We start from the raw sequence: 55,275 nt of genomic DNA on the forward strand, positions 1-55,275 counted from the left end.
TTGACCACTTCCTTGGCGTCGCCGTAGGCTTCCTGGGTCTTGCCCTCGGCCTGGTTCGCCAGGCCCTTGGCCTGCTGTTCGGTGCTGCCGACCAGCTTGCCGGCGCCTTCCTGAATCTTGCCGCCAACGTCTTTCAGTTTACCTTCGACTTGGTCCTTGTTCATGGTGCTCTCCTTTGAGTTAGACATGCCGGGGTGGCCATGCGATGAGTCCAGAATACGCCGATCGCGGCTGCTCATCTGTTAGCGCACGCACACAGGCATCCGTGCTCATCCGCGCGACATTTTCGTGGCTTGAATGCTAATCTTTTTGCAACGCGGCTTGCCGTTCAAGAAGAGAAATCACCATGAATAACAACAATACGCATCCTCCTGAAGTAGCGCCGGAAGCGCCGCAAGCCCAGCGCCGCCTGGCGCGTCGCGTTACCCTCGTCAACGGCATCGCCGTTCTCTTCGTGCTGGGGCTGGCTGCCGTCGTGCTCGCCGCCGATGCGCTACTGCTCGTGTTCGCCTGCATCCTGTTCGCGATCCTGCTTTATAAATTGAGTGAGATCATGCATCGCCGCTTCGGGATCAAACGCAAGCTGGCGCTCGGCATCGTCGTGCTGGTGCTCGGCGCCATCATCGGGCTGGGCGGCTGGGCCATGGCGCCGCAGATTTCCGAGCAGTCGACCCAGCTGGCCAAGGAGATCCCGGCCGCGATCGAGCGCTTGCAGGGCGAGGTCGAACAACATCCCCTGATCAAGCGCCTGGTGGCCGACTTGCCGTCGACCGAAGAAATCACCAGGCAGATGGGCGCGATGGTACCGAATGCCGGCCTGTTCTTTACAGGCCTGCTCGGCGCGCTCGGCAATGTTGTCATCATCATCTTCGTCGGCATTTATTTTGCCGCCACACCGGGCGTCTATACCGGCGGCTTCATCCGACTGATCCCCCAATCCAAGCGTGGGCGGGCGCGCGAGGTGATCGACGAGATGAGCGATACGCTGTCGAGCTGGCTGCTTGGCAAGGCATTGTCGATGCTGATCGTCGGCACGACGACCGCGATCGGTTTGAGCCTCCTGGGGGTGCCGCTCGCGCTGATCCTGGGCATTATCGCCGGCCTGCTCGACTTCATCCCCTATCTTGGCCCGATCATGGCCGGCATTCCGGCGGTGCTGCTGGCGCTGTCGATCAGTCCCGACATGGCGCTATACGCCCTGCTGCTGTTTGCGGCGATCAATATGCTCGAGGGGTATGTGCTGCAGCCGATGATCGAAGCCAAGGCGATCGACCTGCCGCCCGCGCTGGTGATCGTGATGCAACTGGTCTTCGGCACCTTGTTCGGCTTTGCCGGCGTGGCGCTGGCGACGCCACTGGCGGCCGTGCTGTCGGTGCTGGTCAAGATGCTCTATATAGAAGATGTACTGGGAGACAGACCGGCGAAAGGGGTCGGGTCAAACTGATACGTGCTGGGCCGGGAACCTTGCGCATGGTGCAAGGTTCTTGTGAAAGACAGCGCAAAAAACAAAACCGCGCGATTGCGCGGTTTTGTCATTGGGCAGGAAGCAGATCAGCGGTTGCCTTTGGCGATTTCTTTCACGTCGCCAACCTTCTTCTGGACCTTGCCCTCGGCCTGGTTCGACAGGCCTTCACTCTGCTGCTGGCGGCTGCCGACGGCTTCGCCGACTTTTTGCTGGACCTTACCGCCGATTTCCTTTGCCTTGCCTTTGACTTGATCCTTGTTCATTGCAATCTCCTTGCCTGTTACGTGGATGAGCCTTGATCGTACGAGTACCTGCCAGACGGTTCTGTTCGACGCTTAACAAACAGGCTTACGCCAGACACTGGCAAGCCATGGTTGCTGTTCCCGTGGCAAGCCGGGCGGACGATAGTAATGATGCAGGGCGCTGAACCCGGCCGCGAGCAGGAAGCGCTCCCAGGTAGCGTAGTCGTAGTAGCTGCCGTAGCGCGCGCCATTCCAGCCTTCCTGGTTCTCGCCGCGCGGGTTGGAACTGAACAGCACGCCTCCCGGCTTGAGTGTGGCGAACAATTGCGCCAGCACTTGCGGCAAGGCCGCACTCGGCACATGGAACAGCACGGCGTTGGCGAAGATGCCGTCGAACATCGCCGGCGGCAAGTCGAGATGCAAAAAATCCTGTCTCCAGACTTCGCAGCCGCTGTAGTCGTGCGCCATGGCGACGAAGCGTTCGCTGCCGTCGACGCCGATGGCGCGGTGGCCGAGCGCGCTGAACGTCTTCAGGTCGCGCCCGGGGCCGCAGCCCAGGTCGAGGATGGTGTATGGCGCGGGCGCCTCGATCGCCTCCAGCAGGGCCGCGATGTTCTGGCTCACATCGTGGTCGACCGTGCCGGCAAAGAAGGATTCGGCGTGATGCTCGTAGTGCGCGAGCGTGCGGCGCGCGATATCGTCGTGCACTTCGTCGTGCATTTCGTCGTGCATTTCTTCGTGCATTTCTTCGTGATTATCATGATGATTCATGACGACAGTATGCCATCCAACGGCGGCGCACGGCATGCAGGGCAAAGGCGTGGTCGGGGCCGCCCGGCCGCCTGAGAAAAAAAATTAAAAAAATTCAGGAACCACCCTAAAGTTCCCAGAAGAGCCGCCGTAAATGAATCAGACAACCGGTAATCCGGCCTGAAATTCATTGTTTTGGTGGCAAGATGAACGCAAACGAAGCCCTCTCGATGTACGAAAACCTGGCTGGCCTGACCCGTCAGATGTCGCAAGCCGCCAAGGCCGGTGACTGGAACGAGTTTGCCAACCTGAACATGGAAGCCAAGGTCGAAGCGCGCAGCGCCGCCGCCGGCGTGCCAGCCCTGGAAGGCGCCCAGCGCCTGCGTAAGATCGACCTGCTCAAGCAATTGATGGCCAACGACCGCGCTATCCGCGACGTGACCGAACCTTGCCAGCTGGACCGCGCCCTGCACGCGCATTGATTTCCGGCGAATCCTGGACCAAGGCACCTGCGGGTGCCTTTTTTGTTGCCCGAGCGGGTCGGAAAGGTGTGGATGAAAAAAAAGCGCCCATCGGGCGCTTTGGAGGCTGCCGAGCCAGGGGCTCGGCTGCGAATTGGGTGGAGGACGATCCCCAGCTATCTGCTGGCGTCGCCTCTTGCCGGTTGCTCCCGGCGCCCACTGCCGCTGTTGGCAGATGGACTGCTTCCGGTCACAGGCGTTTCATCAACGATCGTCTGCTTGCCGCGCCACGCTATCGATGGTGGCTGCGCCAGACCCTGCGCCGTCTGTGATCTCGTCGATCACAAGTCAAGTATAACGCAAAATCAAACTTGTGTAGACATTTCCTGTTCAGCTTCCTCCAGCGTCGGCTCGACCGGTTCCTGGGCCGCGTTCTTGGCCGCGTTCTTGTCCGCTTTTTTGCGCGCGAAACGCTGGCGCAGGCGGGCCATCAGGGGCACGCCGTGCATCGGCTGGATCTGCCCTGCGCGCTTGCGGCGGCGTAGCAGCACGACCGCGCCGCCGGCCAGCGCCAGCACCGCGACCAGGCCGCCGGCGATCCAGCCCCACGGCGTTGCCGGCTCCGGCTCCAGGGCCGGACGGCGCCGGGCCGGATGCGGCTTGTTCGGGTCCGCCGGACGCAGCTTGCCGACCGCGGCCGGACTGGCGCCCAGCGCCACCTGCAGTACTTTTACCTTGTCTTCCAGCTGGCCGATCTGTTCGCGCAGCTGCGCATTCTTGTAGTCGAGCGCGGCGCACACCGTCGAACGGTCGACGCCCATGCCTGGCGTGCAGGCGGCCGGCGCTGCCGGGGCGGCCGGGGCTGCCAGTGGCAAGGGCAACGCAGGCAGCGCTGGTTTCGGCTCCACAGCGGGTGTCGGCCGCGCTTGCGGTATCGGCTCCGGCTTCGGATCAGGCTTCGGCTCCGGCTTCGGTTCGGGCTTTGGTTCCGGCTTCGGCGCCGGCGCGACCTTCGCCACGACCGGCTTGGCAGGCGGAGCCGGACGCGGTCGCGGCGGCTTGGCCACGACTGGGGCGACAGGCGCCGGCACGGGCGTCCCGGCCACGACCGGCGCCGGGATCCTGGCCGGCGCCGGCGGAGGCGGCGGATTCGGGTCCGGCGCCATCAGCAAGGTCACCAGGCGAACATTGCGCTGGCCGCCATCGGCCAGTTCCAGGTACAAGTGCAGCCGGCTTGATTCAACCGGGGCCAGCGACGTGACGTGCAGGAACTGGCGGCCGCCCTGCTGCGTCACAGTCATGTTCAGGGTCGACAGCACGTGCGGCATGCCGATATTGGCGCCGCGATAGACGTTCGGGTGCGCCAGGCGCACGTGCACCGGGGTGGCCGGGGTGTCGAGCGCGGTCAGTTCGATGTCGGCCGCGAGTCGCTGGCCGATATACGAACGGATCTGCGGTTCGCCCAGTTCGGCTGCGCCGGCCGCGCCAGACAGCAGCGCACAAGCAATGATCAGGGGGAGGCGGCTAGCCATAAGGAATAACAAGAGAGGAGCCAAGCGTAATTAACGGACATTGCGATAAACTCTTTAATCCCAGCCCCTTGCATAACAGGAATGTCTATGGAAAACAGGATTGAGAAGGACAGCTTTGGCCCGATCGAGGTGCCAGCCGATCGTCTATGGGGTGCGCAGACGCAGCGCTCGCTCCACCACTTCCACATCTCGAGCGAGCGCATGGCGCCCGAGCTGGTGGCGGCATTGGCCCAGGTCAAGCGCGCCGCGGCGGCGGTCAACCGCTCGCTCGGCAAGCTGGGGAGCGACAAGGCCGACGCCATCATCCGGGCTGCGGACGAAGTGCTCGAAGGCCGCCACCCGGGCGAATTCCCGCTCGCCGTGTGGCAGACCGGCTCGGGCACCCAGAGCAATATGAACATGAACGAAGTGCTGGCCAACCGCGGCTCCGAGCTGCTTGGCGGCGAGCGCGGCGAAGGCCGCATGCTGCACCCGAACGACCACGTCAATATGGGCCAGTCGTCGAACGATATCTTCCCGACCGCCATGCACGTGGCCGCCGCCTGGGCATTGGCCAAGGACGTATTACCGGCGCTGGCCCAGCTGCGCGGCACCCTGCTGCGCAAGTCGCGCGACTTCGAGCCGATCGTCAAGATCGGCCGCACCCACCTGCAGGATGCGACCCCGCTGACCCTGGGCCAGGAATTCTCCGGCTACGTGGCCCAGCTCGAATATTCCGAACAGCAGCTCAAGTCCGCCCTGCCCGGCCTGTTGCTGCTGGCGGCCGGCGGCACCGCCGTGGGCACCGGCCTGAACGCCCACCCCGAATTCGCCCCGCGCATCGCCGCCGAACTGGGTTCGCGCACCGGCCTGTCGTTCAAGACCGCGCCCAATAAATTCATGGCGCTGGCCGGCCACGACGCCATGGTCGCCGCCCACGGCGCCTTCAAGACCCTGGCCACGGCCCTCATGAAGATCGCCAACGACGTGCGCTGGATGGCGTCCGGCCCGCGCTCCGGCCTGGGCGAGATCACCATCCCCGAGAACGAGCCAGGCAGCTCGATCATGCCGGGCAAGGTCAATCCGACCCAGTGCGAGGCGCTGACCATGCTGTGCTGCCAGGTGTTCGGCAACGACGTCGCCATCACGGTCGGCGGCTCGCAGGGCAATTTCGAGCTCAATGTGTTCAAGCCCATGATCGCGCACAACTTCCTGCAAAGCGCGCGCCTCTTAGCCGACGGCATGCGCTCGTTCGACGAGCATTGCGCCCAGGGTATCGAGCCGAACCGCGTCCGCATCGGCGAGCTGATGGAAAAATCGCTGATGCTGGTGACTGCGCTGGCGCCGCACATCGGGTATGATCGCGCCGCGCAGATCGCCAAGAAGGCATCGACGGACGGCCTGACCTTGCGCCAGGCCGCCCTGCAGAGCGGCTTCGTCGACGAACAACAGTTCGACCAGTGGATCGTGCCGATCGACATGACCCGTCCGGATCCGGTGTGACTTGACGTGGGGTCGGCGGCGGAGCTGCCAACCCTACACGCTTCTGCGTCAACATTAGACGGCCTCATCAATCGTACGCCGCCTTCACCATCCCGAGGATAGAATGCAAAAAATAGTTTTCGATTTGACATCAGAATTCGTCGAGGTCAACCAGCTGCTGAAGCTGGTCGGCCTGGTCGACAGCGGCGGCGCCGGCAAGAACATGGTCGCCAGCGGCGCGGTGTCGGTCGATGGTAAACAGGAGCTGCGCAAGACGGCCAAGATCCGCAGCGGCCAGACCGTCGCGGTCGGCGATCTGCGCATCACCGTGCAGTAATCTGTCTGGCGCCCATCACATGGGCGTTGTAGTGCGACGAAACAGGGCCCCGAAGCGGTGGCCGTATGTTTGCGCACTAACAAACAGAGCGGGGCTTCCTTGTTTATATTTTAAGACGTCACACATACGGCTTAGAGGTGAAGGCGATGGAAACCCCGGAACACCATGCTCAAACGCAGGAGCAATTGATCGGCGACCTGCGGCTCGTGATCGAAAACGCGGAAGAGCTGCTCAAGAACACCGATCATTACTCCAGCGCCCTGTACCAGAACGCGCGTGCCAAGCTGTCGCTCGCCCTCGAAGCGGCGAACGAAGAACTGTCCCGCTTCGAAGACGCACAACTTGAGCGCATGATGGCCGCCACCCGCGCCGCCAACGACCGCTACCGCGACATGTCCGGCGAAGCACGCGTCCTGCGCGCCTTTCACTGAGCGTCGACCAATGCAAAAACCTGGCTTCGAGGCCGGGTTTCATGAGGTAAAACGCAGTTCCATACGATCTTCGGTCCGGCGTTAACCACTAACGTTCGCGCCGGCCTCCAGTTGGAGGCGTCGAATCCGTCAGGCTTTCGTATTGATCGTATTGCCCAGGTGCGCAGGCAGGTTTTGCGGCTGCGGCAGGGACTGGATCAGCTGGGCGGCCGAAGCAGCTTCGATGTTCATCGCTTTCTTGAGCATCGTCATGCCCACTTCCTGACGGATACCGGTTTCGGCCATGCTGGTTGAAAGCTTGGCAATATTCGTAACGTCCATTTACCTCTCCAGAAAAAGACTTGTCACTCTTTAACGACCCCATCGACCAAAACTTGAGGGCGCGTCTTTAACCAGCCGCATAACCAGTCCACCACCCCGCCCAGCGCATTCAAGTCCAGCCAGGCAAGCTCCCCGCGGGCGTCAAGCGGCCGCGCCACGTCCGACACCACCGCCACGATGCTCGCGTCATCGCGAAACAGCGGCGGCTTGCCCAGCGCCGGGCGGTGCACCTCGAGCTTGGGCAAGGCTTCCCATTTATAGCCTTCGACCAGGGTCAGGTCGGCCGGCGACAACCGCGCCAGCAATTCGTGCAGCGCCGGCTCGGGTGCGGCGCGCAGCTCGCGCATGATGGCGAAGCGGTATGGCGAAGCGATCATGACCTCGGCCGCCCCGGCCTGGCGCAGGCGCGCGCTGTCCTTGCGCGGCGGCTCGAGCTCGATGTCGTGGTGGCTATGCTTGACGATATTGACCCGCAAGCCGTCCCGCGCCAGGCGCGCGACCAGTTGCTCCAGCAAGGTGGTCTTGCCGCTGCCCGACCAGCCCACCACGCCCAGCACCGGGCCCGGGCCCTGATCAGTACGCGACACGGTAGCGGGTTCCCCGGTAGTTCATCACGGCCGCCTTGGGCGTCAGGCGTTCGAGCACCAGGCCCGGCGCCACTTCTTCGCCTTCGCGGCGCAGCATCTTGTCGACCAGCAGCAGGCTCTCGCCCGGCGTCGGCGAATAGATGTAGCCGCCGAAGGTCACCGGCGGAATCTCGCGCCGCAGCGCTTCGGGCAGTTGCTGCAGGCTGCGCAGGCTTTCGTCGCCGGCGGGCGCGGCGGGGGCAGGCGCGGGCGCCGGTTCCGGATTTGCCCGGACAGGCTCGGCCGCTGGCGCGGCCGGCGCTGCGGGACGCGGCTGGCTCGCCTTGACCGGGGCTGGCGCCGGCTTCGCCATCACCGGCGCGACTTCGCGCTGGACCGGCGCCGGCGCGGCAGTTGGCGGGGCCGCCACCACGGGTGCAGGGTTCGGCGCAGGTGTCGCCACTGGCGCAGGCGCTGTCGCCGCCGCCAGTTGCACCGGCTGCTCGCCTCCCTGGCGCAGCCACAACAGCGCAGCCGCCGCCACCAGCAGCGCGCCCAGGCCAAGCCCGATCATGAGCGTGCGCCGGTTCGCGCCCTGCGCGCGCTCCGGCGCCGCATACACGGGGGGCGGCGCATGGATCGTCGGGGCGTTGCCGAGCTGGCGTTCGGCCTGGGCCTTCTTGAGTGCTTCGAGGATGTACGACATATCAGTTTCCCGTCCCATTGGCGGCCAGCAGGCGCGGCTCGACCACGCCCGACAACTGGTTGAGACGCATATAGGTGCGCGGTCCGGCCACGCCGTCCGCCTTCAGGTCCTGGGCCGCCTGGAAGGCACGCAACCACTCTTTTGTGCGTGCATCGAGCGGCTGGTCGAGCGCCGGCGCGCCGGCCTTGTTCAGGCCGGCCAGGCGCTGGGCGATCCAGTCGACGTCCGGGCCGCGGTCGCCCTGCCCCACGACATCGCGAAACGCGCCCGGCATGCGCCAGAAGGTCGTGAATTCGCCGCCGAAGCGCGCGACGAAGGCGGGAATGGCGACCCGTTCGCGGCGCCCGTCCACCGCCAGCAGCACGCTGCCCTCGTCCATCCCGACCAGCACCGCATAGCCGGTGCGCGGGCCGTCGTGCAGGGTGACCACCGCCGGCCGATCGAGCAGGCGCAGTTCGTACAGGCCGCCGCGCCCCTGGTGGCAGCGCAGGTTGGCGCGCTGCGCCGCCTCGCAGGTCGCCTTCGGGTTCGCGCCGCCGATGCCGGCGAACGACGGCCCCCACAGGGCCGCCAGCGCGCGCAGCGCATCGTTCTCGCTCTTGCCGCTCGCGAAATCCGCCCCGCCAGCCGGCGTGGCCGCCACCTCGGCGGCCCTGGCCGGCGCCGGCTTGGCCGCCACCTGCTTGACGCCGGCCGGCGCCGCCTGCGCCGTGACGGCTGGCGGCGTGTGCTGCGGCAGCATCTGCCAGGCCGCGGCGCTGATCGCCACCCCGGCCAGCACCCCGCCCGCCAGCAGCGGCCAGCGCAGCGGCCTGGCCGCCGGCTCGCCAGCGAAGACTTCCTCGGCCGACTTCTGCAGGATGGCGCGCGTGACCTGCGGGCTGTTCTCGACATAGGCACCCAGCAGTGCGCGGTCGCACAGCAGGTTGATCCGGCGCGGCACGCCGTGCGCCAGGCGATGCACCAGCGGGCTCAGGGTCGGCGGGAACGGCATCCCGGCCGCGCCGGCCACCGCCAGCCGGTGCGCGATATAGGCGCCGGTCTCGCTCTCGGACAGGGGCCCCAGGTGGTAGCGCGCGATCACGCGCTGGGCCAGTTGCTCGAGCTCGGGCCGCGCCAGCATCGTGCGCAGCTCGGGCTGGCCGATCAGGATGATCTGCAGCAGCTTGCGCTCGCTCGTTTCGAGATTGGTCAACAGGCGCAACTGCTCGAGCACCTCGCTCGACAGGTTCTGGGCCTCGTCGATCACCAGCACATTGTTCAGGCCCTGGGCATGCGATTCGAGCAGGTAGCGGTTGATCGCATCGACATACGATTTGACGCCGCTCACGCCGGCCGGCAGCGCGATGTGCAGCTCGTCGCAAATCGTCTGCAACAGTTCTTCGGCGTTCAGGCGCGGATTGAAGATATAGGCCAGCCGGCAATTCTCGGGCACCTGCTCGATGAAGCAACGGCACACGGTGGTCTTGCCGGCGCCGATCTCGCCGGTGAGCAGGACGAAGCCGCCGCCGCTGCCGATGCCATACAGCAGGTGGGCCAGGGCCTCGCGGTGGCGTTCGCTCATGAACAGGTAGCGCGGGTCGGGCGCGATCGAGAACGGGGCGTGCTTCAGCTGGAAATAATGGTTGTACATAAGGTTGTACGCGCTAGCGGCCGGGAGGCTGCGGTTTGAACTTCGCGCAGTATATTTTGCTTTTGTCGTTGGCGTAGGCGATCGTGCTGCCGGGGTTCGACTTGCGCAAAGGATGGCGCGAAGCGTCGACCGGCCGGTAGGCGATGCCGGCGCCGGCCCGCACCGATTTCTCGAGTTCCTCGGGCGTGCTGTCGACGACGGCGGCCACGAACACCAGGTTGCTGGTATCGTCGCTGACCATCACCTCGTTCACCTGGGCGCCCCACAGCGTGGCTTCGGCCTTGAACCAGTAAGCCCCGCCCTCGCGCTTGTAGGCCGGGCCGAAGGCCTGGGTCAGGTAAGCATGGAAATAGGCATTGTCCAGTTGGCTACGGCACAGCAGCGCACTGCCGATCACGGGGCCGAAGGTCGACGGCGCCGCCACTGCATTTGCGCCGGCGCATGCCAGCCCCGCCAGCAACGCCAGCGCGCGCAGCAGGGACCGAGGCATGGACCAGGCGGTCAATGGCAGTCTGGCGGCCCGCGGCCGGCGCAGTCCTGGATGGCGTATCACGACAATATTCCCCTTCGACGATGCCGACATTATGACACTCCCGCACGGTTCATCGCGTGCAGCCGCAGTTGGCCCCCCGAATCGGCCATCTTGTCGGTTTCATCATGCGCCGCGCCGGCGCTTGCCGTATCGTCCAGTCTCCCATCGACTCCGGGCCAAGAACGATATGCACACCGTCCTGAAAGCCACCCTGCTTGCCGCCGCAGCCGGCACCCTGCTGCTCACCATCGACACCAGCCAGGCCGACACGCCGGCCAGGCGCATCACCGAACAGCGCAGCATCGGCGCCTTCAGCGCCATCGAGCTGCACGGGCCTTATGACGTCACGATCGACGCCCAGGCCAGGTCTGGCCTGCGGCTTTCGGGCGAGCGGGCGCAGCTCGACGACGTCGAGACCTTCGTGCGCGGCGACACCCTGGTGGTGCGGCCCGCGAACAGCCGCAGCTTCCAGTTCGGCTTCGGCAAGCGGCGCCAGGCCGTCACCATCGATATCGGCGCCCCGCAGCTGGCCAGCATCAAGATGGCGTGCAGCGGCGACGTCACGCTCGAGCAGGTCAACGGCGAGCGCATCGCGCTGGACGTCGACGGTCCCGGCGACCTGCAAGCCTCGGGCGCGGTGCGCAAGCTCGACCTGCGGGTAGGCGGCAGCGGCGACGCCGACCTGCACCGCGTGCGCGCCGGCCAGGTCGACCTGGTTATGGACGGTCCCGGCGACGTCCGGCTGGCCCATGTCGACGGCTCGCTCCAGGTCACGATGACCGGCTCCGGCGACCTCGAGGCCGACGGCCTGCGCCTGGAGCAGCTCACCGCACGCCTGACCGGGCCGGGCGGCATGCGGCTGCGCGGCAGCAGCGCCGAAGTGCGCGCCGAGATCGCCGGCTCGGGCGACTTCGATGCCTGCGAACTGGCCGCGGGGCGCGTCAGCACCCGCCAGCGCGGACCGGGCAGCGCCTGCGTCGGCGGCGCCATCACCCATCTCGAGGCCGAGATCAAGGGCTCGGGCGACTTCACGGCGCGCGGCCTGCAGGCGCAGGCCGCCACCCTGCGCATGGACGGCCCGGGCGACGCCACGCTGGGTGGCACGGTGGCCGATTTCAGGGCCGACCTGAGCGGCTCGGGCGACATCGACGGCGGTGGGCTGAAGGTGGGCAAGGCGACGCTCAAGAGCCGCGGCCCGGGCGGCGTCGAGCTGGCCCATGTGTCCGACACGCTGGAAGCCGAACTGCGCGGCTCGGGCAGCCTGAAGGCGGACATCGACGGCAAGCGCTTCGCGCTCGTCGCCGACGGCCCGGGCGGCGCCGAGATCGGCGGCCGGGTCGACCAGGTGCATGCGCGGCTGAGCGGCTCGGGCGCCCTGGACGGCAAGCGCCTCACGGCCGGCCGCACCGACATCGTCGTCACCGGTCCCGGACGCGCAGCGGTGCACGTGGCCGAACGCGCCGGCGGCGCCGATGGCCAGTTGCTGGTCGTGCAACGACGCAGCAGCAGCGAGGCGCCGCAGTAGATGCCAAACAACGGTTTGCCGCCTCTTGCGGCACGCCGTTTTGACCTTGCGCCGGGACCTGCGGTACAGTCTCGGCGATGCTTTCTTCCGCCGTTCTATCGCCACCTGCGAGCGCGCCCGCACCCAGCCTGCTGCCCGCGCTGCGCCAGGATCTCCAGCTGCTGCCCGCCCCGCCCCACCCGGGACGGGGCGCCGTCGTGGCGCATCCACGATCCGGTGCGCAACCGCTTCTTCGAATTGGGCTGGATGGAGTTCGAGCTCCTGAGCCGCTGGCAGCCGGGCGCCACTTTCGAGGAACTGAGCAGCCAGACCGCGACCGAGACCCCGCTCGACACGCTGCCCGCCGATGCCGAGGCGCTGCTCGACTTCTTGCGCCAGCACCAGCTGGTGGCACAGGACGCCGGCGGGCGCGAGGCGCTGCGCCAGCGCGTGGCCAGCGCCAGGCCGCCGTGGTGGAAGCAAGCGGTCCCCGCTGGCGATCAACCTGAGCCCCTTCATGCGCTTCGACGGCTACTTTTTGCTGTCGGATGCGCTTAACCTACCGAACCTGCACGAGCGCAGCTCAGCGCTGGCGCGGGCGGCGCTGCGCCGCACCTTCTTCGGCCTGTACGAACCGGACACCAAGCCGACCATGGGCTCGCGCATGCGGCGCTGGCTGATCGGCTTCGCGCTGGCCACCTGGACCTACCGGCTGGTGCTGTTCATCGGCATCGCGCTGATGGTGTATCACCTGTTCTTCAAACTGCTTGGCATCCTGTTGATGGCGATCGAGATCGGCTGGTTCATCGTGAGACCGCTCGCCGCCGTTTAGATTTGTTTCTCCGGATTAGCTAATTTCTTTGAGTAAGTATTTTGTTTTAACTTTAATATCGAACATTGAATCAGGCGCAGTTGCGTCATATTAAGAAACAGGCGTCTCAAACCAGGCCCGGCTCACCGCATCGACCGGAAAGAAGGACTCCAGCCGCAACTCGTGCACCGTGACGTCGTGCGGCGTGCCCAGGGTGGTGATCGTGGTGAACAGGTTCAGCTCGAGGTCGTCCTTGCGCAGGGTCATCGGCAGGAAAGGCAGGGCCAGCTGGTCGAGATTGGGCTGGCGCGCCGCCGCCGCGATACCGGGCAAGGCCATCAGCTCGTCCAGCAGCCGGGTCGACTCGCTGCCCGGCCCGTCGCCCATCGCCTCGCGCTGTACCCACTGCAGCAGGTCGGCGCCGACCGCCTCCCAGTTGACCAGGCAGGGCCGCAGGCCGTTCGGGTCGAGCGTCAGCTTGAGCACATTGATCGACCCATCGCGCGGGATCACGGCGCCGGGCGGCATGCCCAGGAAGTGGCGCATCATGCGCGCCGCCGGCTCGTTGAACATCACCAGGTTCCACAGGCGGTCGACCACCAGCGCCGGATACGGCGCCGCCTGCGCCAGCATGAAGTCGAGCGCGCGCTTGACTGCATCCATGTCCGGATCCGACAGGCTGCGCTCGCGGTAGGCCGGGGCGAAGCCGGCCGCCAGCAGCATGGCATTGCGCTGGCGTAGCGGAACGTCGAGCACCATGCCCAGCTTGAGCACCAGGTCACGCCCCGGCTGCGCCTTGCCGGTCTCGAGAAAGCTCAGGTGGCGCTGCGAGATGTCGGCCTCGACCGACAGCCGCAGCTGGCTCAGGCCGCGCCGTCCGCGCCAGTAGCGCAGCGCGGCCGCGAAATCGCTGAAGTAGGGTGTGCTGGCTGGCTGCATCATGCCTCCTGGTCGGGTTGGCCGTGATTGTGGCTGAGCCGTTCGACTGACTCAAGCAGGTCGCCTCCTCAGGCCGGGTCCAGGAAACCTGTGACGTCGGCCAGGCGGCCGTCGAGCGTGACGGTAGCGATATCGAGGCCGTGCGCCACCGGCGTCCCGTCCGGCGCGTGCAGCGTCCAGGCAAAGCGCACCACGTCGTTGTGGCCGTCCGGCGTGCCGCGCAAGGCAAAGCGGTGCGCGGGAAAATGCTGCTGGGCGGCGCCGATCATGGCGTCGATGCCGTCGATGCCGGCGCCGCGCGTCAATGGGTCGACGTAGCTCGACTCCTCGGCGAAGATGCCGGCCACCTGGGCGCGGCGTGCGGCCGGTTCGCGTTCGTTCCAGGCGGCGAGGTAGTCAAGGGCGATGGCTTGCGGGTTGTGCATGGCGCTCTCCGGTCAGTGAATGGAAGGTCGTGGTGACGGGATCCATTTTCGCCATGCACGCCGGCCGCGGCGATTACCTCCCAGGTAATCGCCCCCATACAAGCCTGAAAATAATACCAGTTACGATACCAATCCCGCCGACCATGACTGTGAGGATCGGCAATATAGCCGCAGGTTATCCCCTGCTTTTGGTCTGCATCGACGCATACCAGTTAAATACCTGTTGACAGCGAAGTAGGGCCTGCCTATAGTGCCCTGACCTCTTCCTGGCCCATTTACCATGATCGACTATCTCATCGGCGTCGACGGCGGCGGCACCAATACCCGCGTGCGCCTCGCCGGGCGCGACGGCACCGAACTGGCGACCGGCAATAGCGGCCCTTCGGGCCTGCGCCACGGCATCGACAATGCCTGGAACGCGGTCAATGCCGCCACCGCGAAGGCCTTCGCCGCCATCGGCATCGACACCATTCCCCTGCAGTCCTGCGCCATCGGCCTGGGCCTGGCGGGCGTGCACAACAAGGAATGGGCGGCCGCCTTCCGCGCCGCCAATCCCGGCTACGCAGCGCTGGTGCTCGACACCGACGGCTTCTCGACCCTGATGGGCGCCCACGGCGGCCGGCCCGGCGCCATCGTCGCCATCGGCACCGGCAGCGTGGGCGAAGCCCTGCGGCCAGACGGCACGCGGGTCGAGGTCGGCGGCTGGGGCTTCCCGGCCGGCGACGAAGCCAGCGGCGCCTGGATGGGCCTGCGCGCGATCGGCCATGTCGAGCAGGTAATCGACGGCCGCGCCGAGGGCGCAGAACTGGCGCGCGACGTTGTCCAAGCCTGCGGCGGCAACCGCGACGCCATCCAGGTCTGGCTCGGCAAGGCCACCCAGACCGATTACGCCGGCCTGGCGCGCTTCGTGGTGGCGCATGGCGCCATCGATCCGGTCGCGACGGCCATCCTCGAGCAGGCCGGCCGCGATGTGGCGAGCATCGCGCGCGCACTCGACCCGACCGGCGCCCTGCCGCTGGCCCTGTGCGGCGGCCTCGGCGAGACCCTGCGCCTCTACCTGCCGGCCGCGACGCTGGCGCGCTGCAGCCCTCCCCACGGCGACTCGGCCCTGGGCGCGCTGCGCATGATCGAACTGCACCTGAAGGACTCCCAGGCATGAGCGCTACCATCAAAGGCAATATCCTCACTCCCGACGGCTGGGTCCACGGCACCCTGCGCCATGGCGCGTACGTCGACGCCATCGACGGCAGCCAGGCCGACCCGGACGCCAACGACGACGACTACATCCTGCCCGGCTTCATCGACCTGCACGTGCACGGCGGCGCCGGACGCGACATGATGGAAGGCGGCGACGCGCCGCACGTGATCTCCGCCCTGCATGCGAAGCACGGCACCACCAGCCTGCTGGCCACCACCATGACGGCGCCGGTCGAGGACATCGACCGGGCGCTGGCCGCCATCGGCCGCGCCACTAGCGCGCGCGGCAAGGGCGAAGCCCGCATCCTGGGCGTGCACCTGGAAGGCCCGTACATCAATTCGGGCAAGCTGGGCGCCCAGCCGCCATTCGCGCGCGAAGCCAGCCTCGACGAAGTCATGCGCTTCGACGCCCTGGCGCCGATGAAGCTGATCACGGTGGCGCCCGAGATCGACGGCCATATGGCGCTGGTGCGGCAGTTGGCAGACGCCGGCATCCGGGTCCAGGTCGGCCATACCACCGGCAGCTACGACGTCGGCGTGGCCGCCCTCGAACACGGCGCCGCGGGCTTCACCCACCTGTTCAACGCCATGCCCGGCCTGCACCACCGCGATCCCGGCATGGTCGGCGCCGCGCTGGCGCATGCCGAATACGCCGAGATCATCCCCGACCTGCTGCACGTGCATCCGGGCGCGATCAAGACCGCGCTGCGCTGCATCCCCAAGCTGTTCTGCGTGACCGATTCGACTGCCGCCGCCGGCATGCCCGATGGCGAGTACATGCTGGGCCGCCAGGTGGTCCACAAATGCATGGGCGGCGTGCGCCTGGCCGACGGCACCCTGGCCGGCAGCACGCTCACCATGGACCAGGCGCTGCGCAACCTGGTCAAGATCGGCCTGCCGCTGGCCGAAGCCAGCCGCCGCGTGTCCACCAATGCCGCCGACTACCTCGGCGAAACCCTGCGCGGCCGCCTGGCGCCGGGCTGCCATGCCGACTTCGTGGTCCTCGACCGCGACCTGAACATCAAAGCCGTCCATATCGAAGGAGAACTCCTGTGAATTCGCCCGCGTCCCAAGCCACCCCATCGCTCATGCTGCAGGAAGCGCTGTCCGCCGCCGACTGCATCGCCCACCAGCTGACCCAGGACGTGGAGCGCTACGCGGAACTGGGCGCGAAGCTGCGCGCCACGCAGCTGCACAGCGCGGTAACGGTGGCGCGCGGCAGCTCGGACCACGCCTCCAACTACCTGGCCTACCTGATCATGGCGCGCATGGGCCGCCTGGTGACGTCGCTGCCGATGTCGCTCATTACCCTGTACAAATCGCCGATCATCGCGCGCGACACGCTGGCGGTGGCGATCTCGCAATCGGGCCAGAGCCCGGACGTGGTCGAGCCGATCCGCTACTTCCGCGCCGGCGGCGCCACCACCGTGGCCCTGGTCAACGACGCCGCCTCGCCGCTGGCCGAGGCCGCCGAATGGACCATGCCGCTGCATGCCGGCGCCGAGAAGAGCGTGGCCGCGACCAAGAGCTTCATCGCCAGCCTGGTGGCCGGCGCGCGCCTGGTCGCCGACTGGCAAGACGATAAAGAACTCAAGAGCGGTATCGAAGCCCTGCCCGATGCGCTGCGCGCCGCCACCGAGGTGGACTGGTCGCCTGCAATCGAGGTGCTGGCCCCGGCCCGCAACATCATGGTGGTGGGCCGCGGCATCAGCTTCCCGCTGGCGCTCGAATCCTCGCTCAAGTTCAAGGAAACCTCGGCGCTGCAGGCCGAGGCCTTCTCTGGCGCCGAGATCAAGCACGGCCCGATGGCCCTGATCGAAGAAGGCTACCCGCTCCTGATCTACGCCACCCGCGGCCCGACCCAGGCCAGCCTGGTGGCGCTGGCCGACGAGATGCGCGGCCGCGGCGCCCGCGTGCTGCTGGCCGCGCCAGGCGATATCGCGAGCCGCGACCTGACCCTGCCGACGGCCACCATCCCCGACCTCGACCCGATCGCCGCGGTGCAGGCCTTCTACACGATGGCCGCCAAGCTGTCGGCCGCGCGCGGCATGAACCCCGACCAGCCACGCCACCTGAGCAAGGTCACCAAGACCAACTGACGACGATATTGATGAGAAGCGCCATGACCGACTACCTCGACCTTGCCGGCCAATTGATGATGGTGCGCCTGTTCGGCATCGAACTCGATGCCGACACCGACGCCTTCCTGCGCACCCATCGGGTGCGCGGCGTGTGCCTGTTCCGCCAGAACATGGTCGATGCCGGCCAGCTGACGCGCTTTACGGGCGCCCTGGTCGAGGCCATGGGGCCGCAGGCCCTGGTCGCCCTCGACCAGGAAGGCGGCGCCGTGGTGCGCTCGACCTGGGTGCCGGCGCCGCCGAGCGCGATGGCGCTGGGCGCGGCGGGCGATCCGCAACTGGCGCGCGAGGTCGGCGCGGCGGTGGCGCGCGCGGTGCGCGCCCTGGGCTTCAACTGGAATTTCGCGCCGGTGCTGGACCTGAACAACAATCCGGACAACCCGGTGATCGCCGAACGCTCCTTCGGCGCGGATCCATTGCTTGCAGCCCGTCTTGGCATGGCCTGGATGGAAGGCAGCGAAAGCGAAGGCGTGGCCTGCTGCGTCAAGCACTTCCCGGGCCACGGCGACACCCACGTCGACTCGCACCGCGACCTGCCCCGGGTCGACAAGCCGCGCGAAGAACTGGAACGCTTCGAGTTCGCGCCGTTCCGCCTGGCCGCCCAGCATGCTCCAGCGATGATGACGGCCCACATCGTCTATCCGGCTCTCGACCCGGTCAATCCGGCCACGATGTCGCGCGCCATCCTCACCGGCGTGCTGCGCGAGCAATTCGGCTACCAGGGCGTGATCATCACCGACGGCATGGACATGCACGCGATCGCGCACCGCTACAGCGCCGGCGAGGCGGCCGTGAACGCGCTGGTGGCGGGCGCCGACATGGTGATGGCGATCGGCGCGCGTGACACGCAGGTGGAGACCGTGCAGGCGATCGCGCAGGCGATTCGCGCCGGCGTGCTGCCGCTGCCCGAGGTAGAGGCCAAGCTGGCGCGCCTGGCCCGGCTGGCCGACGCGCATCCCGCCGGCGCGGCCGCCTACCTGCGCGAGCAGGACGACCGCGCGCTGATGGCGCGCGCCTGGCGCGCCGGCCTGACCGAACTGGGCCGGCCGCAGCGTCCCGCGCGCGGCAGCCGGGTGCGCCTGGTGGCACGCGCCGACGTGGTCAGCGACGGCATCTCGGAAGCCGGCGTGCCGGCCGGGCGTATCGCCGACGCCTTGCGCGCGCTGTACGACGTCGAACTGCTTACTTTCGCCGACAGCGAACACTTCGACTGGGCGGCGCTGCCGCCGGACGGCCGCTTCACGATCCTGGCCTCGACCTCGCGCCGGCGCTACGGCCCGCAGGCGCGCGCCGGCTGGCGGCCCGACCTGCACCTGGCGCTGTGGAATCCCTACCAGGCGCTGGACTTCCCTTCTCCCGCCCTGATGAGTTACGGATTTGCCGCGCCTGCACTCGACGCCGCCGTGGCCTGGCTGGCCGGCGAGATCGACGCCCCCGGCGTTTGCCCGGTGCCTGGTTTCGACCAGCCACGACACCGCTCAGGTAACGCGATGTAACGACGCGGGCATCCGCGCCAGCTCTACGGCACAATTGGCGGGCCAGAAATTGGCCGTTTTATGGGACAATGCACATCTTTGTCCGAGATTGGCATTTTTGCTATATTTGGCGAAAGCGCATTTCGTAAAATTTTTTGTCTAGATAGAAGGATACCCAATGTCCCAATTCCGTCTTGCCCGCCTGTGCCTGATGCTGGCCGCCGTTGGCATGAGCACCCCGGCCCTGATCTCCTCCGTCCACGCCCAGGACAAGCCAGCCGCTGCCGCCGAGGCGCCAAAGGACACCGTTCGCCCAGAGCTGTTCAAGCTGCTCGACCCGGCCGCGATCAAGCCGCTGATGGATGCAAAGAATTACGCCGAAGTGCAGAGCCGCGTGCAGCAGGCCGAAGCTTTCCCGAACCGCACCCCATACGAAGACTACGTCGTCAACCGCATGAAGCTGTCGCTGGGCTCGGCGACCGGCAACAACGACATCGCCATGCCGGCACTCGAAGCCGTGATCAATTCCGGCCGCATGCAGCCGAACGAACAGGCCGACTTCATCCAGGCCCTGGCCAATATGCACTACAACGCCAAGGACTATCCGAAGGCGATCGAATGGTTCAAGCGCTACCAGAAAGAAAGCACGACGCCTGAAAAAGTCGCGCCCGCCCTCACCCGCGCCTACTACCTGGGCGGCGACTTCGCCAGCGCCAAGGCGGCCCTGCTGCCGGCCATCGAAGCGACCGAGAAAGCCGGCCAGAAGCCGAGCGAGGAAGACCTGCGCCTGCTGGCCTCGTCGGCCAACAAGGTCAAGGACGATGCCGGCTACCTGGTCGCGCTCGAGAAACTGGTCGCCCACTACCCGAGCGACGACTTCTGGACCGACGTCCTGAACCGCGGCGTGGCGCGCAAGTCGGGCTTCGATCCGCAGACCAATATGATCAATGTGTACCGCCTGGAGGCGGCCACCGTCAAGAAGATGGCGCCAGAGGAGTATGTCGACCTGGCCGAACTGGCGCTGCGCGACGGCTTCCCGACCGAAGCCAAGAAGGCCATGGACGCCGGCTACGCCGCCGGCGTGCTGGGCCAGGGCGCCAATGCCAAGTCCCACGCCGCCCTGCGCGACAAGGCGACCAAGGGCGCGCTTGACGATGCCAAGAACATCGCCGCTGGCGAAGCCTCGGCTTCCAAGGCCAAGACCGGCGCCGGCCTGGTCAACCTGGGCTGGGCCTACGCCACCATGGACCAGGGCGACAAGGGTGTCGGCTTCATCCAGCAAGGTATCGCCAAGGGCGGCCTGAAGAACGCTGAAGAAGCCAAGCTGCGCCTGGGCATGGCGCAGGCGCTGGCCGGCAAGAAAGCCGAAGCGATCCAGACCTTCCAGACCGTCAAGGGCGGCGGCGGCGCCGGCGACCTGGCCAAGTACTGGATCGTCCACCTGAACCAGAAGTAAGCTTTTCGGTTCTCGACGGACCCGCGAAAGCGGGCCGGGCTGCGCGCCCGGCCCGCTTTTTGTTTGCCGGTTCGGTTTGTCCCGCCATCGACGGTGTTTTGCCTGCCCAAGGTGCGCCCCCGTACATTAGCGCCACTCCAGCCCGCCCGATAATTGCATCATTTGCATCGGAGGCAGCATGACCACGACGGTACGCAAGGGCCAGGCGCCCGCCAAGCTGGGACGCAACGAATTCCACCTGCGTTTTCGCAAGGCCTTCCAGGACCCCGGCTACGAGGCGCTCGACCGCGAACTGTCGGCCATCGAGGACGTGGCCTGGGACGCCTACCAGGACGGCCGCAAGGCGCCGCACACCGTCAAGGCCGGCCCCGGCTTCGCCGACCCTGGCTACGACCTGTCGGTCGAGTGGAAGGAAGCGCGCGACCGCCTGCTCGGCGCCGAGCAGCACCAGAAGAATCCCGCCTCGCGCAGCCGCGTGCTGCTGATCAACGCCTCGGCCCGCAACGACGGCACCTGCCCCGGCGAGATCTCGAAAAGCTGGCGCATGACGCAGATGGCCAAGGACGTGTTGATGGAACAAGGCTTCGAGGCCGACGTGCTCGACCTCTCCCTGCTCAATTCGGACTACGACCGCCACATCCATCCCTGCAAGGGCTGCGTCTCGACTGCGATGCCGCTGTGCCACTGGCCGTGCAGCTGCTACCCGAACCACGCCGAGCGCCAGGTCAACGACTGGATGAACGAGATCTACGAACGCTGGGTGCTGGCCCATGGCGTCATCATCATCACCCCGGTCTACTGGTACCAGACCCCGGCCGTGCTGAAACTGATGATCGACCGCCTGGTGTGCGCCGACGGCGGCAATCCCGATCCGACGTCCACGCAGGGCAAGGACGCCGAGAAGGCCAAGCAGATCGAGCGCGACGGCTGGGATTACCCGAAACACCTGGCCGGCCGCGCCTACGGCCTGCTGGTGCACGGCGACGTGGCCGGCATCGAGGGCACGCGGCGCTCGCTGGCCGACTGGCTGGAATGGATGGGGCTGATCAACTCGGGCAGCTTCGGCCAGCTCGACCGCTATATCGGCTACTACGAATCGTATGCCGACAGCCACGAGACTTTCGACAACGATACCGCGGTGCAGGAAGAGACACGCAATGTGGCGCGCGCCGTGGCCACCGCCGTGGGCGAGGTGCGCGCCGGGCGGGTCGCCGTGGTCAGCCAGCCGCTGAAGGATCCGCGCCCGAAATGACCGCTGGCCCGGCCTGCGGTATCATTTCCGGTCCATCCACCTTGCCGATTGCATGAATCCCCTCGTCCAACTGATGCACGACGCCGCCAAGGCCAGCCTCGCCGCCGGAGCCGGCAAGCTGCCCCTCTATGCGCAGCTGCAGCGCGCGCTGCGCCAGGCGATCGACAACGGCACCTACGGGCCGTCGGCGGCCCTGCCCGCCGAGCGCCAGCTGGCCCTGGAGCTGGGCATCTCGCGCATCACGGTGCGCAAGGCGATCGACAGCCTGGTCGAGGATGGCCTGCTGGTGCGGCGCGCCGGTTCCGGCAATTTCCTGAACACGCGCATCGAAAAGAACTTCGCCAAGCTGACCTCGTTCTCGGAAGACATGCGGGCGCGGGGACGGGTGCCCCGGAGCGCCTGGCTCAAGCGCTCGGAAGGCCTGGTCACGCCCGAGGAAGCGCTGCGCCTGCGCCTGTCGCCTGGCACGCCGGTGTACCGCTTCAACCGCCTGCGCTACGCCGACGAGACGCCGATGTGCCTGGAATACGCGACCATCGCCGCCTTCGCCCTGCCCTCGCTCGATGCGGTGGGCGACTCGATGTACGAGGCGCTGGGTGCTTCCGGCAATCGCCCGGTGCGGGCGCTGCAGCGCCTGTCGGCCCTGCTGCTGGGCTTTGAACAGGCGCGCCTGCTCGATGCGCGCGAGGGCGATGCCGGCCTGTGCGTGGAACGCCTGGGTTTCCTGCGCGATGGCCGCGCGGTGGAATTCTGCCGCTCGTATTTTCGCGGCGATACCTATGATTTCGTGGCCGAGTTGAACGCAGCCTGATGAACTGATGCTAACCTGACCGTTTTCACCACACGAGGACGATCATGTTCAAGAGAATGGCGGCGGAAGCATTGGGGCTGAGCGATATCGGTGTCATCGTCGGACCGGCTGACTACAGCAAGGTCGATGCGGACGACTACCTGTTCACTGAAGACGGCGAGCAAATCTTCTTTCTCATCAAGAGCAAGAAGGACGAGTACTGCTTCACCAATCTCGCGCTGATCCATGTCGACGGCGATTCCGCCGTCTCGTCGAAGCGCTCGATCAAGCGCTACGACTATTCCTCGAACCTCATCACCAGCGTCAGCATCGAAACCGCTGGGACACTGGACATGGACATCGAACTCAAATTCAATGTCAACGACATCAAGTTCTCGATCGACGTCAAGAAATCCTTCATCGAACAACTGAAGGATATTTATAAAGCCCTGCACACGATCGGCAAGCAGCAGCGGCGCGATGCCGTGTGCCGCGACAATGCGCTGCGCACGCTGGACGCCACGGCCTCGGTCCACAAGCTCAATATCGCCCCTGGGGCGGGCAGCCTGGTCAGCCAGTACGGCGAGTTGCTGGAAGCGCTGAACACGGCCATGCTCGACACCCATACCCGGCGCGATTTCAGCGACGTGTTCGCCAAATACATCCATAACTAAAAAACCGTCATGCCGGCCTGCGCCCGCATGACGGTTCTTGCGTGAGTCGCCGGCGAAGCGCCGGCGACCCGCTATTACGCCTTGTTGCCGATACGACGGCGCGAAAGACCCAGCAGGCCCAGGCCGCCAACGATCAGCGCCATGCTGGCCGGCTCCGGCACTTCGGCGAACGGAGTGTAATCGTAGGTAACGGTCACATTACCCGCTGCGGCGGTGTTGAAGCCATAGATTATGTTGCCGGCCCCGATGGCGGTCGAGGTACCGAGCGCTGCCAGGCCAAGACTGATGTCGCCGCCGCCCAGCGCCGAGAACAAGGCAAAGTCGGCGCTGCTGCTGCTGAGGAAGAAGTCCGAACCGTTCGCATTGACCGTACCGGTGGTGCCACCCGAGGTGCCACCGAAATCGACGGAACCGTCATGTGCCGTGAACTGGAACTCGCGGCTGAACACAGGATTGGTGATGACCAGGACGCTGCCGTCGGGACGGGTCAGGGTCAGGTCAGAACCGAGCTGCAGGGTCACCGTGGTCGGCGCACTATCCTCGCTCTCAGCCCGGCCGGAGCCTTGGATCAGTCCGGTCAGATCGAAACGGATCGAGTTCAGGGTGCCCAGGGTGGTATCGAACATGCCAAAACTGAGCGTTTCGCTCCAGTTCGTGCTCTTCATCGCCTGGCTGTCGCTGAAGCTGATGGTTTCAGCTTGGGCGCTGGCGAAGGGAATCAGGGCGGTGGCGAGTGCCAGGGCGGCAAAAGTCTTTTTCACGGTTATCTCACTAGTGGACTGCAGGTTAAAGGGCATGTGCGGCGTTGGATCAGGGCTTCTCAGGCTGAACCTGTATTGTCCCGTTACGACCACTACAAGCATGAACCATGCCAGTGAGAAATAACTTATTTAAAACATAGACTTACTATTTTGCGACTTTTGGTCAGCATTCCCGTTGTAAAGTTTTTCGACAGGAAACAAGAGCCGCGGGTGCCCTGCGCTCAATGGCCCTTGTTCACCGCCCTCGCCGTGCGATGCGCCAGCTTAAACTGCCGTAAATCCACCATCGACCACCATCTCGTGGCCGTTGACATACGACGCCATGTCCGAGCACAGCCACAGGGCCGCCTGCGCGACTTCGCCGGCATCGGCGAAGCGCCCCATCGGATGGGCCGCCTTGAGCTTTTTCTCGATGCCGGGATCGCGCTCGAAGGCGCGCGCCAGCATCGGCGTCTTGACCGCGGCCGGGCACAGCGCATTGACGCGGATGCCTTCGCGCGCGTATTCGGCGGCGGCGCTCTTGGTCAGGCCAATGACGGCATGCTTGCTGGCGCCGTAGATCGCCCGGTTCGGGCTGCCGACCAGGCCGGCGACGCCCGCCATATTGACGATCGCGCCATGGCCCTGCTTCTGCATCTGGCGCAGCTGGTACTTCATGCACAGCCAGACGCCCTTGACGTTGACGTTCATGATGCGGTCGAACTGCTCGTCATCGGCGTCGGCCAGCGCCCCGCGCTCCTCCTCGACCGCGGCATTGTTGACCGCGAAATCGAGGTGGCCGTAGTAATTGATGGTCTTGTCGACGAGGGCTTCGACATCCGCGGCGCGGGTGACGTTGCTCTGTACGAACAAGGCCTTGCCGCCGTTTTCGACGATCATTGCCGCCGTGGCGTGCCCGCCATCGATCGAGACGTCGGCCACGACGACACTGGCGCCGGCACTGCCGAACGCCAGGGCAATCGCACGACCGATTCCGCTAGCGGCGCCGGTAACGAGAACGACCTTGCCGGTGAACGACAAACCGCTTGCCGGCTGCTTGCTGATGGCCTTCATTTTGATCCCTTGATGAAACTTTTGCTTCTGAAAAGAAACATTTTAGCGCATGGCTTGTCCCGTTGTCACAATTTTGAGGTTTTTTGTGAGAAAACTGTTGTAGTTACGGCATAGTAACTTCGGGTTGCGCAGCGCCGCCTGTGGCCTTCGCCTTGGCTTGGTCACCCGCCATGAATATCGACAGCTTAGCCGGGTCGATCGCCTTGCGGAATGCTGCATTTAGCTGAGGCAAGGTGACCGCATTCATCTTGCGCTCGAACTCGGCCGAGGCCTCGAAGGTCTTGCCGCGGTAGATGAACGAGGTCCAGCCCGAGGCCAGCGCGCCGTCATTCGAGCGCGCCTGCAGGCGCTGCTGCGTCAGGCCCGACTTGGCGCCCGCCAGCTCGTCGGCCGCGAAGCCATCCTTCAGCGCCCGCGCCAGTTCGGCGCGCACCGCCGCGTCGAGTTTCGCCAGGTTCTGCGGCGCCGCGATCGCATTGATCGTGAAGCTGCCGGCGCGGTCCAGGGTGCCGGGCGTGACGTCAGAGCCGCCGCCATACGACAATCCATCCTTCTGGCGGATGCGGTCCATCAGGCGCGATTTGAGGCCGCCGTCGCCGAAGATGTAGTTGGCCAGCGACAAGGCCGGGAAGTCCGCATCGTCGACGTTCAGGTCGAGGTTCAGGCGCGCGATATAGAAGCCGTTTTCCTTGTCCGGGGTGTCCAAGGCGCGCGTTACCGGGGCGACCTCGGCAAACGTGTCCAGCACCGGCGCGTGGGCCTGCGGCGCGCGCCAGGCGCCGAAGAGTTCGTTCACCAGCGGCGTGACCTGCTGCGGGTCGAAGTCGCCCACGATCGCCATCTCGGCCGGGTTGGCGCCGTAGAAGTCGCGGTGGAAGGCCTTGACCTGGTCGAGCCTGGCCGCCTTCGCCTCGTCGAGCTGCTCGTCAAGGCTCGGCGAGTAGCGGATGTCGCCGCGCGGATAGCGGTTGAAGTGCTGGCCCAGCGCGCGCACGGCCGCGCTTTGCGGTTCATTGCGACCCGCCTCGATGCCGACCAGGAGTTGCTGGCGCAGTTGCTCGAATTCGGATTCCGGGAAAGCCGGCTCCTTGAGCACGTGGGCGACCAGCTTGAGCGCCTCGGGCAGATGCTCGCGGGTGGTCTGGAAATGGGTCGGGCTGCCCGCGATCTTGAGCTTGTCGAAGGCATCGGCCAGTTCGGCGCGCGTGTAGCGGGTGGTGCCGCGCATCAGCATCAGGTTGGTCAGGGCCTGGGTCGTGCCCTTGCCGAACAGGCTTTTCTCGTCGCCAAAATGCTGGCGCAGGTCGACCGTCACGGTTTCGCCGCGATTCTTCTTCGGCAGCAGCGCCAGCTTGACGCCGCCGGCCGTGGTCAAGCTGGTGCGCTTCATGATGTTGTGCTGGCTCGGGTCGAAGTTTTCCGAGACCAGGGTCGAGACGGCAGGCTTGAAGTCCTTCATCGCCTCGACCACCGTGGGCGCGGCCGGCAACTCGGCGCGCTTCGATGCTTCTTCCGGGATGAAGGTGCCGACCGTGCGGTTGCTGCGCAGGTAGTAGCGTCCGGCGCTGGCGGCGATCTGCCCGGCAGTCATCTCTTGCACCCGCTCGCGGCCCACGAAATACATGCGCCAGTCCCCCAGGGCGATCGGTTCGGACAGGGCCACGCCGACCGCTTGCGGATTGTTCAGGCTGCGCTCGATCGTGTTGAGCCAGGAGCGGCGCACCCGTTCCAGTTCTTCGTCCGTGGGCGGCTTGCTGGCAAATTCCTCGACCGCCCCGATCAGCGCGTCGCGCACCGGCTCGATCGGCTCGCCCAGCTTGACCACGGCGCCGAAGAATTGCAGGCCCGGCGCGTAGCCGGTCTGGCCGAAGCTGAAGACCTGGGCCGCCTTGCCGGTCTCGACCAAGAGCTTGTGCAGGCGGCCATTCGGCGCGTCGCCCAGGATCTCGGAAGCGAAGCCGAGCGCTTCGGCATCGAGGTGCAGGTCGGACGGGATCTTGTAGCCGACGGCGACGAACTGCATATCGCCCTGGCGCCGCACGACGAAGCTGCGCTCGCCGTCCTGGGTCGGTTCGACCGTCCAGAAGGCGGGCAGGCTGCGCCTGGGCTTGGGGATCGCGCCGAACAGCCGGCTGATCCTGGCCAGGGTCGCTTGCGGCTCGAACTGGCCTGCCACCAGCAGCACCGCGTTATCGGGCTGGTAATAGGTGCGGTAGAAATCCTGCAGGTTCTCGATGCGCACATTTTCGATATCGCTGCGGTTGCCGATGGTCGAGCGGCCATAGCTGTGCCAGTCGTAGGCAACGCTCTGCATGCGCTTGAACAGCACGTTGCCGGGCTCGTTCTCGCCGGCTTCGTACTCGTTGCGCACCACCGTCATTTCGGACGCCAGATCCTTGGCCGAGACAAAGGAATTGACCATGCGGTCGGCTTCCATCTGCAGCGCCCAGTCCAGGTTTTCCTTCGAGGCCTGGAATACCTCGTAGTAATTGGTGCGGTCGAGCGAGGTGGTGCCGTTGAACTGCATGCCGCGCTCGGAGAACTGCCTGGTGATGTCGCGGTTGTTCTTCGCGCCCTTGAACAGCAGGTGCTCGAGCAGGTGGGCCATGCCGGTCTCGCCATAGTTCTCGTGGCGCGAGCCGACCAGGTAAGTCATGTTGACGGTCACCGTGGGGCGCGAGGCGTCCGGGAACAGCAGCACTTTCAGGCCATTGGCCAGGCGGTATTCGGTGATGCCTTCGACCGAGGGGCCCAGGGTCACGCCCTTGGGCAGCGCCGCGCTGGCGGCAGGTTTGCCAGCGGTTTTTTGAGCCGCGGCCGAGGCCGCAGGCATGGTCAATACCAGGGCAATGCAGCCCGCCGTCACGTGCGCGGCAATCCCGCGCAGCTGAAATGTCGAATTCATGGTGTCCCGTCGTTCGTCGGGACGCCAGCGGTCCCGCCCGATCCAACGATGTTAGCAGACGGGCGTGTTTCCTGTGGCCTAGTCACCCACCCAGTTGACAAGGCTTGATGTCAGACAGCTATTGGCGCACCCGGCGTTCGTGCGATTGCTGCCAGGAGCCGATGCGCGACAGCTCGCTCATCTCTTCGGCCAAAAATTCGAGCAGGTCGTCGGCGCTGACGATGCCGGAGAGCCTGCCGTCGGCATCGACCACCGGCACACGGCGGATGCCGCGCAGGCGCATGTGCTCGATGGTCTCGTAGACGTCGTCGGATGCGCTGGCGGTGAGCAGGTCGTCGCTCATGATGTCGCCGGCCAGCAGGCTGGCGGGATCGAGCCCGGGGGCGACCACGGCCAGCACGATGTCGCGGTCGGTCAGGATGCCGAGCGGGACGTTGCCGCTGCCGTCGGACTCGACCACGACCAGGTCGCCCACGTGGTGGCGCCGCATCAGCATGGCGGCGGCCTGCACGGTCTCGTCGCGGGTGCAGCAAATGGTATCGCTGGTGCAGATGTCGCCGATGCGCATGATGGTCCCCTCACCTGCCAGTATCCGTCCAAGGCTAAGCCGAAACAAAACTGGCGCTTTGATTTTAGTCAAAGCGCCAGCGGCGTCAAGCTCGAGAAGGTTCAGGCAGCGCCTGGTTTCTTTTCGCCCGGCAAGGGCACGAAACAGGCATCGACGACTTGCATATCGTTGTCCTTGGCAAAGCTGACCACGAAGTGGTAGGCCATCGGCTCGATCTTTTGCAGGGCGCGGTTGACCACCACGGCCTTGGTGCCGTTGACCACGGTCGGGTAGACGTAGGGCGAAAACTTCAGGTGGGCATTGGGGCCGCCGGAGCCGGGGCAATAGCAGGCCATGACGCCGCACAGCCGCTCGGCCCAGTCGCTCGGGCGGAACTGCTTGCCTTTGTTCGTGAGGCCCAGGATAAAGAACTCGCCAGCGAGTTCCTCGTCCTTCGGTTGCAATTGGTCGGTCATAGTCCTACGGGCTCAGACAGAAAATACTGCGTGGATGAGAGCAAATTCGGCTCGGTGCAATACAGCTTTGCTCGGTTCAGGCAGTATTATATCTTATAGAAGACTTGAGGACGAGACCAGCTACGCCACAGGCTCAGCGCAGCCAGGCCACGCTCGACGTCAAGAGCAGCAGGATCATCCACAAGATCAGGGCGCGCCACACCAGTCCGACCGTGCTCTGCAAGGCGCGAACGCTCGGCTCTTCGCCCGGCATGACGTCCACATCGCTTTCGCTCAAGTCCACCGTGGCGGCATCGGCCGGCAGTAATTGTGGCGCATTTTCGTTCGGCGTGCCGAGCCGCACACCCATCGCGCCGCCGCCGGCCGACAGGATGATGCCGCGTGCCTCGTCGGCCCAGCGGTTGGCGAAATTGCGCCAGGCGTAGACCGCATCCTCGAAATTGCCGACCACGGCAAAGGCCACCGCCGTCAATCGCACCGGCACCCAGTCGATCCAGTAAAAGGCCTTGGCGGCGAACTGGCCGAAAGCTTCGTTGCGCATGTGGTCGGGCTCGTTCCAGGCGCGCGCCAGGTATTCCGAGACACGGTACATCACGGCGCCCGCCGGGCCCAGCGGCATCAGGAACCAGAAGAACACGCCGAACACATTGCGGTGGGTCGTGATCAGGGCTTTCTCGACGGCGATGCGGGTAATCTCCGTGCTATCCATCCCGACGGTGTCCAGCCTCGTCCATTCGGCCAGCAAGCTACGCGCCCTTGCCTCGTCACCTGAATTGAGGGCGAACTGGATCGACGTGAAAAAGTGGCTGTAATGGCGGAAACCCAGGGTCAGGTAGACGATCAGGACATTCCAGGCAAAGGCCAGGAACACCAGGTTGTAGTGCATGAAGAACCAATAGACGAGCCAGGTCGGCAGCATCAGGGCGGCCATCATCAGGAACCAGCCCATGCGGCCGTTGTTGCGCTCGCCGGCATTGAACCAAGTCTCGATGCGCACGGCGAGCGACTTGATGCCGCCATAGACCTGGTTGTCCGCGCGCAGCGGTTTCAATTGCTCGATGAGCAGTGCGCACAGGATAGAAAAGAATGTCATCAGGAACCCTTTTTTGTTTTGGCAATACGACAGCCCCCGCTACGATAGCGGAGAAGCCTGCCAGAATCAAATCCGGACCTGTAATAAAGGCAGTAAAAGTCGGTTACGCCCGCAGCAAATGGAAAAGATTGCGCAGCATGGCGGCGGTAGCGCCCCAGATGAAATATTTCTCGTAAGGCATCGTATAAAAGGCGCGCTTGCCCGCCCCTTGCGGCAAATCAATGACCCGGCGCTGGTGGTTCAGGCCATCCATCAGGAAGGCCAGGGGCACTTCGAAGGCCTCGGCCACCTCGCCCGGATCGGGCCGCAAGTCGAATGGCGGCTGGACCAGGGCCACCACCGGCGTCACACGGTAGGCGCTGATGGTGGCATAGTCGGGCAATACGCCGATGATCTCGATATGGCGGCGCAACAGGCCGATTTCTTCCTCGGTCTCGCGCAGCGCGGTCTCGATCGGCGACGAGTCGAGTTCTTCGGCGCCGCCGCCTGGAAAGCTGATTTGGCCGGCATGGCTCGTCAGGTGGTCGGTGCGGCGCGTAAGCAGCACCGTCACGCCTTCGGGACGCTCGACCAAGGGCACGAGCACGGCGGCGCGGCGCAGCTTTTCGCCCGCCATTTCCCGGTTCTCGCTCGTCACCTCGGCATCCCAGGCCAGCGTCTGCGCAAAGCGCGCGCGCAAGGCCGCCGGCGTCAGGCGCGCGGGCGCGATGGGCGCCTCGCCGGCCAGGCCAAGGACCGGAAGCTGGGTGGGGTCGAAGACGAATTTTGCCAAAATAGAATCCCTGAACGCAGAAAAGAAAAAGGCATCCTTGCGGATGCCTTTTTCTGAGCACGAGTGCTATTACTCAGCAGCAGCGACGGTCTTGACGCGACGCTGTGGCAGTTTTTCCTTGATACGTGCCGATTTGCCCGAACGCTCACGCAGGTAGTACAGCTTGGCGCGACGGACATCACCACGACGCTTGACTTCGATCGAAGCGATCAGCGGCGAGTACAGCTGGAAGGTACGCTCGACGCCTTCGCCGGACGAGATCTTGCGAACGATGAAGTTCGAGTTCAGGCCACGGTTACGACGCGAGATCACGACGCCTTCGTATGCCTGGGCGCGCTTGCGGTTGCCTTCGACGACGTTGACGCTGACGACGACGGTGTCGCCAGGTGCGAAATCAGGGATCGCACGGCCGAGGCGCGCGATTTCTTCTTGCTCGAGTTGTTGAATCAGATTCATTTTTTTATGACTCCAAAAACCATCTTGCTGGCACTACCTTCGCCCAGTAGAGGATGGGGTTGAACCACGGGCAACATGCCCATGATTGCATGCGCTGAACTAGCTGCGCATATTCTTACGCGGCAGGATTTTTCAAACCTGCCAGGAACTGTTCGTCTTTCTTGTCCAACTGGCCGGCGGCGCGCGCCTTGTCCAGCAGATCGGGCCGCTTCGTCAGGGTCGCTTCCAGCATGCGCTGGCGGCGCCACTTGACGATTTCGGCATGGTTGCCGCCCATCAGGACAGGCGGCACCGGGACATCTTCATAGACTTCAGGCCGTGTGTAATGCGGCGAATCGAGCAGGCCGTTGACGAAGCTGTCTTCGACCGCCGAGGCGTCGTCGCCAAGCACGCCGGGAATCAGGCGCACCACTGCATCCATCAAGGCCATGGCCGGTAATTCACCGCCCGACAGCACGAAGTCGCCGAGAGAAATCTCCTCATCGACACAGCGGTCCAGCAGGCGCTGGTCCACCGCTTCGTAGCGGCCGCACAGGATCACGAGACCGGGTTCGTCCTTCAGCGCCATCGCGCGTTCGTGGCTCAATGGCTCGCCTTGCGGCGACATGAACACGACACGCGGACTCGGCAGGCCGAGGTCGATTTGTCTTTGCTTCGCAGCATTGATCGTCGCTTCGAGCGGCTTGGCCAGCATCACCATGCCGGGGCCGCCGCCGTAAGGGCGATCGTCCACGGTGCGGTGGCGGTCCTGGGTGAAATCGCGCGGATTCCAGATCGCCAGGCCCCAACGCTGCTGCTCGAAGGCGCGCCGGGTCACACCCGACTGCGTCAATGCGGCAAACATTTCGGGGAACAAGCTCACGACGTCAAACTGCATCGCGCTTTGCTCCTCTAGCGGATGGGCTCAAAAATCGAGGCCCCAATCCAAGGTAATCAGTTGTTGCTCGAGGCTGACGGTCTTGACGAACTGGTCCACGAACGGCACGAGGCGCTCGGGCGCCTTTGCTTCGGGCGCCGACGGATCGGCAACCGGAGTGATGCGCAAAATCGATTGCGCGCCGTTGTGCATCATGTCGGTCACCTTGCCCAGGGCTTCGCCCTGCAGGTTGACCACATCCAGGCCGATCAGGTCTGACCAGTAAAACTCGCCCTCTTCGAGCGCTGGAAACTCGCTGCGCGCGACCTGCACCGTTGCGCCCTTGAGCGCCTCGGCCGCATCGCGGTCACGCATGTCGACCAGGGTTGCGACTACGTCGCCACCGTGCAGCTTTGCACTCCGTACCGTGACGGCGTGCAGGGTCGGCTTGTCGAGCCACCAGGTTTTCACGCTCAGCAGCGCATCGGCCTCGGGCGAATGCGGGGAGACACGGATGCCGCCCACAATGCCATACGCACCGGAAACATAACCGACCGGAGTCAGGTCATCGGGGACTTGCACCCCGCCAGCTACTGCTGAATCGTTCACTACGAACCTGCTTGCTTAAATTTAAGCAGCTGGCTTTTGCTGGGCGACCAGGCGAGCGACGGTCGGCGACAGTTGTGCGCCAACGCCTTGCCAGTGAGCCAGACGGTCAGCAGCGATACGCAGGCCGACTTCGGCGCCCGAAGCCATCGGGTTGTAGAAACCGATGCGCTCGATGAAACGACCATCGCGACGGTTGCGCGAATCGGTTGCAACGATGTTGAAGAACGGGCGCTTTTTAGCGCCACCACGAGCCAAACGAATAACGACCATAATATTTCCGAAAAAGTTGTTCTGGACGGAGAAAGTCGACGATTATAGCGCGCGACACCGAACAGCAGCAAGCGTTAATGACAACAGGGCCGACTTCACCAACTGTCGTCCCAGCACAATCAACCATTATCGCTGATTTTTCGCCACACCGCCACCGGCCATCCCGCCATTTCAGCAGCCTGTCGCCCCAAACGTGCCATTCCTGCAAATTTGGACGATACTCTTGCTGTCCTTAAACTTTGAACAGCATCTATGGCCGCTTCACACAAGAACAAGACCGTCGCCACCCTGCTCGCACTGCTGCTGGGTGGCCTCGGGGCGCATCGCTTTTACCTCAAGGGCGGGGCCGACCGGCTCGGGCTGCTGCACCTGTGCGCCCTGCCCATCGCCGGCATCCTGTATGGCGCGGTCAAGCCGCATCCCTTCTATATGATGCTGCCGCTGCTGGTATCGTTCATCGCGGGCTTCATCGAAGCGCTGGTGATCGGGCTGACGCCGGACGAGAAGTGGGATGAGAAACACAACAAGGGCAGCGGCCGGCAGTCGCGCTCGAACTGGACCTTGCCGGTGCTGCTGATCATCACGATGCTGGCCGGCACCATCGTCCTGATCGGGACGATGGCACGGCTGTTCGACCTGTTGTTTACAGGCGGGGCCTACGGTTAGAACTGCTCGACGTCCAGGGCCAGCACGCCGGCAGCGCCTTCCGTGATGGCGTGGCGCAGGCCGCGTGCCTGCGACAGGATGTGGTCGGCGTAGAAGCGTGCGGTGGCGATCTTGGCGCGATAGAAGGCGGCATCGCCCTCGCCCGCGTCGAGCTTGTTCTGCGCCACGATGGCCGCGCGCGCCATCTGCCAGCCGCCGAGCACGATGCCGGCCAGCTTCAGGTAAGTGACACTACCGGCGTACACGCCACGCGGATCGCCCTTGGCGTGTTCCACCATATAGTCGACCACATACCCCAAGGCTTCAGCGCCATCGCGCAGGCTGCGCGCGATCGCGGTGAAATCGACGCTTTGCGCTTCGGCCAGCTCCTGGACGACCCCATCCACCTGCGCCAGCAGCGATTTCGCCACCGCGCCGCCATCGCGCACCGTCTTGCGGCCAACCAGGTCGTTGGCCTGGATCGCGGTCGTGCCCTCGTAGATCGTGAGGATCTTGGCGTCGCGGTAGTGCTGGGCGGCGCCGGTTTCTTCGATGAAGCCCATGCCGCCATGCACCTGCACGCCGTCGCGCGCCACATTCTCGCTCATCTCGGTCGACCAGCCCTTGATGACCGGCACCAGGTATTCGTAGACGGCGAGATTGGCCTTGCGCGTCGCCTCGTCGGGATGGTGATGGGCCAGGTCCGAGATGCCGGCGGCGACATAGGCCAGCGCCCGCGCCGCCTCGGTCTGGGCGCGCATCGACATCAGCATGCGGCGCACGTCCGGGTGATTGATGATCGCCACCGGGCCAGGGGAACCCGCCACATCGCGCGACTGGATGCGGTCCTTCGCGAACGCCACCGCCTGCTGGTAGGCGTGTTCGGCCAGGCCGACGCCCTGCATGCCGACGCCGAAGCGGGCCGCGTTCATCATGATGAACATGTATTCCAGGCCGCGGTTCTCTTCGCCCACCAGGGTGCCGATCGCGCCACCGTGGTCGCCGAACTGCAGCACGGCGGTCGGGCTGGCCTTGATGCCCAGCTTGTGCTCGATCGAGACGCAGTACACGTCGTTGCGCTCGCCCAGCGAGCCGTCGTCGCCGATCATGAACTTGGGCACGATGAACAGCGAGATGCCTTTCACGCCCGGCGGCGCATCGGGCGTCCTGGCCAGCACCAGGTGGACGATGTTCTCGGCCATATCGTGCTCGCCATAGGTAATGAAGATCTTGGTGCCGAAGATTTTAAAGGTGCCGTCGCCCTGCGGCTCGGCGCGGGTGCGTACCGCCGCCAGGTCGGAACCGGCCTGCGGCTCGGTCAGGTTCATGGTGCCGGTCCACTTGCCCGAGACCAGCGGCTCGAGGAAGCGCGCCTTCTGCGCATCCGAACCGGCCGTCAGCAGCGCCTCGATGGCGCCATCGGACAGCAGCGCCACCAGCGCGAACGACAGGTTGGCCCCGTGCAGCATTTCCATGCACGGCGTGGCCACCAGCTTGGGCAAGCCCTGGCCGCCGAATTCCTGCGGATGCTGCACGCCCTGCCAGCCGGCGTCGGCATAGGCGCGGAAGGCTTCCTTGAAACCCTTGGTCGTCGTGACTTCGCCGTCGGCCCAAGAGCTGGGTTCCTTGTCGCCGGCATGGTTCAGCGGGGCGATGACCTCGCCGCAGAATTTCGCGTTCTCTTCCAGCACCGCTTCGACGGTGTCGGGGGTCGCGGCATCAAGGCCGGGCAGCGCGTTGATCTCGGCGAGGTTGGCTAGTTCATTGAGGACGAACTGCATGTCTTTCAGCGGGGCGTTATAGCTCACCTATGTCTCCTGATTGTCTCTCATGCAAAAAAAAACGCCGTTCCTGCGCGGGCGGGAACGGCGTATGCTGGCGTGGGCGGCGCGTCGTGGCGAGCGCGCCGCGCGATCAGCCCAGTTCCTTGACCAGTTCCGGCACGACCTCGAACAGGTCGCCCACCAGGCCGTAGTCGGCGACCGAGAAGATCGGCGCTTCCGGGTCCTTGTTGATGGCGACGATGGTCTTCGAATCCTTCATGCCGGCCAGGTGCTGGATCGCGCCCGAGATGCCGACCGCAATGTACAGGGTCGGGGCGACGATCTTGCCGGTCTGGCCAACCTGCCAGTCGTTCGGCACGAAGCCGGCGTCGACCGCGGCGCGCGACGCGCCCATGGCTGCGCCCAGCTTGTCGGCCAGCGGCTCCAGGATCTTGAAGTTGTCGGCCGAACCGATGCCGCGGCCACCCGAGACGATCACCTTGGCGGCGGTCAGTTCCGGACGATCCGACTTGGCCAGTTCGCGGCCCACGAAGGTCGAGGTGCCCGAGTCGGCCACCGCGGTGACGTTCTCGATGGCGGCCGAACCGCCGCCGGCTGCCGAATCGAAGGCGGTGCCGCGCACGGTGATGACCTTGACCTTGTCGCCCGATTGCACGGTGGCGATCGCGTTACCGGCGTAGATCGGACGCTCGAAGGTGTCGGGCGAATCGACCTTGGTGATCTCGGAGATCTGCGCCACGTCGAGCTTGGCGGCCACGCGCGGCAGGATGTTCTTGCCGTAGGCGGTGGCCGGGGCCAGGATGTGCGAGTAGTCGCCAGCGACCGCCAGGATCTGCTCGGCCACGTTCTCGGCCAGGCCGTCGGCGAAGTGCGGCGCATCGGCGACCAGCACTTTCGCCACGCCGGCGATCTGCGCGGCGGCTTCGGCGGCGGCGCCGCAGTTCGAGCCGGCGACCAGGATGTGGACCTCATTTGCACCGGCAGCGCCGCACTGGGCGGCAGCCGTCACGGTGTGGTGGGTAGCGCCCTTCAGGGAGCCGTTGTCGTGTTCAGCAATGACTAATGCGACCATATTGATTCCTATGTATGTTTGACGAGCGAACGGCGTTCAGATGACTTTGGCTTCGGTGCGCAGTTTCTGCACCAGGGTAGCCACGTCCGGCACCTTGACGCCAGCCGAGCGCTTGGCCGGCTCGACGACCTTCAGGGTCTTCAGGCGCGGCGTCACGTCCACGCCCAGGTCTTCTGGCTTGACGGTTTCGAGCGGCTTCTTCTTCGCCTTCATGATGTTCGGCAGCGTGACATAGCGCGGTTCGTTCAGGCGCAGGTCGGTGGTGATGATGGCCGGCAGGGTCAGGGCCACGGTTTCAAGGCCGCCGTCGACTTCACGGGTCACGGTCACCTTGCCGTCTTCCAGCACGACTTTCGAGGCGAAGGTGGCTTGCGGCCAGCCCAGCAGCGCAGCCAGCATCTGGCCGGTCTGGTTCGAGTCGTCGTCGATCGCCTGCTTGCCCAGGATGATCAGCTGCGGCTGTTCCTTGTCGGCCAGCGCCTTGACGATCTTGGCCACGGCCAGCGGCTCGGTATCGCCCGCGGTTTCCACCAGGATGCCGCGGTCGGCGCCGATCGCCATGCCGGTACGCAGGGTTTCCTGGCACTGGGCCACACCCACCGAGACCGCCACCACCTCGGTGACCTTGCCGCCTTCTTTCAGGCGGGTCGCCTCTTCCAGTGCGATCTCGTCGAACGGGTTCATCGACATCTTGACGTTGGCGACATCGACGCCGCTATTGTCGGACTTGACGCGAACCTTGACGTTGTAGTCGACCACGCGTTTGACGGGTACCAGGACTTTCATAGGGTGCCTTTAAAAATGGGATGGATCGAAATAAGTGGCCTAGATTATATGAGAAATCGACGCTGCGGGCCAAATTAAAGCACGATCGTACGATTTTTAATTAGAGCAAATCGCCTAAACTGCTCAGGCCGCTGTTTCAAGGGAAGCAGACGGGGCTGGACGCCCCGTCACGTCGATACGCACGCGGCTGCAGCATGACCTGCAGCCTGTCGCATTATTTGCGGCGCATCAGGAAGATGAACTCGCCATTCTCATGGGTATGGGCCAGCAAGGCATTGCCAGTCTGCTTGGCAAATGCCTGGAAGTCACGCACGGAGCCGGTGTCGGTGGCAACGATGCGCAGCACCTGGCCGGTTTCCATCTCGGCGAGCGCCTTCTTGGCTTTGAGGATAGGCAGCGGGCAGTTCAATCCGCGCGCATCCAGGTCTCTCTGGAATTCCATGGTCTCGGTTTCGAAAGTGATATCGCTCATCGCATTGCCTGCTTTGATTAAGTGGTCCAACTTCAGTCGCATACTACTCCAATTCGGGCAGTATGACGCACCGCACCAAAATAGTCACACATTGTTGCGAGACTGCAACCTCAATGTGAAATGCTTGACCTAAGAACATTGAGTGTGTACTGGATGCTCACGAAACGGCACTGCAGCGGTGCATCACATCCCCTAGATGCGGTCCGAAATGGGGCGCGCAATAGACGAAACGTCCATTAAAACAAAGTGTTACGACTTTCGGCCGAGACCAGGGCCGCGCAAGCAAAACGCCACCCGAAGGTGGCGTCAATAGTCCGACTAATAACTCAGGACAATCAGGCGCGCTCGCCGACCCAGCCAGCCACGCCGGCCAGCGCTGCCGGCAGGCCCGATGGATCGGTGCCGCCCGCTTGCGCCATATCAGGACGGCCGCCGCCCTTGCCGCCCACCTGCTGGGCGACGAAGTTCACCAGCTCACCGGCTTTTACTTTGCCGGTGGCGTCCTTGGTCACGCCCGCGATCAGGCTGACCTTGCCGTCGGCCACGCTGGCCAGCACGATGGCAGCCGTCTGCAGCTTGTCCTTGAGCTTGTCCATCGCTTCGCGCAGGGTGGCGACGTCGGCGCCCTCCATGGTGGCCGCCAGCACCTTGATGCCGTTGACGTCGACCGCCTTGCCCGCCAGCTCGTCGCCCTGGCCTGCCGCCAGCTTCGACTTGAGTGCGGAAACCTCCTTCTCCAGCACTTTCACCTGGTCTTGCACCTGGGCGATGCGGGTGGTCAGCTCGTCCGGGCTGGTCTTGAGGGCGCCGGCCGCTTCGACCAGCTTGCGGTTGATCGACTGCACCAGGGCCAGTGCGCCCTCGCCCGTCACCGCTTCGACGCGGCGGATGCCGGCGGCAACGCCGCCTTCCGACACGATCTTGAACAGGCCGATGTCGCCGGTGCGGGTCACGTGGACGCCGCCGCACAGCTCTTTCGAGGTGCCGATGTCCAGTACGCGCACGGTGTCGCCGTATTTTTCGCCGAACAGCGCCATCGCGCCATGCTTGACGGCGTCGTCGAAGCTCATGTGGTGCGACTGGGTCGGGTGATTCTCGAGGATCTCGCGGTTGACGATGGTTTCCACTTGCGCGATCTCGTCGGCGGTGAGCGCCTGCGGGTGGCTGAAGTCGAAGCGGGTCTTGTCCGGATCGACCAGCGAGCCCTTTTGCTGCACGTGGCTGCCCAGCACTTCGCGCAAGGCCTTGTGCATCAGGTGGGTCGCCGAGTGGTTGCGGATGGTGCGGCCGCGCTTGACGGTATCGACTTGCGCGTCGACGGTGTCGCCCACCTTGAGCGAACCTGCGCGCAGCACGCCATGGTGGCCGAACACGTCGGCCTGGATCTTGAGCGTGTCTTCGACCTCGAACCGCACGCCGCCAGCGCCAATCACGCCCTGGTCGCCGACCTGGCCGCCCGATTCGGCATAGAACGGGGTGGTGTCGAGCACCACGATGCCGGCCTGGCCGGCCGTGAGCTCGTCGACCTTCACGCCGTCGGCGTACAGCGCCAGCACGTGGGTGTTGTGGGCCAGCGCGTCGTAGCCGACGAACTTGGTCTTCTCGCCCGCGTACTCGACGTTGGCGGCCATCTTGAACTTGCCGGCGGCGCGGGCGGTCTTCTTCTGCTGTTCCATGGCGGCGGCAAAGCCTGCCTCGTCGAGCGTGACGTTGCGCTCGCGGCAGATGTCGGCGGTCAGGTCGAGCGGGAAGCCATAGGTGTCGTACAGCGTGAAGGCGGTGCCGCCGTCGAGGTTGTTCGGATCCTTGGCCAGCTGGGCTTCCAGGATCTTCATGCCGTTTTCGAGGGTCTCGCCGAAACGCTCTTCCTCGGCCTTGAGCACCGAGGCCACGCGGTCTTTCACGTTGCGCAGTTCAGGATAGGCTTCGCCCATCTCGAGGTCGAGGTCGGCCACCAGCTTGTAGAAGAACGGTTTCGTCTGGCCCAGCTTGTGGCCGTGGCGCAGCGCGCGGCGGATGATGCGGCGCAAGACATATCCGTGGCCTTCGCTGCTCGGGATGATGCCGTCGACGATCATGAACGAGGCCGAACGGATGTGGTCGGCGATGACCTTGAGCGAGTTGTTGCCCAGGTCTTCGATGCCGGTCTCGCGCGCGGCCGCCTTGATCAGGTTCTGGAACAGGTCGATCTCGTAGTTGCTGTGCACGTGCTGCAGCACGGCGGCCAGGCGCTCCATGCCCATGCCGGTATCGATCGACGGCTTCGGCAGCGGGGTCATATTGCCCGCTTCGTCGCGGTTGAACTGCATGAACACCAAATTCCAGATCTCGATGAAGCGGTCGCCGTCTTCCTCGGCCGAGCCTGGAGGGCCGCCCCAGATGTCGGCGCCGTGGTCATAGAAGATCTCGGTGCACGGACCGCAAGGGCCGGTGTCGGCCATCTGCCAGAAGTTGTCCGAGGCGTAGCGCGCACCCTTGTTGTCGCCGATGCGGATGATGCGCTCTTGCGGCACCCCGATCTCGTTGGCCCAGATATCGTAGGCTTCGTCGTCCTCGAAATAGACGGTGACGGTCAGCTTGTCGGCCGGCAGGCCGTAGACCTTCGTCAGCAGTTCCCAGGCGTACTGGATCGCATCGCGCTTGAAATAGTCGCCGAAGCTGAAGTTGCCCAGCATTTCAAAGAAGGTGTGGTGACGCGCGGTGTAGCCGACGTTTTCCAGGTCGTTGTGCTTGCCGCCGGCACGCACGCAGCGCTGGACCGAGGTCGCGCGCGAATACGGGCGGCTGTCCAGGCCCAGGAACACGTCCTTGAACTGCACCATCCCGCTATTGGTCAACAGCATGGTCGGGTCATTGCCCGGCACCAGCGGGCTGGAACGCACGATGGAATGGCCTTTGGATTCAAAGAACTTCAGGAACTTTTCGCGAATGTCTGAGGATTTCATGTCTGTTGGAGAGGCGGAATGGGGCAGCTTGCCATATAAAGAAACGATTATAGCCTAGCCGCCGCCGTCAATATCGGTCCTGGCGATATTGACAAGCCAGCATGCAACAGTGGAATCAGCGCAGCAGCTCGCGCACCGCGCGCGCCCTCGGTTCGACCGGCGCCAGCATCGTCAGGGCGGCCTGCTGCAGGATGCGCGCACGGGCCTGGCCGTCCGGGCCGGCATCGAGCGTGCGCGGACGTGCCTGCAATGCCACGGCGACGAGGCCGAGCCAGTGGTTCACGGCGGCCTGGGCGCCGTCGGCGTGCGGGGAAAACGGGATGATGGTGGTCGAGGGTGCCATTGCTGCTGCATCAGAGAGATCGTGAATACTTATCGTCTCCCCCGGCACTATTCTTGAGGCTGCCTGCAAAATATATTGCTGAGCCGACATCCCAGGCAGCCCGGTTCAGGCGAAATCCGGCCCGATCAGGTCGATGCGGTCGGTGCAGAAGGCGTCCACGCCCCATTCGAGCAAGGTGCGCGCGCGGCCCGGATCGTTGACGGTGTAGCAGAACAGGCCGAAGCCGGCTGCCTTGATCGCCCGGGCGCCCTGCTCGTCCAGCGTCTGATGGTGCAGGTGGACCGCGCTCGCTCCAACCTGGTGGGCGCGCGCTTCCCAGTTGGACGGCAGCTTCGCGGTTTTGCGGAACAGGAGGCCGCGCGGCAGTTCGGGCGCCACCTCGCGGGCGGCCTGCAGGGCAGATTTCTTGAACGACGACAGCAGCGGCAGGCGGGACCGGTCGGCGCCGCGCAGTTCATCCGCAAACATCCGGGCCGCCAAGCTTGCCACGGCCCGGCCGGTGGCACGGGCCTGCCAACGCGCGGGCTTGATCTCGATATTCATCCAGACGCCCTGCGTTTTGCAGAAGGCGGCGAAGTCGGCAAAGTAGGGAATCGGTTCGCCGGCAAAGCCGGGGCCAGCCCATGAACCGACATCCATCAGGGCAAGGTCGGCAGCGTCGTAGTCGTCGACCATCCCCTTCCCTCCCAGGCGTTTACCCAGGTCCTGGTCGTGGATGACGACCGGCACCTTATCGCGCGCCAGCATCACATCGAACTCGATCGCGCGATAGCCATGATCGATGCCGCAGCGCACGGCTGCGAGGGTATTTTCAGGGGCGAGCGTGCCGCCCCCACGGTGTGCGATCACACGTGGATAAGGCCACATAGTCGAGTCCTTTCGATGGTTAAGCGGCCGGCACGCCGAAGCGCCAGGCCAGCCAGGCGAAGGCGCCCAGGTTGAGCGCCACCGTCAGCTGGAACTTGCGCTGGAACGGTTGCTTGCTGGTCTTGTGGCGCAGCCACTGTTGCGCCAGCAGCGCGCCCGGCCAGCCGCCCACCAGGCCCAGGATCAGCAAGGTGGACTCGGGCGTGCGCCAGGCGCCCGCGCGCGCCGCCGACTTGTCGATGGCATAGGCGACGAAACAGGTGAGGCTCGTCGTCAGATAGGCTGCGCCGACCAGCTGGGACATATCCCAGGCCAGGCTGGCGAACAGGTAGATGACGGCCAACAGGGCAAGCGGCAAATAAGGCATGGCCGAAGCTTACCGCTCCCGGACCACGAATGTCCATATGGCAAACATGCACAACCATCTGCCCTGCAATGCCGTCCTGGGTTCGTCATCGAACAGAGCGCGTGATACCGAAGGCCTACCCTGAGTCTCTCACAGGTATCACATCAGCAGGAGATGACATGGCTTTTGATTTAGGAAATTTATTGCAGCAATACGTCGGTGGCGCCATTGCCAATAATGGCAAGGCGGCCGACGACTTCGACCAGGTGGCGCAGAACGCGCCCCGCGCCAGCATCGCCGAGGGCATCGCCAGCGCCTTGCGCTCGGACCAGACTCCGCCCTTCCCGCAGATGGTCAGCCAGCTGTTCGGCCAGAGTAATCCCAACCAGCGCGCCGGCATGCTCGACAAGCTGCTGGGCGGCGCCGGCGGCGGCCTGCTGGGCTCGGTAGCCGGCGGTGCGCTGGGCAAGATTTTCGGCGGCAATGCACCAGCGAAGGTGACGCCGGAACAGGCGGCACAAGTCTCGCCTGAGCAAGTGCAAGAACTGGCCGAAAAGGCGCAACAACAGAATCCCGGCATTGTCGATCGTATGAGCGACTTCTATGCCGAGCATCCGACCTTGATCAAGGCGGCCGGCGGCGCCGCGCTGGCCGTCGCACTCGGCTATATGGCCAACAACATCCGCAAGCAATCACCAGAAAAGGAGGGTCCCGTGGGTATCCTGAGCAATATCTTCCACAAAATTTTCCCAGGTAAAAAAGATGCGGCGCCTGCCGCGACGACGGCTGCTGCACCGGCAGCAACAAGCGCCGCGCCAGCCCCGCAAGCCGCACCGGCTGCGGCACCGGCCGCCACCCCTGCCGCACCGGCTGCTGCGCCGATGCAGCAGGTCGACGTCGAGCAGGTCTTGAACGATATGCAGAAGTCGTCCGGCCAGCAACTCAACTGGCGCACCTCGATCGTCGACCTGCTCAAATTGCTCGGCCTGGACAGCAGCCTGCAATCGCGCAAGGAACTGGCAGCCGAGCTGAACTACACCGGCGACACCGGCGACTCGGCCAAGATGAATATCTGGCTGCACCGCCAGGTGATGAACAAGCTGGCCGCCAACGGCGGCAAGGTGCCGGCCGACCTGCGCGACTGATCCGGCGGGCGGGCGCGGCGCGGGCTAATCCGCCAGCGTCGTGTTCGCCGCAGTCCCGCGGGCCAGGCAGAATCGTGCGAACGCGTTCTTGCGCGTCTCACAACTGCCGCAGCGGTTGAACAGGCCGATGCCGCAATGCGGGCAGAAATCGCTCTTGCCGTCCTTGAGGTCGACCGCGCGCTCGCAGCCGGGGTTTTCATCAGTTAGCCGATACATGTTTAGAATTGCTCAAACCTATTCAGGTTGATCAGATTGCCCGTTGATTTTGCTATCCCGCATAATCCATGCATCCGGCTACATCGCTATCGAAGAAGTTCTGCGACCATCAATGTCGCGCAAAGCACGAAAAAAGCTTCTTTGCCGAGACAAGTTCGGGAACTATCTTCTGGTCTGACACTCTTACAATTATCTGCGGCTGCATTTGGTTGCAGGTAAAGTTGTTGGCGGTGAGTTCCACCGTCCCTGCCTGTGGAGGAGAAGGCGCTGGCCTGGCATGCGAATTGTCAGGTGAAACCGTCTCCGGTGAATCAGGAATTCAACAGTAAAGTTAACTGTGGTTAGCTTTGCGTAAGTTTGAAAGAACGGCACACGCCCTTGGCCAGGCGCGCCTGGACCACGTCATAACGCATGCCCTGGCGCCGCTCGGCGTCGGGCAGCGCCTCGGCCTGTTTCTGGCGCGTCAGATAGCCCTGCAGCCAGGCGATGGCATAGCGACCCGCGACGATCGTGAGAATGATGCCGACGATATACCTGACATAGCCGCCATAGCTCGGCAGATAGGGCACCAGCTCGAAGAAAAAGGTGAACAGGGCAAAGAGGATAAAGCCCCAGGCGAACGGCCAGTCCGGCGTCTTGCGCTTGTGCCTGAACAGCCAGGCGGCGCCCAGCAGCAACGGCAGGGTCAGCGCCAGGCGGTAGAGAAAGACGCGCAGCTCGCGCGCCTCGACTTCGTCGGCAAAGGCGTGCTGGGCCGGCTCTTCCAGCGCGCGCCAACGCAGGCTGGCGCGCTCATAGGCCTGGGTTGCGTCCAGCATCGTCTGCTGCTCGCCTTCCACCGCCGCCAGGGCGGCGCGTTCAGCGCGCTCCAGGGCCTCCAGGCCCTGGGTACGCTTGATCAATTCGGGGTCTTGCTCGGGCCGCGCGGTCGCTTGCCGCGTCGCCAGCCAGTCGTCGAAGGTCGAACGCGCCGAGCGCGTATTCGATTGCGCCACCGTGTGCTTCTGGCTGGCCTGCTCCAGGCGCGTGCGCGCCGCCTCGATGCGCTTTTCTTGCGCCGACATCTCGGCGCGCAGCTTGCCGACCTGGGCCGGGTTCATGAACTGCTCGACAGTCAAGGGCTCTTCGACGTTGCGCAGGTTCTGCACGACCAGGCCGCCAAGGCCGACCAGGAATGCGGCAAAGACCAGTGCGACGAGCCACAAGGCGCGCTGCATCCATTGTTCGGTCAGGCGCAAGCCTTTGCTCATGAAGCACTCCTGGGCGATGGACAAGCCCGCAGCTTGCCATCGTCCGGCGTACCCTGCTACTGGTAAATATCAGGGACCTGGCTTGCGCTACCGCAAGTATCGCAAAGCGATACCAAACACCGTTCAGAAGTAGGACAGGCCGAGCGCCTTCTTGACCTCGTCGGTGGTCGCCGCCGCCACTTCGCGCGCTTTCAGCGTGCCTTCCTGCAGCATCTTCATGACCTGGGCCGGATCCTTGGCAAACTCTTCGCGGCGGGCGCGGATCGGCGCCAGCAAGTCTTGCAGGATGCCTTCCAGGCGTTTCTTGACGATGCTGTCGCCCAGGCCGCCTCGCTGGTAGTGCGCCTTCATCTCGGCCAGGCCTTCCTTGTCGGTGTCGAAGGCGTCGAGATAGGTGAAGGCGACATTGCCCTCGATATGGCCCGGATCCGACACCTTCAGGTGCAGCGGGTCGGTATAGACGTTCTTGACCGCGGCGCGGATCTCGTCGGCGCTGGCGCCCAGGTTGATGGTATTGCCGAGCGACTTGCTCATCTTGGCCTTGCCGTCGATGCCCGGCAGGCGGCCGACTTCCGGCACGAAGGCCTTGGCCTCGACCAGCACGTCGCGGCCGACGATGCGGTTGAAGCGGCGCACGATCTCGTTGCACTGCTCGATCATCGGGATCTGGTCTTCGCCCACCGGCACCACGCTGGCCTTGAAGGCGGTGATGTCGGCAGCCTGGCTGGCCGGATAGGTCAGGAAGCCGGCCGGGATGTCGCGCTCGAAGCCGCGCAGGACGATTTCGGCCTTGACGGTCGGGTTGCGCTCGAGGCGCGCGACGGTCACCAGGTTCAGGTAATAAAAGGTCAGCTCGGTCAGCTCCGGGATCTGCGACTGGATGAAGATCGTGGTCTTGGCCGGGTCGATCCCGACCGCGAGGTAATCGAGCGCCACCTCGACCACGTTCCGGTGTACCTTACCCAGGTCATCCATATTGTCGGTGAGCGCCTGCGAGTCGGCGAGCATGACGAATTGGCGGTATTCGTGCTGGTAGCGCACGCGGTCGCGCAGGCTGCCCACGAAGTGGCCGAGGTGCAGCGGACCGGTCGGACGGTCGCCGGTCAGGATGATCTGGTTCGCAGGAGCAGAAGTAGAAGTAGAAGCAGTATTTTGTTGCAGGGTCATCGGAGGTCCTTGGTAGATGCCTCGATCGTCCTGCGTCAAAGAATGAACGCCACCCAAATCGAGGCGGCGTTAGCTGGAATGCACATCATTTCCGGGGCCGCGCGCTAGGAGCGGCGCCACCAGGCAAGAATTGGATGTGCTTTCGGAAAGATCATGGACCGCATGGTTGCAGGTTGGCGTCGCGCTGTCAACCCGCTGCCCAATGCAATCGGCGCCGTGATCCGGCAGGCAGGGCCCTCCCAACGCAGTTTGATCCTCGGTAGCGCCGCATTGCCGATATTTTGTTGCCATAAAATTAAGGAATAAGAACAGCCATGAACAAGAGCACGAACAGCCCAGCGACTCCCCTCGAACTCTGGGGCGGCCTCGAATGCACGGTCAACCGTGTCCAGGACACCTATTTCAGCCAGCTCGACCGCAACGGCCACAGCGCGCGCGCCTGCGACATCGAGCGCTTCGCCGGCCTGGGCATCCGCGCCATCCGCTACCCGATCCTGTGGGAACGCACCGCCCCCGACGGCATCGAGCAAGCCGACTGGCGCTGGCCGGACGAGCGCCTGGCCGCGCTGCGCGCTGCCGGCGTGACCCCGATCGCCGGTCTGATCCACCATGGCAGCGGCCCGCGCCACACGAGCCTGGTCGATCCCGGCTTTGCGCAAGGGCTGGCCGACTATGCCGGCGCGGTCGCCGCGCGCTACCCGTGGCTCGAGTACTACACCCCGGTCAACGAAATCTGCACCACCGCGCGCTTCGCCGGCCTGTACGGCGTCTGGTATCCGCACGGCCGCGACGACCGCACCTTCATCGACGCCCTGCTCAACCAGTGCCGCGCCACCGTGCTGTCGATGCGCGCCATCCGCGCCGTCAACCCGCATGCAAAACTGGTGCAGACCGACGACCTCGGCAAGACCTACAGCACGCCCGAACTGGGCCATGTGGCCGAGTTCTACAATGAACGCCGCTGGCTGGGCTGGGACCTGCTGTGCGGCATGGTCGGGCCCGAACACAAGCTGTGGAACTACCTGCGCAAGACTGGCGTCGCCGCCGAAGAGATAGCGTGGTTCCGCGACAATCCCTGCCCGCCGGACCTGATCGGCGTGAATTACTACGTCACCAGCGAGCGCTGGCTGGACCACCGCCCAGAACGCTATCCGCCAAACCATCGCGGCGTGGCCGATGGCATCCCCTGCGCCGACATCGAAGCCTCGCGCGTGCTGGCCACGCCGACGCCGGGCATCGCCCCGCTGCTGTCCGAGATCTGGGAGCGCTATGGCATTCCACTGGCGATCACCGAAGCCCATATCGACGCCAACCGCGAAGACCAGATGCGCTGGCTGCTCGAGATCTGGGAAGCGGCCCAGCAGTCGCGCGACAACGGCGTCGACGTGCGCGCGGTCACGGTCTGGGCCCTGCTCGGTTCCTTCGACTGGAACAGCCTGGTGACGGTCGAGCGCGGCTACTACGAGCCCGGCCCGCTCGACGTGCGCTCGCCGCTGCCGCGCCCGACCGCCCTGGCAAAGATGATGCGCGAACTGTCGGGCGGCGCGCCGCTGTCGCACCCGGTGCTGCGCGCCCAGGGCTGGTGGCGCCGGCCGGGCCGCTTCCTGTGCCAGCAGCCGGTGGCCACGCCCGCCGCCCTCACCTCGATCGCGGCCGACGGCCACCGCCTGGTGGGCACCGACGCCGCCCCGATCCTGATCCTGGGCGCGACCGGCACCCTGGGCCGGGCGTTTGCCCGCATCTGCGACAAGCGCAACCTGGCCTACAAGCTGCTGTCGCGCCAGGACATGGACATCGCCGACGCCGACTCGGTCGAGCGCGCGCTGGCCCGGCACAAGCCGTGGGCGGTGGTCAATACCTGCGGCTATGTGCGGGTGGACGATGCCGAGCACGAGATGGAACGCTGCCAGCGCGAGAACACGCACGGCGCCGCCATCCTGGCCGCGGCCTGCGCGCGCCACGGCATCCACCTGACCACCTTCTCGAGCGACCTCGTATTCGACGGCAGCAACGAGCGGCCGTATGTGGAATCGGACATGCCCAATCCGCTCAACGTCTACGGCCGCAGCAAGCTCGAGGCCGAGCGCGCGGTGCTGGCCAACCACCCGGGCGCGCTGGTGGTGCGCACCAGCGCCTTCTTCGGCCCCTGGGACGGGCATAATTTCGTGACGCTGGCACTGGACGCGCTTGAGCGCGGCGACCCGTTCGTGGCCGCCAGCGACTTGACGATCTCGCCGACCTATGTGCCCGACCTGGTGCATGCCTGCCTGGACCTCGCGGTCGATCGCGAAGCCGGCATCTGGCACCTGGCCAACAAGGGCGAACTTACCTGGGCCGAGCTGGCGCGGCGCGCGGCCGAGCTGGCCGGTGTCGATGCGGCGACGCTGGAGGCCAAGCCGGCCGCGGAATTCGGCTTCACCGCGGCGCGGCCGGCGTACTCGTCGCTGCATAGCGAGCGCGGTGCATTGTTGCCGACGCTGGACGACGCGCTGCGGCGGTATGTCGAATTGCGCACTGCGGAGAAGGCGGAGCGCTGCGCGCTGCTGGCCGAAGCGGAAGGGCGGCAGGCGGTGGCAGGTGGCGATAGCCAGGCGGAAGCCGATACGGTTGCGGCGGTGCAGTCCGGGACCTGATGCGCCCCTGGATGCGGCGGCCCGGACGCCGCATTCGATCCGGCCATGCAACGCCCGCTTGACAGAGCGTAAGCAGGTTCACCGCCGGATTGATACATTGGCCGCTCTCAGTCGCGGGAATCTGCAATGGCAAGCTTTGACACGTACCCGACAATGATTGCCATTGTCCTGACGATGTGCCTTCCTGCGCAAGCAATGCAGCCAGGGCACGGGATAACAGGCGATTGGAAGCTCACCTCAGTCCTGGACGGCGTCGACATCACCTCTATTGATCACGAGCAGGCCAAACAGCTTCTTGGTCGGATCATGACAATAAGTGAAACGGGAGTGCGGTTCGGAACCGATACCTGTCGCGTATCGACGTTCGACAGTAAGCGTGTCGTCCCGGATCTTTACCTGCGCCAGGAAGCGCGAATGAGCGCCGTTAATCTGAATCTGCCCAATCCGGTCACCGTCGTCGATGTTGGCTGTACACGGATCTTCCTCAAAAAATCCGGCCACGCCGTGATCTTCTGGGATGGCTTCTTCTTTGAAGCAAGGAGGATCCATTCACCGACTTCCTTTCCTCGCTAAACAAGAGCAAACCAGATCGCGCTGGAAGCGCATCGGCGGCTGGCCGACCTGATCGGTATACCCTGGCGCCGGCGCAAGCGCTCGAGCGGGGCCAGCTATAATCGGCGCTTCCCGATCGCATACAAGAAAAACGAGACATGACGCCCCCCAGTTCCCCTTCCCCCGCCTTGCCCAAAGCGCTCGGCCACATCCGCGTGCTCGACCTCTCGCGCGTGCTGGCCGGCCCCTGGTGCTCGCAGAACCTGGCCGACCTCGGCGCCGACGTGATCAAGATCGAGCGCCCGGGCGCCGGCGACGATACCCGCGCCTGGGGCCCGCCGTATGCCAAGGATGAACAAGGCAAGGACACGCTGGAAGCCGCCTATTACCTGTCGGCCAACCGCGGCAAGCGCTCGCTCACGGTCGACATCGCCACCCCCGAAGGCCAGGCCCTGCTGCGCGAGCTGGTGGTTCACTGCGACGTGGTGCTCGAGAACTTCAAGGTCGGCCACCTCAAGCGCTATGGCCTCGACTACGACTCGCTCAGCAAGATCAAGCCCGATCTGGTCTACTGCTCGATCACCGGCTTCGGCCAGGACGGACCCTATGCCCACCGCGCCGGCTACGACTTCCTGATCCAGGGCATGGGCGGCCTGATGTCGGTCACCGGCGAACGCGACGACCTGCCCGGCGGCGGGCCGCAAAAGGCCGGCGTCGCACTCACCGACCTCATGACCGGCATGTATGCGACGGTCGCCGTGCTGGCCGCCCTCACCCACCGCGACCGCAGCGGCGACGGCCAGCACATCGACATGGCCCTGCTCGACACCCAGGTGGCGATGCTGGCCAATGTCGGCAGCAATTACCTCAACAGCGGCAAGCCGCCCAGGCGCTGGGGCAATGCGCACGCCAATATCGTGCCCTACCAGACCTTTGCTTGCGCGGACGGCCACCTCATCGTCGCCACCGGCAACGACGGCCAGTACCAGAAGTTCGTCGAGGCCGGCGGCCGGCCGGAGCTGGGCAGGGATCCGCGCTTCGCCACCAATCCACTGCGCGTGCAGAATCGCGACCAGCTGGTGCCGCTGCTGGCGGACATGGTCAAGCTAAAAAAACGCGACGAATGGATCGCCCTGCTGGAAGAAAAAGGCGTGCCCTGCGGTCCGATCAACGACGTCGGCGAGGTGTTCGCCAACGAGCAGGTCGTGGCGCGCGCGATGGCAATCGACCTGCCGCACCCGAGCGCCGGTCAGGTGAAACTGGTGCGCAATCCGATCCGCATGTCGGCTACGCCGGCAACGAGCGGGATGGCCCCGCCCCTGCTGGGCCAGCACACGAGCGAGGTGTTGCGCGAGGTGCTGGGCAGGAGCGAGGATGAGATCGCGGCCTTGCGCGATCGGGGTATCGTCTAAAAATCAGTGCAGCTGGTGCTTCAGGTTCGACAGCTCGTCGTGCACGCGCACGATGACCGACTGGACTTGCGGTGACGGACGGGTCGACGTGCAGACGCGCTTGGCCTCGTCGCCCATGGCTTCCAGGTCGTCGATGGCCTGCACCATGCGCGACTGGTCGTTCGACTGCATGACGCTTTGCGCGCGCCCGGCTTCCTCGGCGATCTTGTGGATGCAGTCGCGGATCTCGCTCGGGACGCTCTGGTCGCTTTGACAGACTTGCTCGGCCTGGTTCACGACTTGCTGGACGTTTTTAAAACGTTGCTGGATGTCGGCGGTTTGCAGCATGATGTCCTCCTGGGAATGATGTGGAAAAATCCACTGGAGCCTTCCAGCTTAGGACAGGATCGTGGTTTATCAAGCATCGTTTGCGGCCGGACGGCGGGGCAAAGGCGGTGCGTTCCAGCCGGCACTCATACCGTATCGCCCATCCCGTCCGACAGCGCCGCGCACAAGGTCTCGACCAGCTCGCGCACGCGCGGCACGCCTTCCTTCGCCTTGGGCCACACCACGTGGATCGGCAGGCCCGCGGTCGCGTGCTGCGGCAGGATCTGCACCAGGCCGCCGTCGCGCAAGTGGCGTCCGATCAGCCAGGTCGACATCTGGGCGATGCCCAGGCCCGCGAGCGCCAGCCCGGCCTGGGCTTCGGCGTCGCCCGCCACGATCCGTTCATCGGCGCCGCGCCGCTCGACCAGGGCGCTGCCGTGCCGTACCAGCCAGGGGCTGATCGTGCCGTCGGCCTTGCCGTACATGATCGCCGCATGCCGGTCGAGGTCTTCGATCGAGGCCGGCACGCCCTGCGCTTCGAGATAGGACGGCGCCGCGCAAAACACTTTCTGGTCCTGGCCCACGAACCGGTGGCCCAGCAGCGGCGACCAGGCTTCGGGACTGCCGATGCGCACGGTCACGTCGATACCTTCGTCGATCATGTTCACGTAGCGGTCGGTGAACGACAGCACCGGCCGGATACGCGGATAGCGGCCCAGGAAGGCGCTCAATACCGGCAGCACCATCACCCGTCCATAGGTTGCCGGGAGATCGATGCGCAGGCGGCCGGCCAGCAAGGCGCCCTCGGCATGCAGCGCCAGTTCGGCGTCCTCGAGTTCGCCCAGCACCCGGGTGCAGGCGGCCAGGAAGCGGGTGCCGGCATCGGTCAGGCACAGCCGGCGCGTGGTGCGCTCGAACAGGCGCACATCCAGGCGCGCCTCGAGACGCGCGATCGCCTTGCCGACGGCCGAGCCGGTCAGGTTCAGGCGCGCGGCCGCGCGCACGAAGCTGCCCGACTGGGCCACGGCCACGAATACGTCGACACCCTTCAGGCGTTCACTGCTTTGCATGATCGATTCCGGAATTAAATTCCGCTAAGTATAGGAATAAATGCCCGAGATAGGAAATTCCATTTCCAATACCATGGCGCCCCTGATCAAACCATCAATCCACCATGTCCAACCCATCTTCTCCCGCCGCCATCGCGCAGCCGGCCGCGTCGTCGTCCGCCGGCCTGTCGATCTTCATCCTGGCGCTGGCCGGCTTCCTGGTCGTCACCACCGAATTCCTGATCGTCGGCCTGCTGCCGGCGCTGTCGCGCGACCTCGGCATGTCCATCTCGATGGCCGGCCAACTGGTCACCCTGTTCGCCTTCACCGTCATGCTGTTCGGTCCGCCGCTGACGGCCTGGCTCTCCCACCTCGATCGCAAGGCGCTGTTCGTCGCGGTGCTGGTCGTGTTCGCGCTGTCCAATGCGCTGGCGGCGGTGGCCACGAATATCTGGATGCTGGCGCTGGCGCGCTTCATCCCGGCGCTGGCCCTGCCGGTGTTCTGGGGCACGGCGAGCGAGACCGCGGCCGAGCTGGCCGGGCCCGCCAAGGCCGGCCAGGCAGTGGCCAAGGTCTATCTCGGCATTTCCGCGGCCCTGCTGTTCGGCATCCCGCTGGGAACGATTGCCGCCAACAGCATCGGCTGGCGCAGCGCCTTCTGGATCCTGGCCGTGCTGTCGCTGGCGATCGCGCTCGCCCTGTGGCGCCTGATGCCGGCCGTGGCGCGCGCCAAACGCGTGGATTTTCGCTCGCAGGCGCGCCTGTTCCGCGAGCCCTACTTCCTGGCCAACGTCGCGCTGTCGATCCTGGTGTTTACCGCCATGTTCACCGCCTATACCTACCTGGCCGACATCCTCGAACGCCTGGCCGGCGTGGCGCCGGCCAACGTCGGCTGGTGGCTGATGGGCTTCGGCGCGATCGGCTTGATCGGCAACTGGTTGGGCGGCAAGGCGGTCGACCGCGCACCGCTCAGGGCCACCGCAAGCTTTGCCGGCCTGCTGGCGCTCGGCATGGCGCTGTGCGTGCCGGCGGCCGGCAATCCGCTGCTGTTCTGCGCGGTGCTGGCGCTGTGGGGCATCGCCTACACCGGCCTGTTCCCGATCTGCCAGGTACGGGTGATGAAGTCGGCCACCCATTCGCAGGCGCTGGCCGGCACCGCCAATGTGTCGGCCGCGAACGCGGGCATCGGCCTCGGCGCCATGCTGGGCGGCGTCGTTATCCCGTGGCTCGGGCTGGACATGGTCGGCTATGTCGCCGCCGGCTTCGCACTGCTGGCGGCGGTGCTGGCGCCGCTGGTGGCGCGCCTGCGCCGGGCTGCGTAGCCGTGAGGTTCAGTGGCTGAAGGTGATCGACACGCAGCGCGCCACCGCTTCCTCGCCCAACACGAACTGCATCACCTCGTCCGCATTGCACTGGCCGCCGCCCCACAGCACGGAGTGGCCGCCGCCCCAGTCGGTCAACAGCTTGACCGGCCCGGCCCTGCGCAGCGCCTCGATATGGCGCAGGGCGCCGTCATACGATGTCTTCGCATCGCGGTCGCCGTGGATCACCAGCGGGTAGCTGCCCATGCTCGCGGCCTTGCGCCGCACGTCGGCCACCACTTCCCTCAACAGTGTGTCCTGGCCGGCATCGAGTTCCTTGATCATGTCCGGGATGCGATTGGCGGCGCTGGGAAAGTCGAGCAAGGTGCCGAAGAACCGTTTCAGGTCCTTGCCGGGCACATTCGCCAGTAGCGCCGGCTCGGTCCCGGCGCGCGCCAGCACGCGCCGGTAGAGCGGCTCGAGCGGTTCGCCGATGTGCTGGCCGCAGCGCCCGCGGTCGCAGCCCGCCAGGATCTTGCGGCCCACCGCATCGGCCACCAGCGAGTGGCGGCTCAGGTCAGCCGTGGCGCCGTCCTGCAGCGGCACCAGCGAATCGAGCACCAGGCCATCGACCGTGGCGCCCATCGCGACCGTGCGCAGCACCAGCTGGGTGCCGTACGAGACGCCGTACAGATACGTCTTGCCGTGGCGCGGCGTGCGCTCCAGCAGACATTCATGTCTGCATGCATATCCCAGCCTCGTGAAAATATTTTTTCACAAGGTGCATCCATTCCTGCATCTGGCGAGTAGTACCAGCGCCAACATTGCAGCCGACCCGGCCGCGATGCGCCCCAACGAATTCAAACAAGCAATTCTTACTGAGGACACATCATGACCAAACCGCACTTCACCAAGCTCGCCCTCGTTTCCTCGATCGCCCTGGCCCTGGCCGCCTGCGGCAGCAGCAGCGACGACGATCATGCCGCGCCGCCGACCACGACACCGCCGCCGGCCGTCGCCGTCGGCGACGTGGTCGCCCTGACCGCCAGCAATCGCCTGGTCTCGTTCGACCGCGCCACGCCAGGCACCATCCGTAGCAACGTCCTCGTGACCGGCCTGCAGAGTGGAGAGAACCTGGTCGGCATCGATGTGCGGCCGGCCGACGGCATGCTGTACGGCGTCGGTTCTACCGGCCGCCTGTATACGCTGGACGCCGCGACCGGCGCCGCCACCAATAAATCGCGTCTCGCCGCTGACGCCGCCGACACCACCGAGCCGTTCACCGCGCTGGCCGGCGCCAGCTTCGGCGTCGACTTCAACCCGATGGCCGACCGCCTGCGCATCGTCAGCAATACCGGCCAGAGCCTGCGCATCAATGTCGACACCGGCGCTACCACCACCGACGGCAGCATCAATGGCGGCGCCGCCAATACCGCGATCTCGGCCTCGGCCTATACCAACTCGTTCGCCGGCACCGCCTCGACCACCTTGTACGGCATCGACAGCGCGAATTCGACCTTGTACACGCAGAATCCGCCGAACAACGGCACGCTGGCCACGCCGGTGCCGCTGGGCGTCACCATCGGCGCCGCGAATGGCTTCGACATCGATGCGCGCACCAATATGGGCTATATGGTCGCCACCGTCGGCGGCGCCCGCAACCTGTACGGCGTGAACCTGGCCGCCACCAGCGCCCCGACGAACCTCATCGGCGCGCTTGGCGTCACCGAAGACATCCGCGGCATCGCACTGCGCGGCGCCGCGGCCCCGGTCGTGCTGGGCCTGGCCGACAACAACCGGCTGATGGGCTTCAAGGTCGGCGCGCCCAATACCATCGACACCAATGTCGCCATCACGGGTCTCGCCGGCGGCGAGACGCTGGTCGGTATCGACGTCCGGCCCAAGGATGGCATGCTGTATGGCTTGACCTCGACCGCGCGCCTGGTGACCATCGACCCGGCCACCGGCGCCGCCACCATCAAGGCGACGCTCAGCGCCGACGGCGCCGACACCACGGCGCCCTACACCGCCATGCAGGGAACGGCGTTCGCGGTCGACTTCAACCCGGCCGCCGACCGCCTGCGCGTG

59 protein-coding genes (1 of these 59 only partly in view) are annotated in these 55,275 nt (G+C 65.2%); 23 read left to right on the forward strand and 36 right to left on the reverse strand.

Features of this window, described 5'->3' with window-relative positions; genetic code table 11:
* Window positions 1-164 (reverse strand): CsbD family protein (locus E8M83_RS19275; RefSeq protein WP_137174975.1); only part of this gene is annotated, 164 nt, incomplete at its 3' end.
* Between the two features lie 182 nt (window positions 165-346).
* Here E8M83_RS19275 and E8M83_RS19280 point away from each other — a divergent pair.
* On the forward strand, window positions 347-1,444 hold the full coding sequence (locus E8M83_RS19280; RefSeq protein WP_137174976.1) for an AI-2E family transporter: 1,098 nt from the start codon (window positions 347-349) through the stop codon (window positions 1,442-1,444).
* 107 nt (window positions 1,445-1,551) lie between these two features.
* On the opposite strand, the gene E8M83_RS19285 is transcribed toward E8M83_RS19280, so the two are convergent.
* Complete coding sequence (locus tag E8M83_RS19285) at window positions 1,552-1,728, reverse strand: CsbD family protein (RefSeq protein ID WP_137174977.1); 177 nt, start codon at window positions 1,726-1,728, stop codon at window positions 1,552-1,554.
* Window positions 1,729-1,800: 72 nt separating this feature from the next.
* Window positions 1,801-2,427: a bifunctional 2-polyprenyl-6-hydroxyphenol methylase/3-demethylubiquinol 3-O-methyltransferase UbiG gene (locus E8M83_RS19290; RefSeq protein ID WP_137175090.1), complete on the reverse strand. Its 627-nt coding sequence runs from the start codon at window positions 2,425-2,427 to the stop codon at window positions 1,801-1,803.
* A gap of 236 nt (window positions 2,428-2,663) precedes the next feature.
* Here E8M83_RS19290 and E8M83_RS19295 point away from each other — a divergent pair, with 236 nt between their 5' ends.
* Window positions 2,664-2,939, forward strand: a complete 276-nt coding sequence (locus E8M83_RS19295; RefSeq protein ID WP_137174978.1) for a flagellar protein FliT — start codon at window positions 2,664-2,666, stop codon at window positions 2,937-2,939.
* Window positions 2,940-3,283: 344 nt separating this feature from the next.
* Here E8M83_RS19295 and E8M83_RS26125 read toward each other — a convergent pair whose 3' ends face one another.
* Window positions 3,284-4,450, reverse strand: coding sequence for a hypothetical protein (locus E8M83_RS26125; protein WP_206077493.1), 1,167 nt, complete (start codon window positions 4,448-4,450; stop codon window positions 3,284-3,286).
* A gap of 87 nt (window positions 4,451-4,537) precedes the next feature.
* On the opposite strand from E8M83_RS26125, the gene fumC reads away from it, so the two are divergent.
* From fumC to E8M83_RS19315, 3 genes are all read left to right on the forward strand, one after another.
* Window positions 4,538-5,932, forward strand: coding sequence for a class II fumarate hydratase (gene fumC, locus E8M83_RS19305; protein ID WP_137174979.1), 1,395 nt, complete (start codon window positions 4,538-4,540; stop codon window positions 5,930-5,932).
* A gap of 103 nt (window positions 5,933-6,035) precedes the next feature.
* Window positions 6,036-6,248 carry an RNA-binding S4 domain-containing protein gene (locus tag E8M83_RS19310; RefSeq protein ID WP_137174980.1) on the forward strand — a complete coding sequence of 71 codons (213 nt, stop codon included), beginning with the start codon at window positions 6,036-6,038 and terminating at the stop codon, window positions 6,246-6,248.
* A 146-nt stretch (window positions 6,249-6,394) separates the two neighbouring features.
* Window positions 6,395-6,679 (forward strand): DUF883 family protein, encoded by a 285-nt coding sequence (locus E8M83_RS19315; protein ID WP_137175091.1) that lies wholly within the window; start codon window positions 6,395-6,397, stop codon window positions 6,677-6,679.
* A 129-nt stretch (window positions 6,680-6,808) separates the two neighbouring features.
* Here E8M83_RS19315 and E8M83_RS19320 read toward each other — a convergent pair whose 3' ends face one another.
* The 5 genes from E8M83_RS19320 to E8M83_RS19340 are packed head-to-tail and all read right to left on the reverse strand — an operon-like array spanning window position 6,809 to window position 10,395.
* Complete coding sequence (locus E8M83_RS19320) at window positions 6,809-7,000, reverse strand: YjfB family protein (RefSeq protein ID WP_137174981.1); 192 nt, start codon at window positions 6,998-7,000, stop codon at window positions 6,809-6,811.
* A gap of 23 nt (window positions 7,001-7,023) precedes the next feature.
* The gene (gene mobB / locus E8M83_RS19325) at window positions 7,024-7,587 is read right to left on the reverse strand and encodes a molybdopterin-guanine dinucleotide biosynthesis protein B (RefSeq protein WP_137174982.1); all 564 of its coding nucleotides are present in this window, start codon (window positions 7,585-7,587) and stop codon (window positions 7,024-7,026) included.
* On the reverse strand, window positions 7,574-8,272 hold the full coding sequence (locus E8M83_RS19330; RefSeq protein WP_137174983.1) for a general secretion pathway protein GspB: 699 nt from the start codon (window positions 8,270-8,272) through the stop codon (window positions 7,574-7,576). Before E8M83_RS19330 ends, mobB begins: the two co-directional genes overlap by 14 nt.
* A 1-nt stretch (window position 8,273) precedes the next feature.
* Window positions 8,274-9,905, reverse strand: a complete 1,632-nt coding sequence (locus E8M83_RS19335) for an AAA family ATPase (RefSeq protein WP_137174984.1) — start codon at window positions 9,903-9,905, stop codon at window positions 8,274-8,276.
* Between the two features lie 13 nt (window positions 9,906-9,918).
* Entirely contained in the window at window positions 9,919-10,395 is a 477-nt protein-coding gene (locus tag E8M83_RS19340) for a hypothetical protein (RefSeq protein ID WP_137174985.1), read from the reverse strand.
* Between the two features lie 229 nt (window positions 10,396-10,624).
* Between E8M83_RS19340 and E8M83_RS19345 the strand changes: the two genes are divergently transcribed.
* The 3 genes from E8M83_RS19345 to E8M83_RS19355 all read left to right on the forward strand — a co-directional run bounded on the left by E8M83_RS19345 (window position 10,625) and on the right by E8M83_RS19355 (window position 12,773).
* Complete coding sequence (locus E8M83_RS19345) at window positions 10,625-11,962, forward strand: GIN domain-containing protein (RefSeq protein ID WP_137174986.1); 1,338 nt, start codon at window positions 10,625-10,627, stop codon at window positions 11,960-11,962.
* Window positions 11,963-12,178: 216 nt separating this feature from the next.
* Complete coding sequence (locus E8M83_RS19350) at window positions 12,179-12,499, forward strand: hypothetical protein (RefSeq protein ID WP_137174987.1); 321 nt, start codon at window positions 12,179-12,181, stop codon at window positions 12,497-12,499.
* Entirely contained in the window at window positions 12,459-12,773 is a 315-nt protein-coding gene (locus E8M83_RS19355; protein WP_137174988.1) for a hypothetical protein, read from the forward strand. Before E8M83_RS19350 ends, E8M83_RS19355 begins: the two co-directional genes overlap by 41 nt.
* Window positions 12,774-12,863: 90 nt before the next feature.
* Here the strand turns inward: E8M83_RS19355 and E8M83_RS19360 are convergent, their stop codons facing one another.
* On the reverse strand, window positions 12,864-13,694 hold the full coding sequence (locus tag E8M83_RS19360; protein WP_137174989.1) for a helix-turn-helix domain-containing protein: 831 nt from the start codon (window positions 13,692-13,694) through the stop codon (window positions 12,864-12,866).
* 65 nt (window positions 13,695-13,759) lie between these two features.
* Window positions 13,760-14,116, reverse strand: a complete 357-nt coding sequence (locus E8M83_RS19365; RefSeq protein WP_137174990.1) for a nuclear transport factor 2 family protein — start codon at window positions 14,114-14,116, stop codon at window positions 13,760-13,762.
* Between the two features lie 280 nt (window positions 14,117-14,396).
* Between E8M83_RS19365 and E8M83_RS19370 the strand changes: the two genes are divergently transcribed.
* The 8 genes from E8M83_RS19370 to E8M83_RS19405 all read left to right on the forward strand — a co-directional run bounded on the left by E8M83_RS19370 (window position 14,397) and on the right by E8M83_RS19405 (window position 23,098).
* Window positions 14,397-15,275 (forward strand): BadF/BadG/BcrA/BcrD ATPase family protein, encoded by an 879-nt coding sequence (locus E8M83_RS19370; protein WP_137174991.1) that lies wholly within the window; start codon window positions 14,397-14,399, stop codon window positions 15,273-15,275.
* Window positions 15,272-16,369, forward strand: a complete 1,098-nt coding sequence (gene nagA, locus E8M83_RS19375; protein ID WP_137174992.1) for an N-acetylglucosamine-6-phosphate deacetylase — start codon at window positions 15,272-15,274, stop codon at window positions 16,367-16,369. Before E8M83_RS19370 ends, nagA begins: the two co-directional genes overlap by 4 nt.
* 32 nt (window positions 16,370-16,401) lie before the next feature.
* Window positions 16,402-17,412 (forward strand): SIS domain-containing protein, encoded by a 1,011-nt coding sequence (locus E8M83_RS19380; RefSeq protein WP_137175092.1) that lies wholly within the window; start codon window positions 16,402-16,404, stop codon window positions 17,410-17,412.
* A gap of 23 nt (window positions 17,413-17,435) precedes the next feature.
* Window positions 17,436-18,947, forward strand: a complete 1,512-nt coding sequence (locus tag E8M83_RS19385; RefSeq protein WP_137174993.1) for a glycoside hydrolase family 3 protein — start codon at window positions 17,436-17,438, stop codon at window positions 18,945-18,947.
* A 157-nt stretch (window positions 18,948-19,104) separates the two neighbouring features.
* Entirely contained in the window at window positions 19,105-20,382 is a 1,278-nt protein-coding gene (locus tag E8M83_RS19390) for a lipopolysaccharide assembly protein LapB (RefSeq protein WP_137174994.1), read from the forward strand.
* 178 nt (window positions 20,383-20,560) lie between these two features.
* Window positions 20,561-21,634 carry a flavodoxin family protein gene (locus E8M83_RS19395; RefSeq protein ID WP_137174995.1) on the forward strand — a complete coding sequence of 358 codons (1,074 nt, stop codon included), beginning with the start codon at window positions 20,561-20,563 and terminating at the stop codon, window positions 21,632-21,634.
* 52 nt (window positions 21,635-21,686) lie between these two features.
* Window positions 21,687-22,445, forward strand: a complete 759-nt coding sequence (locus tag E8M83_RS19400) for a GntR family transcriptional regulator (protein WP_137174996.1) — start codon at window positions 21,687-21,689, stop codon at window positions 22,443-22,445.
* Window positions 22,446-22,489: 44 nt separating this feature from the next.
* Window positions 22,490-23,098: a PH domain-containing protein gene (locus E8M83_RS19405; protein WP_137174997.1), complete on the forward strand. Its 609-nt coding sequence runs from the start codon at window positions 22,490-22,492 to the stop codon at window positions 23,096-23,098.
* A gap of 74 nt (window positions 23,099-23,172) precedes the next feature.
* On the opposite strand, the gene E8M83_RS19410 is transcribed toward E8M83_RS19405, so the two are convergent.
* The 11 genes from E8M83_RS19410 to rpsP all read right to left on the reverse strand — a co-directional run bounded on the left by E8M83_RS19410 (window position 23,173) and on the right by rpsP (window position 32,896).
* Window positions 23,173-23,859 (reverse strand): choice-of-anchor E domain-containing protein, encoded by a 687-nt coding sequence (locus tag E8M83_RS19410; protein ID WP_170976865.1) that lies wholly within the window; start codon window positions 23,857-23,859, stop codon window positions 23,173-23,175.
* Between the two features lie 264 nt (window positions 23,860-24,123).
* Complete coding sequence (locus tag E8M83_RS19415; protein ID WP_137174998.1) at window positions 24,124-24,912, reverse strand: SDR family oxidoreductase; 789 nt, start codon at window positions 24,910-24,912, stop codon at window positions 24,124-24,126.
* Window positions 24,913-25,015: 103 nt separating this feature from the next.
* Window positions 25,016-27,817: a pitrilysin family protein gene (locus tag E8M83_RS19420; RefSeq protein ID WP_170976866.1), complete on the reverse strand. Its 2,802-nt coding sequence runs from the start codon at window positions 27,815-27,817 to the stop codon at window positions 25,016-25,018.
* Window positions 27,818-27,935: 118 nt separating this feature from the next.
* Window positions 27,936-28,385 carry a CBS domain-containing protein gene (locus E8M83_RS19425; RefSeq protein ID WP_137174999.1) on the reverse strand — a complete coding sequence of 150 codons (450 nt, stop codon included), beginning with the start codon at window positions 28,383-28,385 and terminating at the stop codon, window positions 27,936-27,938.
* Window positions 28,386-28,486: 101 nt separating this feature from the next.
* Complete coding sequence (locus E8M83_RS19430; RefSeq protein ID WP_137175000.1) at window positions 28,487-28,840, reverse strand: DUF3579 domain-containing protein; 354 nt, start codon at window positions 28,838-28,840, stop codon at window positions 28,487-28,489.
* Between the two features lie 133 nt (window positions 28,841-28,973).
* A complete protein-coding gene (locus E8M83_RS19435) occupies window positions 28,974-29,933 on the reverse strand; it encodes a CobD/CbiB family protein (protein WP_137175001.1) in 960 nt (319 codons plus the stop codon).
* A gap of 103 nt (window positions 29,934-30,036) precedes the next feature.
* Complete coding sequence (locus E8M83_RS19440; RefSeq protein WP_137175002.1) at window positions 30,037-30,705, reverse strand: CoA pyrophosphatase; 669 nt, start codon at window positions 30,703-30,705, stop codon at window positions 30,037-30,039.
* Window positions 30,706-30,774: 69 nt separating this feature from the next.
* Window positions 30,775-31,161, reverse strand: coding sequence for a 50S ribosomal protein L19 (rplS, locus tag E8M83_RS19445; RefSeq protein WP_137175003.1), 387 nt, complete (start codon window positions 31,159-31,161; stop codon window positions 30,775-30,777).
* 115 nt (window positions 31,162-31,276) lie between these two features.
* Window positions 31,277-32,038, reverse strand: coding sequence for a tRNA (guanosine(37)-N1)-methyltransferase TrmD (trmD, locus tag E8M83_RS19450; RefSeq protein ID WP_137175004.1), 762 nt, complete (start codon window positions 32,036-32,038; stop codon window positions 31,277-31,279).
* 27 nt (window positions 32,039-32,065) lie between these two features.
* The gene (rimM, locus tag E8M83_RS19455; RefSeq protein WP_137175095.1) at window positions 32,066-32,599 is read right to left on the reverse strand and encodes a ribosome maturation factor RimM; all 534 of its coding nucleotides are present in this window, start codon (window positions 32,597-32,599) and stop codon (window positions 32,066-32,068) included.
* A gap of 48 nt (window positions 32,600-32,647) precedes the next feature.
* Complete coding sequence (rpsP, locus tag E8M83_RS19460; protein ID WP_123071958.1) at window positions 32,648-32,896, reverse strand: 30S ribosomal protein S16; 249 nt, start codon at window positions 32,894-32,896, stop codon at window positions 32,648-32,650.
* Window positions 32,897-33,148: 252 nt separating this feature from the next.
* On the opposite strand from rpsP, the gene E8M83_RS19465 reads away from it, so the two are divergent.
* Entirely contained in the window at window positions 33,149-33,562 is a 414-nt protein-coding gene (locus tag E8M83_RS19465) for an NINE protein (protein WP_137175005.1), read from the forward strand.
* Here the strand turns inward: E8M83_RS19465 and E8M83_RS19470 are convergent.
* The 8 genes from E8M83_RS19470 to E8M83_RS19505 form a co-directional block, all read right to left on the reverse strand.
* Window positions 33,559-35,349: an acyl-CoA dehydrogenase gene (locus E8M83_RS19470; RefSeq protein WP_137175006.1), complete on the reverse strand. Its 1,791-nt coding sequence runs from the start codon at window positions 35,347-35,349 to the stop codon at window positions 33,559-33,561. The genes E8M83_RS19465 and E8M83_RS19470 overlap by 4 nt on opposite strands.
* Before the next feature lie 106 nt (window positions 35,350-35,455).
* Window positions 35,456-36,397, reverse strand: a complete 942-nt coding sequence (locus E8M83_RS19475) for an electron transfer flavoprotein subunit alpha/FixB family protein (RefSeq protein WP_137175007.1) — start codon at window positions 36,395-36,397, stop codon at window positions 35,456-35,458.
* A gap of 36 nt (window positions 36,398-36,433) precedes the next feature.
* Entirely contained in the window at window positions 36,434-37,183 is a 750-nt protein-coding gene (locus E8M83_RS19480) for an electron transfer flavoprotein subunit beta/FixA family protein (protein WP_137175008.1), read from the reverse strand.
* 214 nt (window positions 37,184-37,397) lie between these two features.
* Window positions 37,398-37,625, reverse strand: a complete 228-nt coding sequence (locus tag E8M83_RS19485; protein ID WP_137175096.1) for a sulfurtransferase TusA family protein — start codon at window positions 37,623-37,625, stop codon at window positions 37,398-37,400.
* 365 nt (window positions 37,626-37,990) lie between these two features.
* On the reverse strand, window positions 37,991-40,600 hold the full coding sequence (alaS, locus tag E8M83_RS19490) for an alanine--tRNA ligase (RefSeq protein WP_137175009.1): 2,610 nt from the start codon (window positions 40,598-40,600) through the stop codon (window positions 37,991-37,993).
* Between the two features lie 115 nt (window positions 40,601-40,715).
* Window positions 40,716-40,943 (reverse strand): hypothetical protein, encoded by a 228-nt coding sequence (locus E8M83_RS19495; RefSeq protein ID WP_137175010.1) that lies wholly within the window; start codon window positions 40,941-40,943, stop codon window positions 40,716-40,718.
* Between the two features lie 105 nt (window positions 40,944-41,048).
* Window positions 41,049-41,810, reverse strand: coding sequence for a glycerophosphodiester phosphodiesterase (ugpQ, locus tag E8M83_RS19500; protein WP_137175011.1), 762 nt, complete (start codon window positions 41,808-41,810; stop codon window positions 41,049-41,051).
* A 19-nt stretch (window positions 41,811-41,829) separates the two neighbouring features.
* A complete protein-coding gene (locus E8M83_RS19505; RefSeq protein WP_137175012.1) occupies window positions 41,830-42,177 on the reverse strand; it encodes a DUF1294 domain-containing protein in 348 nt (115 codons plus the stop codon).
* A gap of 692 nt (window positions 42,178-42,869) precedes the next feature.
* Between E8M83_RS19505 and E8M83_RS26130 the strand changes: the two genes are divergently transcribed.
* Window positions 42,870-43,301 (forward strand): DUF3597 domain-containing protein, encoded by a 432-nt coding sequence (locus tag E8M83_RS26130; RefSeq protein ID WP_229491696.1) that lies wholly within the window; start codon window positions 42,870-42,872, stop codon window positions 43,299-43,301.
* A 24-nt stretch (window positions 43,302-43,325) separates the two neighbouring features.
* Here the strand turns inward: E8M83_RS26130 and E8M83_RS19515 are convergent, their stop codons facing one another.
* The 3 genes from E8M83_RS19515 to trpS all read right to left on the reverse strand — a co-directional run bounded on the left by E8M83_RS19515 (window position 43,326) and on the right by trpS (window position 45,934).
* Entirely contained in the window at window positions 43,326-43,517 is a 192-nt protein-coding gene (locus E8M83_RS19515) for a hypothetical protein (RefSeq protein ID WP_373995062.1), read from the reverse strand.
* 341 nt (window positions 43,518-43,858) lie between these two features.
* Window positions 43,859-44,767 (reverse strand): serine endopeptidase, encoded by a 909-nt coding sequence (locus E8M83_RS19520; protein ID WP_229491687.1) that lies wholly within the window; start codon window positions 44,765-44,767, stop codon window positions 43,859-43,861.
* A gap of 123 nt (window positions 44,768-44,890) precedes the next feature.
* Window positions 44,891-45,934 (reverse strand): tryptophan--tRNA ligase, encoded by a 1,044-nt coding sequence (trpS, locus tag E8M83_RS19525; protein WP_137175013.1) that lies wholly within the window; start codon window positions 45,932-45,934, stop codon window positions 44,891-44,893.
* A 314-nt stretch (window positions 45,935-46,248) separates the two neighbouring features.
* On the opposite strand from trpS, the gene E8M83_RS19530 reads away from it, so the two are divergent.
* The 3 genes from E8M83_RS19530 (at window position 46,249) to E8M83_RS19540 (ending at window position 50,531) form a co-directional block, all read left to right on the forward strand.
* Window positions 46,249-48,567: a family 1 glycosylhydrolase gene (locus E8M83_RS19530; RefSeq protein ID WP_137175014.1), complete on the forward strand. Its 2,319-nt coding sequence runs from the start codon at window positions 46,249-46,251 to the stop codon at window positions 48,565-48,567.
* A gap of 126 nt (window positions 48,568-48,693) precedes the next feature.
* Window positions 48,694-49,140: a hypothetical protein gene (locus E8M83_RS19535; protein ID WP_137175015.1), complete on the forward strand. Its 447-nt coding sequence runs from the start codon at window positions 48,694-48,696 to the stop codon at window positions 49,138-49,140.
* A gap of 137 nt (window positions 49,141-49,277) precedes the next feature.
* Window positions 49,278-50,531, forward strand: a complete 1,254-nt coding sequence (locus E8M83_RS19540) for a CaiB/BaiF CoA-transferase family protein (protein ID WP_137175016.1) — start codon at window positions 49,278-49,280, stop codon at window positions 50,529-50,531.
* Between the two features lie 3 nt (window positions 50,532-50,534).
* Here the strand turns inward: E8M83_RS19540 and E8M83_RS19545 are convergent, their stop codons facing one another.
* On the reverse strand, window positions 50,535-50,858 hold the full coding sequence (locus E8M83_RS19545; protein WP_137175017.1) for a hypothetical protein: 324 nt from the start codon (window positions 50,856-50,858) through the stop codon (window positions 50,535-50,537).
* Window positions 50,859-50,983: 125 nt separating this feature from the next.
* Window positions 50,984-51,907 carry a LysR family transcriptional regulator gene (locus E8M83_RS19550; RefSeq protein WP_137175018.1) on the reverse strand — a complete coding sequence of 308 codons (924 nt, stop codon included), beginning with the start codon at window positions 51,905-51,907 and terminating at the stop codon, window positions 50,984-50,986.
* Window positions 51,908-52,011: 104 nt separating this feature from the next.
* Between E8M83_RS19550 and E8M83_RS19555 the strand changes: the two genes are divergently transcribed.
* Entirely contained in the window at window positions 52,012-53,208 is a 1,197-nt protein-coding gene (locus E8M83_RS19555) for an MFS transporter (protein WP_137175019.1), read from the forward strand.
* Between the two features lie 9 nt (window positions 53,209-53,217).
* Here the strand turns inward: E8M83_RS19555 and E8M83_RS19560 are convergent, their stop codons facing one another.
* A complete protein-coding gene (locus E8M83_RS19560; RefSeq protein ID WP_137175020.1) occupies window positions 53,218-53,850 on the reverse strand; it encodes an alpha/beta hydrolase in 633 nt (210 codons plus the stop codon).
* Between the two features lie 228 nt (window positions 53,851-54,078).
* On the opposite strand from E8M83_RS19560, the gene E8M83_RS19565 reads away from it, so the two are divergent.
* Window positions 54,079-55,275 carry the 5' portion of a DUF4394 domain-containing protein gene (locus tag E8M83_RS19565; protein WP_137175021.1) on the forward strand. Its footprint extends 450 nt past the window's final position, so 1,197 of the gene's 1,647 nt are visible here — the first part of the coding sequence; its start codon is at window positions 54,079-54,081; its stop codon lies beyond the right edge, outside the window.

Origin of the sequence: Massilia sp. HP4 (genome assembly GCF_005222695.1) — a bacterium.
Lineage (GTDB): Bacteria > Pseudomonadota > Gammaproteobacteria > Burkholderiales > Burkholderiaceae_D > Telluria.

Coding starts and splice junctions, on each gene's coding strand:
- E8M83_RS19390 (WP_137174994.1), top strand. CDS start 19,105: ATGTCCCAATTCCGTCTTGCCCGCCTGTGCCTGATGCTGGCCGCCGTT.
- E8M83_RS19505 (WP_137175012.1), bottom strand. CDS start 42,177: ATGCCTTATTTGCCGCTTGCCCTGTTGGCCGTCATCTACCTGTTCGCC.
- E8M83_RS19555 (WP_137175019.1), top strand. CDS start 52,012: ATGTCCAACCCATCTTCTCCCGCCGCCATCGCGCAGCCGGCCGCGTCG.
- E8M83_RS19360 (WP_137174989.1), bottom strand. CDS start 13,694: ATGATGCAGCCAGCCAGCACACCCTACTTCAGCGATTTCGCGGCCGCG.
- alaS (WP_137175009.1), bottom strand. CDS start 40,600: ATGAAATCCTCAGACATTCGCGAAAAGTTCCTGAAGTTCTTTGAATCC.
- E8M83_RS19285 (WP_137174977.1), bottom strand. CDS start 1,728: ATGAACAAGGATCAAGTCAAAGGCAAGGCAAAGGAAATCGGCGGTAAG.
- E8M83_RS19485 (WP_137175096.1), bottom strand. CDS start 37,625: ATGGAATTCCAGAGAGACCTGGATGCGCGCGGATTGAACTGCCCGCTG.
- E8M83_RS19395 (WP_137174995.1), top strand. CDS start 20,561: ATGACCACGACGGTACGCAAGGGCCAGGCGCCCGCCAAGCTGGGACGC.
- E8M83_RS19425 (WP_137174999.1), bottom strand. CDS start 28,385: ATGCGCATCGGCGACATCTGCACCAGCGATACCATTTGCTGCACCCGC.
- E8M83_RS19380 (WP_137175092.1), top strand. CDS start 16,402: ATGCTGCAGGAAGCGCTGTCCGCCGCCGACTGCATCGCCCACCAGCTG.
- E8M83_RS19420 (WP_170976866.1), bottom strand. CDS start 27,817: ATGAATTCGACATTTCAGCTGCGCGGGATTGCCGCGCACGTGACGGCG.
- E8M83_RS19550 (WP_137175018.1), bottom strand. CDS start 51,907: ATGCAAAGCAGTGAACGCCTGAAGGGTGTCGACGTATTCGTGGCCGTG.
- E8M83_RS19535 (WP_137175015.1), top strand. CDS start 48,694: ATGGCAAGCTTTGACACGTACCCGACAATGATTGCCATTGTCCTGACG.
- E8M83_RS19295 (WP_137174978.1), top strand. CDS start 2,664: ATGAACGCAAACGAAGCCCTCTCGATGTACGAAAACCTGGCTGGCCTG.
- E8M83_RS19370 (WP_137174991.1), top strand. CDS start 14,397: ATGATCGACTATCTCATCGGCGTCGACGGCGGCGGCACCAATACCCGC.
- E8M83_RS19400 (WP_137174996.1), top strand. CDS start 21,687: ATGAATCCCCTCGTCCAACTGATGCACGACGCCGCCAAGGCCAGCCTC.
- E8M83_RS19495 (WP_137175010.1), bottom strand. CDS start 40,943: ATGGCACCCTCGACCACCATCATCCCGTTTTCCCCGCACGCCGACGGC.
- E8M83_RS19385 (WP_137174993.1), top strand. CDS start 17,436: ATGACCGACTACCTCGACCTTGCCGGCCAATTGATGATGGTGCGCCTG.
- E8M83_RS19480 (WP_137175008.1), bottom strand. CDS start 37,183: ATGAAAGTCCTGGTACCCGTCAAACGCGTGGTCGACTACAACGTCAAG.
- trmD (WP_137175004.1), bottom strand. CDS start 32,038: ATGCAGTTTGACGTCGTGAGCTTGTTCCCCGAAATGTTTGCCGCATTG.
- E8M83_RS19435 (WP_137175001.1), bottom strand. CDS start 29,933: ATGACATTCTTTTCTATCCTGTGCGCACTGCTCATCGAGCAATTGAAA.
- E8M83_RS19415 (WP_137174998.1), bottom strand. CDS start 24,912: ATGAAGGCCATCAGCAAGCAGCCGGCAAGCGGTTTGTCGTTCACCGGC.
- nagA (WP_137174992.1), top strand. CDS start 15,272: ATGAGCGCTACCATCAAAGGCAATATCCTCACTCCCGACGGCTGGGTC.
- E8M83_RS19430 (WP_137175000.1), bottom strand. CDS start 28,840: ATGACCGACCAATTGCAACCGAAGGACGAGGAACTCGCTGGCGAGTTC.
- fumC (WP_137174979.1), top strand. CDS start 4,538: ATGGAAAACAGGATTGAGAAGGACAGCTTTGGCCCGATCGAGGTGCCA.
- E8M83_RS19345 (WP_137174986.1), top strand. CDS start 10,625: ATGCACACCGTCCTGAAAGCCACCCTGCTTGCCGCCGCAGCCGGCACC.
- E8M83_RS19465 (WP_137175005.1), top strand. CDS start 33,149: ATGGCCGCTTCACACAAGAACAAGACCGTCGCCACCCTGCTCGCACTG.
- E8M83_RS19365 (WP_137174990.1), bottom strand. CDS start 14,116: ATGCACAACCCGCAAGCCATCGCCCTTGACTACCTCGCCGCCTGGAAC.
- E8M83_RS19530 (WP_137175014.1), top strand. CDS start 46,249: ATGAACAAGAGCACGAACAGCCCAGCGACTCCCCTCGAACTCTGGGGC.
- E8M83_RS19280 (WP_137174976.1), top strand. CDS start 347: ATGAATAACAACAATACGCATCCTCCTGAAGTAGCGCCGGAAGCGCCG.
- E8M83_RS19515 (WP_373995062.1), bottom strand. CDS start 43,517: ATGTATCGGCTAACTGATGAAAACCCCGGCTGCGAGCGCGCGGTCGAC.
- E8M83_RS19310 (WP_137174980.1), top strand. CDS start 6,036: ATGCAAAAAATAGTTTTCGATTTGACATCAGAATTCGTCGAGGTCAAC.
- ugpQ (WP_137175011.1), bottom strand. CDS start 41,810: ATGTGGCCTTATCCACGTGTGATCGCACACCGTGGGGGCGGCACGCTC.
- rpsP (WP_123071958.1), bottom strand. CDS start 32,896: ATGGTCGTTATTCGTTTGGCTCGTGGTGGCGCTAAAAAGCGCCCGTTC.
- E8M83_RS19340 (WP_137174985.1), bottom strand. CDS start 10,395: ATGCCTCGGTCCCTGCTGCGCGCGCTGGCGTTGCTGGCGGGGCTGGCA.
- E8M83_RS19330 (WP_137174983.1), bottom strand. CDS start 8,272: ATGTCGTACATCCTCGAAGCACTCAAGAAGGCCCAGGCCGAACGCCAG.
- E8M83_RS19405 (WP_137174997.1), top strand. CDS start 22,490: ATGTTCAAGAGAATGGCGGCGGAAGCATTGGGGCTGAGCGATATCGGT.
- E8M83_RS19335 (WP_137174984.1), bottom strand. CDS start 9,905: ATGTACAACCATTATTTCCAGCTGAAGCACGCCCCGTTCTCGATCGCG.
- E8M83_RS19315 (WP_137175091.1), top strand. CDS start 6,395: ATGGAAACCCCGGAACACCATGCTCAAACGCAGGAGCAATTGATCGGC.
- E8M83_RS19355 (WP_137174988.1), top strand. CDS start 12,459: ATGCGCTTCGACGGCTACTTTTTGCTGTCGGATGCGCTTAACCTACCG.
- E8M83_RS19320 (WP_137174981.1), bottom strand. CDS start 7,000: ATGGACGTTACGAATATTGCCAAGCTTTCAACCAGCATGGCCGAAACC.
- E8M83_RS19475 (WP_137175007.1), bottom strand. CDS start 36,397: ATGGTCGCATTAGTCATTGCTGAACACGACAACGGCTCCCTGAAGGGC.
- E8M83_RS19545 (WP_137175017.1), bottom strand. CDS start 50,858: ATGCTGCAAACCGCCGACATCCAGCAACGTTTTAAAAACGTCCAGCAA.
- E8M83_RS26125 (WP_206077493.1), bottom strand. CDS start 4,450: ATGGCTAGCCGCCTCCCCCTGATCATTGCTTGTGCGCTGCTGTCTGGC.
- E8M83_RS19540 (WP_137175016.1), top strand. CDS start 49,278: ATGACGCCCCCCAGTTCCCCTTCCCCCGCCTTGCCCAAAGCGCTCGGC.
- rplS (WP_137175003.1), bottom strand. CDS start 31,161: ATGAATCTGATTCAACAACTCGAGCAAGAAGAAATCGCGCGCCTCGGC.
- trpS (WP_137175013.1), bottom strand. CDS start 45,934: ATGACCCTGCAACAAAATACTGCTTCTACTTCTACTTCTGCTCCTGCG.
- E8M83_RS19290 (WP_137175090.1), bottom strand. CDS start 2,427: ATGCACGACGAAGTGCACGACGATATCGCGCGCCGCACGCTCGCGCAC.
- E8M83_RS19520 (WP_229491687.1), bottom strand. CDS start 44,767: ATGAGCAAAGGCTTGCGCCTGACCGAACAATGGATGCAGCGCGCCTTG.